The sequence below is a fragment of the Pseudomonas sp. S3(2024) genome, assembly GCF_036861315.1.
GTDB classification, from domain to species: domain Bacteria; phylum Pseudomonadota; class Gammaproteobacteria; order Pseudomonadales; family Pseudomonadaceae; genus Aquipseudomonas; species Aquipseudomonas putida_A.
The window spans coordinates 1-42,990 of record NZ_JAZAQQ010000019.1 but is presented as its reverse complement, the minus strand read 5'-3'; the positions used below and the strand labels follow the sequence as shown (position 1 = coordinate 42,990).

Here is a 42,990-nt window from a genome sequence, read left to right as displayed (position 1 = left end):
GCGCGCATTCTACAGCAGCCTCATTTGCTGTCAAGTGATTATTTTCAGAAGTTTTCGAAGATTTCTTCAACAACTTCAACCACTTGCGCTTCCGATCTCTCGTCAGCGGGAGGCGAATTCTACAGCGTTACACGCTGCTGTCAACACCTCTTTTTCTCCGCTTTCGACCGAGAAGATCGAACCGTCAAAAGAGCCAAACATCACTGCTCTTTCAACTCCTTCCAGGCTTCGATGAACTGAAGCAAGTCGCCGTCGAAAACCGCATAACTCGTTGAATCTCAAGGAGTTTTCCGTTTCGACTGCGCCGGAAGTGGGGCGAATTATAGACCTCCTGAATCTGCCGTCAACCGTTAATTTCAGGTTTCTATCAATGCACCGAAAAAGCCTGCTTATATATAGACGCACCGTCAACAGATGCGCAGCATACGGTCCATCGCCTAAAACAACGCCTTCGGATGATGCCTCACAATGACAGCCCAACTTCCTGGACCCCGGCCCTTGCCCGGCTCCCGAATACGCCCTACCCCAGCGCCTCTGCTCAATCCAGGCGAGACCGTGGTGCTGTTCGACGGCGTCTGCAAGCTATGCAACGGCTGGGCGCGTTTTCTGATTCGCCACGACAACAAACAGCGAGTGCGCCTGGCGGCAGTGCAATCGCCAGAAGGTCAGGCCTTGCTGGCATGGGCCGGTCTCCCGGTGGACGAATTCGACACTATGGCGGTGATCCGCGACCAGCATTACTGGGTGCGCTCCGATGCGTTCTTCGAAGTGATTGCACAACTGCCGGCTCGTTGGTCGCTGGTCAGGCTTCTGCGAGTTTTCCCACGAGCACTTAGAGATTGGGCCTACGACCGCGTCGCACTGAATCGTTATCGGATCTTCGGCAAGTACGACACCTGCCTGTTGCCCGACCCCGATCACGACCGTCGCTTCCTCTAGTCGCCAATGTGAATGCTCCGCTACAGCATCAACTGCAGCCATTGCCCCGGCGTCATCTTCGTCACCATCATCAAGACAATCACGAACATCCCGAGAAACCCGCAAACGCCCATCCAGAACCACTGCCGATAAACAGCCCGGTAATCAGCATCAACCCCTGCCCCACATTGCACCGCGTCCGCCGCCATCCCTTGCAAACGTTTCTGCAGCAACAGCACCGGCAGCCAGAGCGATCCCACTATCAAGAACAGGATCAGCGACATCAGCACCCAGTCCGTGGTCAAGGGCAACCCGGAAAGCCTTGTCAGCCAGTAACCCGTCGCGATCTGGATGAAGCCCGCCGGCGTGGTGATCCAGGCGTCATAGCGCACCACCATTTTCGCCACATGCGCGATCACTTGTGGATTGGCCGTACGGCTGGCGGCAATCAGGTACAGATAGGAACCCATGCCGAAGCCGAAGAGGAAAATCGCAGCGATGACATGCACGTACTTCACGCTCAGATAAAGCATGCTCACCAAGTCCCGTCAGAGAACATCACAGACAGGCCAAGATTCTGCGGATCGTTGATCGCTGCCATGTATTCGTCGACGCTGATTTCACCGACACAAGGACGGGCACCCGGTTCGGGCAGGTAACCTCGGGCGATCTTCGCGGCCAGAGCGACGGCAGCACAACTAGGGATCTCCGGCCCCTTGTCATTCAGCGCGGTCAGTTGCGCCGTCATCGACAACGGCAGGTCGTTCATTCCGACACCCCGCACATCTATATACATCGCACTTTTGCCATCACCGAAACGCTCAAACCATGTCCCCCAGCGATGCAACCTGGCGGCCCACACCCTGTGGTCACGCACCAGCCCTTTTCTCATCGCCAGTGCAAACAGATAATTGGCCACGCCGCCAAGCTTGAGGCCAGCGCCAGCCTTGAAACTCAACGTGTGCGCACCAAACCGGCTGGCAAAGATGTCCATGTCCGGTACATCAACATTGGCCAGCGCACGAGTGCCCAGGTTCTGCAGCTTGCGCAGGGTCAGGTCTTCCCAGCCCATCACCTCATGCACTTGACCATTGCGCAGTTGGCGGATCGGTTTGCCCGCATACGCCAGTACACCCTCGATCGTCGACAACCCCGGCATTTTCGCTGACGAGGAAATGCCGTGTTCGATCGAGTCGATGCGTTTGAAGTGATGGCGCTGCTCATCGATGATCGCCGACGACAGCGTCGGCACCGAACTGCAACCACTGAGGATGGCGACACCGGCCTCCCTCGCCCGTGCATCGAGTGTGCCGATGCCATTGACGAACGTCCGGCAGTCCGCCAGATCGCAATAATTGACGCCCGCCTCGATGCAGCTTTCGGCCACTGCATAGGATTGCCCCTGAAACGGGCCGCCCGTGTGAATCACCAGTTGAATATTCATTGCGCGCAGAGCAGCGGTGAAACCGGCGCCCATCGCATCACCACACCAGCTTTCGCAGCTCGCCCCCAACTCAGCGACCTTGCGCTCCAGCTTCTGCGGATCGCGCCCCGAGATCGCCAGTTCGATGCCCGGCATATCGATCAGATGCCGACAAACGATGCTGCCAAAGTTTCCATACCCGCCAACCACCAACACCCTGAGTGCCATCAACGCTTCCCTGAACAATTCAACAACTGCCCCGCAACCGGGCTCGGCGCAGCTTCCCTGATATCACCGGGCCAGGCAAGACAGCATCGGTAAGAGTTAGCGCCATGTCGGCCAGATCGATTCCAGTCACCGGCATGACATGCAGCGCTGGCGACTGCCACATCAACTTGTACGATGTCTTATCACAAGGTATTACTACGTCTCCTCAACAAAAATAAAACCACGGAGATCGCTACATGGACTCATTCCTGTCCGCCAAGCCTCAAAGCCTTGATCAAGCGCAAGGCAATACCCGCCGCAGTTTCCTGAAAAAGTCGCTCGCTGTTTCCGCCACGCTCGCCACTGTCGGCAGCGCCGCACTGCCCCGCTTCTCCGATGCCGCCGAACCCTTGAGTCAGCGCTACCCTGATCCACTGATTCATATCCTCGACGACAGTTTCCTGGAGCTACGCGTTTTCAACGCCAGTGTTGAAAAGCTCGCCACCGGCATGCGCTGGGCCGAAGGACCGGTGTGGGTCGGTGATGGCCGCTATCTGTTGGTCAGCGACATCCCCAATAATCGCATCATGCGCTGGGACGAAATCACCGACTCCTTCACGGTGTACCGCGAACACTCAAACTTCTCCAACGGCATGTGCCGGGATCGACAAGGGCGTCTGATCGTTTGCGAAGGCTCCACCACCACTAGCGAAGGGCGCCGCATCACGCGCACCGAACACAATGGCACGATCACCGTGCTGGCCGACAGTTTCGACGGCAAGCCCTTCAACTCGCCCAACGACATTGTCTGCAAAAGTGATGGCTCGATCTGGTTCACCGATCCGCCATTCCAGACCGGCAACAACTACGAAGGCCACAAAGTCACCCCGACCCAACCCCACGCCGTGTACCGCATCGACGGTGAGAGCCAAAAAGTCACTCGGGTAATCGACGACCTCAACGGCCCCAACGGCCTGTGCTTTTCTCCCGATGAAAAGACCCTGTATGTCGTCGAAGGTCGCGCCAAGCCCAATCGCTTGATCTGGGCGATTGCGGTGAAAGACGACGGCACCCTGGGTGAACGCCGCAAGCACATCGAAGGCTTGGACTATGCCGCGATTGACGGCATCAAGTGCGACGAAGCGGGCAACCTGTGGTGCGGCTGGGGCGGTAATGGTGATCCCAAGGCCGACCTGGAAAAACTCGACGGCGTGCGTGTTTTCAACTCGCAGGGCAAGGCCATCGGGCACATTTCGCTGCCAGAGCGCTGCCCGAACCTGTGCTTCGGCGGGCGCGAAGGCAATCGACTGTTCATGGCCAGTAGTCACTCGATCTACTCATTGTTTGTGAATACTCGCGGGACTACGTTTGCGTTGTAAAACCGACGTTGGTCTAGCGACAGCTCCGTGAGTAGCGAAACAAGATCCTGCCGCGCATCCGAGGCTGCGCGGTGACGATCCTTGTTGCTGAATTGTCGTTCGATAGAATGCCGCCCTGTATCGACGGCGGCGCCCAAGGGAGAAGTCAGAGTGCCTGGCCCTTGGCTATGCAATACGCGTTGACGAACGTTGCCGTGTGCTGCAAAGCCTGACGTATATCCGGTTTGGCGATTCCATGCCTGTTGGCAAACTGCTCGACCGCCGCGGTGTTGAAACGAGTGGTCTGGATAAAGTCCAAGGCTTCGGGTTTTGTATTCAAAAACCACGCGACCGGAGGAATACTCAGTAGCCACTTCAGCAGTCGGAGTGAAATGTGATGTTTGGGAGACTTCAAGCCCAAAGGTTTAGCCACCTGTGCCAGGAGTTCTCGCAAGTTTGGCGTTTGATCATCAAGCGCCAGCAGTTCCTCGCCCACCATGGCAGGATCAAAAGCACAAACAGCCACCAGTTCGACCAGATAATCCACGGTGACCAGTGGCAGCCAGTGCTCGGCGGTACCGGGCACTGCAGTCATCTTGCCCTGCACCAGGTTGCGTATCAGCGCCACCAGCGGCTGACCGCCAACGATATGCCCGGTGCGGCTGTGGCCACAGACCGTCGCAGGGTGGACAACGGTCATCTCACCACCCTTGGCGGACATGACCTGCTGGGTCGCAAAATGCGCCTCCAGCTTGCTTGCCTCGTATCCACCGACACGTCGGTAGACGGCGGGCCAGTTCGTCAACTCCGGCTGACGAGGATCAATGCCGATGCGTTGCAGATGTTCATGATTGTTCAGCATGTAGCCGCCGATCATCACTAAACGGCTTTTTTGCTCAGCCGCCAACAGCGCCACACGCTTTGCCCCCTCCACATTCACCGCACGAGACTGCTCCATCGAAAGCCCCCATGCGAAGTGAGCGCCCAGATGGAATATGACGCTGGCGCGCCTCAGCACCTCCTGATCAGCCAGGCTCAGCCCGAGATTGTCCTGTTCCAGATCGCCAGCCACGGCAAATACCCGTGCCGCGCACCCGCCTAAACTATCAACTTGCTCGCGCAACGCAGCCAACCGCTCCGGGCGACGCATCAATACCCGAAGGGTGTGACCTTTTGCACTCAGGTTCGCCAGCAAATGTTGACCGATGAAGCCGGTTCCCCCCGTGACAAAGCACTCCACGCTCATTTCCCTGCTCCTTGTTGAAGGTGAGAAATCAAGCGTAAAGTATCGACCCAACTCTACAGTCAAGCGGTGTTTTCATGAAAATCGGCGAACTCGAGGCTCGCAGCGGCGCCAGCCGTCATACGTTGCGTTACTACGAGCAGATCGGCCTGATCTCACCGCTGCGGCAAACCAACAATTATCGTGTCTATACCGAGCAAACCCTGCAGGATCTGGACTTTATCCAGCGCGCGCAAAGCATGGGATTTTCCTTGGGGGAAATAGGCGAGATTCTGGATGCGCAGCGCAACAAGCTGATCGACTGTGCTGACGGCGCGAAGCTGATTGAAAAGAAGATGGCCGAAATCAAACAGAAAATTGCCAACCTCCAAAGCATCCATCGGTATCTGGATGTAGAGCGTGCGACCCTCGAAGCGAGTGCTGCCAGGCAACTTGAGCTTCAACAGTTGAGCGACGCTGCCAATCATTGAGCCTAAGGCAAATGTCGTGGGGAGGCTCCTGCGCAAAGTGTGCTGTGCCTACAACATCCTGCGCCAAAATGGTGTGCCGCTGGGCAAGGCGGATTATGTGCAGCACATGTTTGCGTATCTAAGGAAGTAATTGCAGCGCGAGCTTCGGGTCAATCAGGATTGAGCCGAAGTTTTTGCAGAAGAAACGCCAGTGACTCCACCGCCCCGTGATAACTCCGCGTTGAACGCTGCGTATCCCATGACATGGCATCGTCCACACAGAAATCGCCAACGCATTCCATGCTCAGATCCTCATCGAGCAGTCCGAGCGGAATCCACACGTAAGGCGATTCGCGAAGCGGGTTGGGCACGGTCGAGCCGCATTGTGCGCAGAAGTCGTTTCTGTAGCCGGTGGATTTGATCCAACTGTTGATCGAGTCCTGCCCTGCGTCCCAACGAAAGTCCCGAGCGCTGACCAGAGTAGCGAGGTTGAACCCGACACCGGTTTGTTTGCGGCACAGTGAGCAGTGGCAGCGATAGAAAAAGCGCGGTTCCACTGTGAGGGAGAAGCGTACTGCAGCGCAAAGACACTGCCCTGTTATCACGGATATCTCCTTTGGACGAGCGCTTGCGCATCCATGCTGAAGTTTCAAAACCGCATTCTAGCGATCTGCGACCGTATGACCTTGGCCCGAAATAAGAAAACTGCGCCCACAGTTTGCCATCGGTTGACTTGGCGGGCTCTCGTCAGAACGTCCGCCAACGTCAAGATTGAAATGCCTTGCGACTCACGCCGAACGCTTTTCCACCCAGCGCCGATATTGCCGAGTGCGAAACGCCATGGCGATCTGCTGCAAAATCAGCGCGCGTAACGGTGACACCCCCGGATCAGGCTTTTTCGCCCGACTGAGTTTACCCAGCTGAAACTTCACCACCGCCATGTTCGCCAAGGCCGCAATGGCCTTGTTTTTCCAGGTGATCGGCGGCAATTGCGGGGCGTTGTCCTTGCCCTGCAGCCAGTCACGCGGCAGGTACGGATCGATGGCCAACGCGGTACCAATGCCGACCATGTCCACACCACTGTGCACGACGCTTTCGGCAACCGGACGACGGCGGATGCCGCCGGTGACCATCACTGGCATTTTGGCAACGGTCTGCAGGTCCCGGGCAAACTCGACGAAATAGGCCTCGCGAGCCAGAGTTCGACCATCGCGCGCCTCACCCTGCATGGCCGGGACTTCGTAGCTGCCGCCGGACAGTTCCACCAGATCCACGCCCAGATCGTTGAGCAACTCAACCACCTTTTTCGCGTCGTCAGCGGTGAATCCGCCGCGCTGGAAATCGGCGGAATTGAGTTTGACCGCTACGGCAAACTCTGCAGAAACCACCGCCCTGACTGCCTTGACGATCTCGACCAACAACCGCGCGCGGTTCTGCAAAGAGCCGCCCCACTCGTCCGTCCTTTGATTGGTCAGTGGCGAGAGAAACTGGCTCAACAGATAGCCGTGGGCGGCGTGGATTTCCACGCCGGTGAACCCCGCCTGTTCACCGAGGCGTGCGGTATTGGCAAAGCGCTGGATGACGTCCTCGATCACACTGGCGGTCATGGCGTGGGGCGTGGCGAAACGCTTGGACAGTTTGCCCAGCTCCAGCGGCACCGCTGACGGCGCCCAGGTTTTCTGCCCGAGGTTGGACTGCATCTGGCGCCCCGGATGATTGATCTGCAACCAGAACTGCGCACCGGCAGAACGGCCGATCCGCGCCCAGCGCTTGAACTTGTCGAGTTGCTGATCATCCTGCAGCACCACGCCGCCCGGCCCGGTCATGGCGCGGCCATCGACCATCACGTTGCCGGTGATAATCAGCCCGGCACCACCGTCGGCCCATGCCTGATACAGACGCATCAGTTCTGCAGAGGGAGCCTGGTCGGCGTCCGCCATGTTTTCTTCCATGGCGGCTTTGGCGATGCGGTTCTTGATGGTCAAACCGTTGGGTAAGGTCAGGGGGTCGAACACATTCATGGGGCAGTCCTCAACTGGAGATGAGGCCACCATAAGATTGAAGTCAACTTTAAGGTCAATGACTTTTTTCAAGGTCATTCAATGTTGATTTCGCTCGACCCTGGCAAGTGCGTCACTAGATCCGCGCCCAACAACCGCGCAGGTGTGTAGGCACCGCCGGGTGGTGTTGTCTGCAACAGATAGCCGACCACCGCCAACGCAGCGTCGATCGTCAGGCTGTAAACGTTCGCGGTGTGCACGCGGGCGACTTTGCTTTCACCGCGCGCATTGCGGGCCTCGCCCCACACATAGGTGCCTTGGTCAGCACGTTTTGCCTGATCCGGGCCGGTCACTGTCTTGCCGATGCGCGCCTTGAGCAGCCGCTGCACAAACGACAGTCCCAGCAACGGACGAATCCAGTTGGCGAGCCTGGCGCCGCGAATCATCCCCGCCGAACCCGGTATGAACACCTCGATATTGGCGATGCCGGTGGTGTGCCAGGCGGTGGACACATCGCCCCAGGGGATGGTCATCGCCAGCTTCTCCCCGGCACCGAAATCGATACGCCGTACCCGATAGGCCAGCGGCACGGAAACAATCTTGTCGTCACGTCGGACCTTGCCACCCTGCGCCAGGCCTTCGATTGATGTCTTGGCAGTGCCGGGTGAAAAGCTCGAACGTGAATCGAAGCCCAGCGCCAGATGCGTCGCATCCGGCAGCGCGTCTTTCAGGGCGGCGGCAACGCAGTCGGTCGGGACTACATCGAAGCCGACGCCGGGGCAAATGACTGACCCCGCTGCCCGCGCCCGCTCATTCAGGGACTGCGCATGTTCGAATACGGCAATCTCGCCAGTGATGTCCAGATAGTGTGCGCCGGCTCGCAGGCAAGCCTCGATCATCGGCGCGGCGGTCGCGGAAAACGGCCCCGCGCAATGCAGAATCAAACCGTGGCCCTTGATCTGCGCCAGCAACCGCGCAGGGTCGTCCAGACCGAACACCCGGGCTTCGAGACCCAGTTCCCGGGCCAACGCTTCGACCTTGTTGCGGCTACGTCCGGCCAACACCGGCCTGAGTCCACGCCTGACGGCATCGCGAGCGATCAGTTCGCCGGTATAGCCGTTGGCGCCATAAATCATCCATTTCATCGGTGTATCCGGTAGGTCTTGCTGACTCATGCGTGGCTCCTGAGTGGATTGATGACCGGCGTTATTGCCTTGCCCAATCAGCGTCAGACGCTAGCGTTAAAGTCAGGTTGAGGGTCAAGCAAAAGTCCGATGGCATCGACGCAAATTATTCGCAGCAGCGGGGTTGACCTTAAAGCGAGGTTTAAGGTGAGCATGCGCCGACCTGCTTGCTCGATGGAGCCCGGATGATGCTCAAGACCCTTGTTTCCTCTGCCCTGTTATTGATAGGTGGTGCTTTCATGACGTTTGCAAATGCTGAGTCGGCGGCTATCAAGGATCGCCAGATCCTGGTGATCATGACCAATCACGCCAGTTATCCCTCTCGAACCGATACCACCGGGTTGTGGCTGACCGAGCTGACCCACTTCACCGATGTGGTGGAAGCCGCCGGCTACACCACTGTGTTTGCCAGCCCCAAGGGTGGCGCGGTGCCTCTGGACGAACGCAGTCTGGGCTGGTTGTACATGGACAAGGCTGCGCGGGAGCACTTGCAGTCCCCTGCGTTCCGCGCGCGCCTGGCCAATACGCTGCCGATCGCCGAGGTCGATCCGTCCCGCTTCGGCGTCATCTACTTCACCGGGGGCCATGGCGTCATGTGGGACTTTCCCGACAACCCTGACCTGCGCCGTGTCGCCGAAACCATCTACAACCAGGGCGGCATCGTGTCGGCCGTGTGCCATGGCGTAGCGGGTCTGCTGGATCTGAAGGACAGCCAAGGCCAATTGATCATCAAGAACCGAAACATCACCGGTTTCTCTGACCGCGAAGAGCTGCTCTCGGGCATGAAAAATCAGGTGCCATTCTTTCTTGAGGACCGCTTGGTGAGCCAGGGCGCGCACTACCGCAAGGGCTGGCTGCCGTTCACTTCGTTTGCCATTACCGATGGAAGGCTGGTGACCGGCCAGAACCCTCAATCGCCCAAAGCCGTGGCTGAAGCCGTGATGGCGGTGCTCAACGCCGACGAACGAACGCGCTAAATCTTTTTGTAGTGCCTACCCACCGGAGAAAGTCCGATTGAAACTCGCAAGCGCCGTTTTAACAGGATTGCTGATCACCACTTTTGCCAACGCTGCGTTGGCGGAGACACCTGAAATGTCCGACCTGACCGAGACCACCACCATCGACATTGCCGGCCACCCGGTGCCCGTCGTCAAGGGTGGCCTCTATGACCGCTTTCGCTCCAATCCGCCGTTGTCGGTGATTGCCGCCGAAGTCCCGGGCGTTGATTTAAGCTGGTTCAAAGGACTGGAAAAGCACAAGGTCGACATTGGCTTCGAGTCCTATTCCCCAAACTTCTACTACCAGAACAGTCGTGTCACGGCGATCTATACCGCCGACCTCGACCGGCTCCGGGCGTTGATGCCGCCCGAAATACTGGCCACCGTGCAACCGCTGCAAGTCTGGCCAGGACGTGGCTTGATCGCATTCACTGCGTACACCTACGAGCATTGCGATAACGACGCCTATAACGAAGTTGCCGTGTCGATCATCACCAACAAACCCGGCAAAGCCAACCTGGGCCCGCTCACGTTGATTGGCCAGTCGATGTCAGAAGATTTCTGGGGTTATGTGCTCAAGTTGCCGGTCAATACCGAGCTGGCGCGGGTGCGCGGAGTCGTCGGTTACAACCTGCCGAAGTGGCTGACCGGCATTGATCGCAAAGAAAACGGGCAATCCGTGATCTATGAGATCAGTGACAGCCAGACCGGCAAACCGGACGTGTCCTTCACTGCGAAGAAGCTCGACAAACTGTCGCGCGATGAGGATATCGTCACCAGCAGCTTTACCAACCTCGATCACCAGGGCCAACTGGCCTATGGCTACGCGGTGTCGCGCCAACTCAGCCACGGTTCCAGCCGGGACGCGGATGCCGCCACGCTGACACTGGGCGATGGCAGCCTGTCGAACTACTTGCGCGACTTGAAGCTGGGGAAAATGCTCAAGTACGAATATGTCCCCGAGTTCCAGAGTGCGCTCTATGCGCCAAAACCGCTTGCCACGCTGGTTGGCAATCGCTGAAGGCTGTAACGCCCGTCAGACTCTGGATGCCTGACGGGCGTTTGCTTTTCTTGCCGCAGCTGCTGGCTGCTTGGCGGGCGCAGAAGCCACGCCTTCTTCGCACAGCCGTTGGATCAGCCTCTGCGCATTGTCCGCACACGCCATCCCCGCAGGTTTGCCCTCGATCCCCTTGATGACCAGCAGTAGTTGTTCCTTGTTCTGCGCCAGCCGTTGCTGCAGGACTTCGATTTCTTCGACCTTTTGCTTCAAGCCACTGAGCAACTGGTCATGCTGCCAGCCACTCGCGTTCATCGGCATCAACTGACGGATTTCCTCCAGGGAGAAACCTGCCGCCTGCGCGCCGGTGATGATATGCAACACCCACTGTGTGTCGGGGGCGTAATCGCGATAGCCATTGGCTTTGCGCGCGACCGAAGTGATCAACCCGCTCGCTTCGTAGAAGCGGATACGCGAAGGCGCCAGTCCGCTGATTTTTGCCAGTTCACCAATTCTCATGTCCAACTCCGCAGCACGTTAACCTTGAATCTGACTTTAAACCTGAAGGAGTGCAACAGCCAACACGGCAGATCACGCCAGCAACTCAGTCATCCACTGCACCTGCCGCATAACTTCTTCCAGCCTCTCCTCGGGCACAGCCTGGCGTGCCTGTTTGAAGCTGCTCAGGGTTTTCTGTTTCTGCCTTAACAAGCGCTGCCATTTGGCGATGAATGCCGGGCTGCGCGTCTGCATCAGCAACGGGCCGAAGTACAACTGTTCGGCGCTATAACTCAGTGGTGCGCCGCGCTCGGCGACGATGATTTCGTAGAAGAAACGGTTTTCCTGCAGCACTTCCTCATCAAGAATGCGGTAGCCGTTGTCCATCAGCCATTGGCGCAGGGGTTGCTCGCCGCCGTTGGGTTGCAGGATCAGCCGTTCGTGCCCGCGCAGGCGCGCCTTGCCGCTGTCGAGAATGTCGCGAATCGTCTCGCCGCCCATGCCGCAGAGGCTGATCGCGGTGATTCCTTCATCAGGCTCGATCGCCGCCAGACCACTGGCCAGACGCACGCTGATGTGCTGCTGCAGATCGTTGTCGCGCACCGTGCGCACCGCGGCATGGAACGGCGTCAGCGCCACCTCGCCGGCCACCGCCGATACGATGGCGCCACGGCGCATCAGGGCCACCGGCAGATAGCCGTGATCCGAGCCGATATCCGCCAAGCGCGCGCCGGCCGGTACATGCGCCGCCACCCGCTCCAGTCGCATGGACAATGTGTGTTCGTTCAACTGCCGCCCTCTTCCCCAGCCATCGCCGGCGCTGCTGGCCGGACAAGGGGCGCGACTCTAGCGGGCAATGATGGGTATTTCAAATCCGGGCAAGCGCCTTACTGCGTTGGTGTGACCAGTGGCTGCAGAGGCAAGGCTTCAACGGCTCAACCACCTAGCCACTGCGTCGATTCACGCTTACCATACCCACAACTCGTATTACCGCGGCTGCTGACAAACTGGCCAGGGCGCTCCAACTGGGCATGAACTATCCCATCCGCACCACCCGCCAATTGCTGGATCAAGTGTGACCAATCTCCTGTTCGTGTGCAGCCGCAACCAATGGCGCAGTCCGACGGCGGAGGCGATCTGGCGCCGTCGACCCGGTTTCGAAGCCCGCTCGGCAGGCACCAGCCCCAACGCACGCAAACCCATCGGCCCGGCGGATATCCGCTGGGCCGATGTCATCTTTGTCATGGAACGCAAGCACCTCAATCGCCTGCAAGCCGAATACACCCGATTACTTGAGCACAAGCCGATCCACACGCTGGATATTCCAGATGACTATCGCTTCATGGATCCCGAGCTGGTGGACATTCTTGAGGACGCCGTGAAGCCTTATCTCGAGCCTCGGGCTTAGTGCTCAGGCTGCCATCCTCATCACCGTACTTTCAAATTGAGTAGAAACATGAACCGCCAAAAGAAACTGCAGCAATTGTTCAAGGAAAAGGCCAAAAAGGCCAGCGCCAAACTGGCGCCGAAAAAGCCCAAGTACATCAGCAAGGCCGACCGCGCGAAACTGGCGGCCGAAGCGGCGGCCGAACCGGTTGAAACCCGTGAGAGCTGATTCGCTGCTTCAGGCGTCGATTAAACGTGCTTTACAGATACGCCTCGATGTTCGCGATCGCCCGATCGATGTAGAGCTCTTTCTCGCCAACGGGCGTCACATAATGAAACGCGTTGCGGGTGGCCTCCACACCGGCCAGACGGGCGATGAACCAGGCCGCCATATATTGTGAGGACAGGCAACCGCCAGCGGTGGCGACATTGCCCTTGGCCATGAACGGCTGATTGAGCACCGCCACACCTGCCTCCTCCACCCAGGGCTTGGTGATCAGATCGGTACAGGCTGGGACGTCATTGAGCAGGCCGAGCTTTGCCAGGATCAGCGTGCCCGAGCACTGGGCGCCCAAGAGCTGGCGCTGCGGATCGAGCCGTAGCCGCGCCATCAGCTCGGTATCCGCCACGATATCCCGGGTCAGACTTCCGCTGCCCACCAACACCGCGTCCGCGTCGCTCGCCTCCTCCAATGACACCTGAGCCTCGATTACCAGGCCATTCATCGAGCGCACTTTTTCCGTCGGGCTCGCGATCGACACGCGCCAATCGGGCTGTTTGACGCGGTTGAGAATGCTGAACGCGATAAGTGAATCCAGTTCGTTGAAGCCTTCAAAGGTCAGGATGGCGATGTGCATGGTGAGTCTCTAAATGGGCGATGACTCATCGTAAAATCTGCCGCTCATCACAATCAAAAAATTGTCATGAGTACATTGCAGGCGACATCGACGGGCATTTGATACACCGGCTACGCGCCACGGAAAGGACGGCTGAACAACCGCGTCGTCTCGCCCTATACCTTCTCAGACGACCACGCCTGCATGCCTGCCAGGAAAGATCGGGCTGTAGCTTTCAGCCAGTGGCTGTAGGAAAGTGGCGAACATCGAATGATGAAAAGGCCAACACCCCATGAAGCCGCTGGATCTGACGCGTTTCGACCTCAATCTTCTGGTGGTTCTTGAGGCGCTTTGGGCGCAAAGGCACGTCGGTCGTGCGGCGCAGCACCTGCATCTGTCGCAGTCGGCCACCAGCCATGCCCTGTCGCGTTTGCGCACGGCGTTTGATGATCAGTTGTTCATTCGCAACCCTCGCGGCATGGCACCGACGCCGCTGGCCATCGAGCTGATGCCCAGAGTGGCGGCGGTGCTCGAATCGGTGCGGCTGGTCGCCAGCCCACGGGGGCCGTTCGATCCAGCGCGTCTGCAGGCGACACTGCGGATAGCGGCCACCGATCACGCCGTGCTGACCGTCATCGCCCCGGCGCTGGCGGAAATTCAGGTTGCGGCGCCGGAGGTGGTGCTGAAACTCGGGCCGGTGGATGGCGAGTCGGCGATGCGCCAACTGGACGCCGGCGAGATCGACCTGGTGTTGGGTTCGGGTTCGTTTGCGCAAGTGCCGCAACGCTTTGATTGCCAGCTCGCGCACAAGGAGCGATTCGTCGGCATCGCCCGCAAAGGGCACCCGGCATTGGTCAAGCGCGGCAAACATTTGCATATGGAACTGGATGACTTCACGCGTCTGCCGCACGTTCTGATTTCGCCCCGGGGCGACGCGCGGGGCGCTGTCGATGACGCGCTGGAACAGCTCGGTCGCAGCCGCAAGGTCAGCGTCACCTGCCCGAGTTTTCTGGCGGTACCGTTTATGATCGGCGCATCGGAATCGATTGCCGTAGTCGCCGAACGTGTCGCCTTGCAGATGCAGGAAACCGCACAACTGAGCCTGTTCGAATTGCCCCTGACGCTGCCCACCTGGGAGGTCTTCGTCGTCCGCGCACGCGGGCGCGCCAACGAGCCGGCGGTTGAATGGATCACCAGAATGCTGATCGGCGACTGATGATCGACCTCGTGCATCGAGAGGCTGCACCAATGCCATTGGATCGCGCGCCTCGGTGCTCCTAGAGTGCGGACATCCGTTCAACATCCCTGGAATTCTCATGCAAATCGAGCCCACGCTGGTCATGGTCCCTTGCTTCGCCGGTGCGCCGTGGCAGCTCAACCAACTCAGCCACTTGCAGCACCGCGCCATGCGTACGTTGCGCTTACCGGACGACGTCGCTGATCTGGAAACGCTCGCCAACTTCATCGTTGATCAAGTGAAAGATCTCGAATGCTACGTGCTGGTGGGCGACTCCTACGGCGCGGTCGCCTCGATCGCGGTTGCAACGCGCCAGCCAAAAGGCCTCAAGGGCCTGGTGCTGTCCGGCGGTTTCGCCAAAAACCCGATCACCTCGCCCCTGCTGAAAACGCTGGCCGCGCTGGCGCCGTTCTTCTCCGGGCCGTTTTATCGACAGACCACCCTGCGCTTCCACGCCGCGCAACTGGCTTCGTCGTTCGACAAGGAAGGCGAAATCCCTTGGTCAACCGCCAACAGCCGCGCCTTCTTCATCAAGCAAACCCCACACAAGGCCTACGTCAGCCGCGTGCGCTCGATCGAGACCGTCGACTACACCGCCCTGCTGGCAAAGATCGACGTGCCGACGCTGATCCTCACGCCCGAGGAAGACAGGCTGATCGGCAGAGAGGCTGCGGGGATCCTGCTGAAAGGGATACAGGCAGCGCAGGAAGTCGTCATGCCGAGGACCGGGCATATGTTCAGGTTTTCCCATCCGGGGGCGTATTCGCTGGAGGTCAGGAAGTTTCTGCAGCGGGTGGCGCTTTGAGTGTATTTGGGCCAGTCAGATGCTGCGCGGCATATCGATCCGAATTGCCGTTTGTTGTTGCAGCCACTAGCCTCACCAGGTCAAAAGCACAAATCAGAGACCAGCATGACCGCACGCCCCGCCACCGATAGCGACCAGCCAGCCCTCTTCGACTTGCATCGAGCAGTCTTCCGCGAACACATCGAGAAAATATGGGGCTGGGATGAGAGTTGGCAACGCGCAAATTTCGCAACGGAATTCGCCTGCGCAGCCACTTCGGTTATTGAACAAGACGGCCGGATTGTTGGCTATGTGCAGATACTGGACAAAGAAGATCGAATCCATGTTCAGAACATCGCTATTTCGCCCGAGTACCAAGGCAAGGGCATTGGCTCGCGCATTCTGAAGAACCTTCAGCTGCAAGCCGCAGCCCGTCAAGTGCCGTTGCAATTGGGCGCTTTTCGCACGAACACTCTGGCGCAGAAGCTCTATGAGCGACTGGGTTTTCGCCAGACTGGCGCGACAGACACGCATATCGAAATGTCGTGGACAGGCCCTGACAGCCAGCAGACGTGATCCGAATCCAACCGCGTAACAGACCTTCCCCGATTCAACCTATCCGGGTTCGAGCACTCATACCTGCCTGACAACAACTTCATATCAGCCTGGCAACCGACCCTGTCGGCAATGCCCCGTCCTTCTCAAGCGCAGTCAGTTTCTCGACAATTCGGGCACGCTCGCTTTCTGATGTTTCGCGGTCAGTAATCGAGTAAGTCTGGCCATAGACCCATGCACGCAACTGCTCAAGCACGGAAGGTTCAGCAGGTGTGCGAGACAGCTGCTGCAACAGATATCCGGCCTGCGTCCATTTGGGCATCAGCTCAAGCAGTGCCTGACGTCGAGAGGCGGATAACGTTGGCCAGAGTGTTTCGAGCTGAGCGCTGAATGCTGACTCGATGACTTTCCATGGCTGCGGGCGCAGGCCGCGTACCCCGGCCTCGAACACCGGGCGTGACGGATCCGCGATCGCCACGATCAGTAAATCAGGCCTGCCCTCTCCTTCGAGGCTCAAGACCAGTGCCCGAACCTCGCCACTGTTTTGGCTGAGGGCTGCGTTCATCCACCCTTGCGGGATCGCCATGCCAAGCGACTGCGCCAACCCGAGTACGCCAAGCCAACGGGCTTTGGTAGCGGGAATCTCGCCTGCCAGTCGCGCTCGTAGTACCTGCAACGGGTCGACGCCATACTTTCTGGCGGCCCAGAGTGCAGTCGATCTTGCTGCAGACGATGGGTCGGTCAGAAAGTCTTCGATCAGTCGTGTGCGATCCGTTTGCAACTCAATGGCTTGCAGAAACGACAGGCGCCTGAGAATGCTGCTGTTGCTGGCGAGTCCATAGGCAATGGCCTTCTGCGCCGATGCCAGAGGCAGCGCCATTGCCCTGCCGAGCGCAGCCCGCCGCACACTGAAATCTGCATGATGAAGGCTCGCGACAAGAAACGCCTCCAGCTCATCTGCGCGCTTTGTCTGAGCGAGTACCCTGAAAAACAACCGCGTACAGGCGCCACGGCTGGTTTCGAAGGCAGCTGTGGTTTGCGCGAGGCATTCGGGTGTTGCCAGCAGCGCTTCAAGCTTTTGGATAGTAACGCCGTGGTCTTCGCGTCGACGCTGCTCAAGTGCAAGGATGGCGGGAGTCTTGGCGATCAGCCAAGGGCCATACTCGGGGGTCAGGTAGTCTGCGAAAGCGTCTCTGGCCGCCGCGCGTACCTGCGGCACCCAGTCGTTGAGCCGCACGATAATGGACGCCAGCCGCTCGGTCGATTGCGATGAGCGGATTTGCCGTAGACCGGCCTCCCGGTCGAATCCATCCCAGGACGTGACCAGCCACTTCCAGTCACGCACTGGCAATACTTCTGGTGGATCCACTGGATCTACTGGATCTACTGGATCTACTGGATCTACTGAGCGTTCGTTTTTTGCAGTGGTGGAAGTTTTTCCGGTGAGTCTTTGCAACAAAACTTTCCACATGGAGCTGACTATCCCTGACGTCCGAACATTGGCGTGAGCCATAGCATGCCTGTCACCGAGTTTTTTTGAAACGCATGCCCTGCTCCCCCCGAAATTTTCCGCCGCGCCCGGTTCGATCACCTAACCTCATAGCTTGTGTGATCAACGAGAACCGGCCCCTCTCATGCGCAACACATTGAAGTCATTGTTTTTTGTCGCGCTGCTCCTGCTCGCTCCGAGCGGTTCGGCGTCGTGGGCGGCGGATTTGCCGACGCCCTCGGCGACCGCTGCGGCGCCGCTGGTGGAGGTCTCGCAAAGTGATCTGCAAGCCCTGCAACTGCGCCTCGACGGGCTGAAGCAGCAGATTTCCGCCGCCAACAACTACAACCAGCTCGAAGGCCCGCAAGACCGGGTGCAGACGTTCATTCTGGATGTCGATCGGTTGTCGGCATCGTTGTTGCCGCAGCAGGCACAACTGGCGGTGCAACTGGGGGTGCTTGGCGCAGCACCGGATACGCAGATTGCCGCCGAACAGGCGGAAATCGCCGCACAACGGGCGCAGCTCAACGAGCAGAAAAACAAGGTCGATGCCACGCTCAAAAGCCTTGCCGCGCTCAAACAAAGCGCCGCCGAGTTGATCACGCAAATCGCCGGCATCCGCCGCACGCTGCTCGAAAGCGAACTGACGCTGCGCACCGACAGCATTCTGAGCCCGGACTTCTGGTCGCCGTTGGTGGTGCCGGAGCCGGATGATCGTCAGCGCCTGAAGTTTTTCATCGATCAGGTCAGCATCACCTGGGCCACAGTCTGGGCACCGGGGCAGCGCTTTTTCACCTGTGTGCTGGTGCTGCTGGCGCTGGCTTTCTGGACGGTCGGCCGCCGACTCGCCGAGCGCGGGCTGACCTGGTTGTGCATCCACCGCATGCCGGAGGGTCGCCTGCGCCGCAGCGCGCTGGCATTCGCCTCGGCGCTGGCGACCCTTGGCACCACGGCCATCGCCCTGCATCTGCTGTTCTACGCCTGCACCCGCCACGAACCACTGACGCCCATGCTGCAGACTTTTTCCGAGGAGTTCGAAAAAGCCGTTTACGCCTGCGTCCTGATCACCGCGCTGAGCCGCGCGCTGCTGTCGACTCAGCATCCTTCATGGCGGCTGCCGGCGATAGCCGACTCGGTGGCGCTGGCATTGCGGCCCTATCCAAGGATTCTCGCTGCCACTCTGCTGGTGCTGGTGACGCTGGTGCAGGTCAGTAACGCCACCGGCATGAGCAGCCAGATCGTGATCGCCCAGCGTGGGGTGATTGCCATCGTGGTGATCGTGATTCTGGTGCCGCTGCTGTTGCGCGTCGGCAAAGTGCGCAAAGCGTTGCTCACCGCCAATGAACCGGAGGCCGGCAGCACGTTTGCCGGGGCGATCTACAGCATCGCCACGGTGTGCATGTGCGTGTCGGCGCTGGCCTTGCTGACCGGCTACGTATCGCTGGCCCGCTTCGTCACCTATGAATTGGTCTGGGCCTATATCGTGTTGGCCGGGTTCTATCTGCTGGTTCAAGTGGTCAAGGACGCCTGCGAATACCTGTTCTCGCCGCGCTACTCGGCCGGCAAGACCATCAAGCAGACCCTGGGCATGGGCGACCGGCGGCTGGAGCAGATTTCGATTGTACTGTCCGGTGCCAGCCGTGCCGGGTTGCTGTTGCTGGCAGTGATTACTCTGTTCGTCGGTGGCATTGGCACCACGTTCGGGCAATTGACCACTAATGTCATGGGCATTCTTGGTGGCGCCGGGTTGCGCAAGCTGAACATAGTCCCGGCGCATCTGATCAATGCCGTGCTGGCGTTGCTGATCGGCATCTACCTGATCCGCGCCCTGCGCCGCTGGCTCGACAATGAATTCCTGCCCAAGACCGACATGGATCCGGGCATGTGCGCGTCGTTGAGCACGCTGTTTTCCAACATCGGTTATGCCACGGTCATCCTCCTGACGCTGTCGTCGCTGGGCGTGCGCTGGACCAATCTGGCATGGATCGTCAGTGCGTTGTCGGTGGGGATCGGTTTCGGCTTGCAGGAGATCGTCAAGAACTTCGTCTCCGGGCTGATCCTGCTCACCGAACGCCCGGTGAAGGTCGGCGACCTGATCAGCATCAGCGGCGTCGAGGGCGATATCCGCCGGATCAACGTGCGCGCCACGGAAATCCAGCTCAGCGACCGCTCCATCGTAATCGTGCCCAACTCGCAACTGATCTCGCAGAACCTGCGCAACGTCACCCTCGGCGGCAGCGCCCAGGGGGTGGCAAGCCTGGAGCTGATGTTCCCGCTGGACATCGACCCCGAACAGGTCAAGGAACTGCTGCTCAATACCTACCGCGAAAACGAAAACATCCTCGACAAACCGGCGTCGTACGTGCGCTTCAGCAAGCTGTCGCCGGATGGCATCACCTTGACGGTGACCGGCTACGTCGGCAGCCCACGGATTGTCGGCGGGACCAAGAGTGACCTGCTGTTCGAGATACTCAAGCGACTGGGGGATGCGGGGATTGCGCTGGCGAAACCCGCCGCCACGCCGTAGCAGACCACCCCCTGTGGAAGGTGACTTGCCAGCGACGGCGGTGGGTCAGTCTGAAGTGATGGCGGCTGACACGGCCCCATCGCTGGCAAGCCAGCTCCCACAGGGGTTTGCGNCCCCTGTGGAAGGTGACTTGCCAGCGACGGCGGTGGGTCAGTCTGAAGTGATGGCGGCTGACACGGCCCCATCGCTGGCAAGCCAGCTCCCACAGGGGTTTGCGGTTAACGCAAATGTGCCGGCTGGCCTAAAGCATTGTAGGAGTGAGCCTGCTCGCGATGGCGGTGGTTCAGTCACAGCGGGGGTGACTGACACGCCCCCTTCGCGAGCAGGCTCACTCCTACAGGGTTCTGCGGTGGGCGCGGAGTTGGCGACTGGCCGAGATCATTGTGGGAGCTGGCTTGCCAGCGATGGCGGTGTGTCAGTCAACGTGATGGTGGCGGGAAGAGGCTCATGCCGGCGCCCAGCGTCGATGCAGCCAGCGCGCGAACGCATCCAGCGTAAAGCCCAGCACACCGATCAGCAGCACCATCGCCATCAGTTCCGAATACGCCAGTCGATCACGCGTATCGAGGATGAAGTAGCCCAACCCGGCGCTGACGCCGAGCATCTCGCACGGCACCAGCACGATCCACAAAATGCCGATCGACAGCCGCACCCCGGTCAGCACATGGCCGAGCACGCCGGGCAGGATCACCTTGCGCAGGGTTTCCCAGCGGGTGGCGCTGAGGCTGCGGCTGAGTTGCAGCCAGCGCGGGTCGAGCTGGCGCACACCGGCCACGGTGTTGAGCAGGATCGGCCACACCGCAGCGAAGGTCAGCAGAAAGTAGATCGGCTGATCGCCAACGCCCATCAGCATCACCACTACCGGCATCCACGACAGCGGCGAAATCATCCGCAGAAACTGAAACGCCGGCGTGGTCGCTGCTTCCAGATGCCGGTAGCTGCCGATCATCAAGCCCAGTGGCACGCCGATCAGCAGCGCCAGCAGCAGACCGACCAGAATCCGCTTCAGGCTGACCAGCACATGCTCGTACAGCTCCGGGCGCAGCAGCAGTTCGCCGAGGCTCGCCAGGGTTGCCTCGGGTGAAAAGCGCAGCGCCAGGCTGTCGTTGCCGCCGAACACGTGTACGCCCAGCCACCACAGCAGCAACAGGCACAACAGCCCCGCCACACCCAACAAACCATGAACGATCGAAGAAGATCGCTGACGCATCAGAGGCTGAACTCCTCGCTGCGATCAAAGCTTTCCGGTAATCCGAATGCCTTCATCCCGCCGACTGTAGCAATGGCATTACGCACGAAGCGATCGTCTACCAGATCCCGGGCGGTTTGCTGCGGATCGAGGTTGGCAAGGAACCCCTTGTCGCCCTCGATCAGCGTGTCCTTCAGACGTTTGACCAGTTCTTCGGTGTAGCTGGGGAACGGGTACGGCTGAAAATCGATGCGCTGCTCGTCCCAATGGCTGTGCTGGATCGCGCCGCTGGCCAGATACTGCTCGCGGTCGCTGGTGGCCGGCGACAGCACCCGGTCGAGCACCGGTTGCGCGTGCGGCGTATAGCGATTGGCGCCGTCCTTGGACAGCAGCTTGGCGGCCTCGGCGCGGTTGTTGCGGGTCCAGACCTGCGCTTTTACGATGGCGTTGACCACTTTCTGCGACCACTCGGGACGGTTGTTCAGATCCTGTTCGTGCATGAACACCACGCAGCAAGCGTGATTGCGCCAGACGTCGCCGGTAAAGCGTTGCACGCGGCCAACCTTGAGTTCCTCGGCCAGCGCATTGAACGGCTCGGCGACGATGTAGCCGGCAATGCGTTTGCTCGCCAGGGCCGGCGGCATGTCCGACGGCGGCAGCACCAGCAGATTGACCTCGTTCGGCGCCAGCGCGGCGCTCGCCGATTTGCTCACCGGCACCAGACCGTGGTCGCGGAACAGCTGTTGCACCACCACGTTATGGATCGAATACCAGAACGGAATCGCCACTGATTGCCCACCGAGTTGTTTGACCTCGGTGATGCCCGGCGCCACGGTCAGGCCCGAGCCGCCGACGTGGTTCCACGCCACGACCTTGGCCGGCACCTTGCTGCCGTAACGCGGCCACACGGTCATTGGCGACAGCAGGTGAATCACGTTGACCTGCCCGGAAATGAACGCCTCGATCACCTGTGCCCAACTGCGCAGCAGCACCGGGCGCTCGGCCTGAATGCCTTCGGCCTCGAACAGGCCGTTGTTGTGCGCGACCAGCAACGGCGTGGCGTCGGTGATCGGCAGATAACCGATGCGCACCGGCGCGTTCGGCTCGGACGCGGCGCGGGCGTTGAGGCTGTTGAGCAGCGGCAACGCGCCGCCAGCGGTCAGCAGCGCGCTGAGTTTGAGGAAGTCACGACGTGTGTGAGTGAAGTCGTCCAGGCACATGGTCAATCTCCGACGTAGCGGGCACAGGTTGAGTGAGGGGGTTGCGGCTTGCCCGCCGAAGGGTTTTGAGGATGTCGATGCGCAGCGCGCCCAGTTCCTCGACCAGCTCGGCACGCGGCTGAGGCAGGTCGATGCGCCACTCGCCGAGGATGTGCGCCGGGCTGTTACCCAGTAGCAGAATCCGCTCGGAAAGCAGCAGGGCTTCGTCGATGTCGTGGGTGATCAACACGGCAGCGGTGTGGTGTTCGGCAATCAGTTGCAGGAGCAACTGCTGCATGTCGGCGCGGGTGATTTCATCCAGCGCGCCGAACGGTTCATCGAGCAACAGCACCTGCGGCTGACGGGCCAGACACCGCGCCAGCGCGGTGCGCTGGGCCATGCCGCCGGACAACTGCGCCGGGTGCTGCAACCGCGCGTGTTCGAGGCCGACCGCAGCGATGGCGTGGTCGATCCGCGCCTTGCGCTGCTCGGCCGTGAGGTGCGGCTGGCGAGCGAAATCGAGACCGAAGGCGACGTTCTTTTCCAAAGTCAGCCACGGCAACAGGCTCGGGTCCTGAAACGCCACCGCCACCCTTGGATGTGCGCCGGTCAGTGGCTCGCCAAGCAGGCTCACCCGACCCTGTTGCGGTGCCTGCAAACCCGCCAGCACTCGCAGCAGACTGGATTTGCCGACACCGCTGGGGCCGAGAATCGTCACCACTTCGCCGGGTTGCAATTGCAGGTCGAAGTGTTCCAGCACGGTGTGCCAGCCCTGCTCTCGCGGGTAGCCGAGGCTGATGCCCTGCGCCTCCAGCACCGGCGCCGTCATGCCGTCGCTTCCCGTTTCTGCCGCTGCAATTCGGCGCGCAATTGCACCAGGCTCGGAGTGACGATCGGCACGAACGCCGACTCACGCCAGCGCCGGGCGAAACCACTGCCGTGCTCGGTCAGATAAGCTTTGCCGCCGCTCGATTGCAGTTCCAGTTGCACGGCGTTGGCGGCGGATTCGGCCAGCGCGATGCGGATCTGGAACAAGGCGCCCGGCTGGGTCAGGAAACGTCCGTCGTGCAGACCCTGCTTGAGCGCATCGACGCTCTGCGCCAGTTGCTCGCGTTGTTCCTGCAACGGCTCCAGCAGAATCGAACGGCCGTCCTGCAAATGTCCTTCGACCTCGGCCAGCGCCCGTCGCGCCAGACCAATCGCCATGCCGCACTGCAAGCCAAGGAACGCCGGGCGCACCGCTGGCAGAAACTTGCGCGCATCTTCATGCAGCAGCCATTCGCGTCCGACCGCCACTTGCGCGAAATCGATTGCTGCGGTGTTGCTCGATTGCAGCCCCATCAGTTGCAGATCGGCGGAACGTTGTACGCCGGCAGCGTCATCGGCGATCGCCAGCACGAACGGCGAACCACCTTCCTCGTGCTCGATCGCCGCCGCCACCACGAAACCGCTTTGGCGCAGATTGGTCACCCAATGCAGGCGCCCGTTCAGGGTCCAGCCGTCTGCGGTGTGGGCGGCACGCACTTGCAGTGCCTCGATGCCCGACAGGTATTTCATCGCGTTGGACAAACCGGTAGCCCCGGCCAGCTCTCCGCGGAGCAACGCCGGCAGCAGTTTTTCCCTCAGCGCCGCGTTGGGGCTGTGCAACAGATATTCGATGAAGGCCCGCTGGCCCCAGAACACAAACGCCGCCGCCAATGAATGGCTGGCGACGGCAGCCAGGGTTTCCACGGCATCACTTACGTGACCACCGCTGCCGCCCAGCGCCGGGCTGATGCCGACCCGTAGCACGCCGGCCTGCGCCAGTTGCGTCAGCACCTGTTGTGGATCGCCGTCGCCCGCATCCAGGGCCTGGGCGTTGTGTTCCAGCCATTGCGTCAATGCCTGATTGAGCATGTCGTTTCTCTCCTTGTACGCAGCCGCATCAACCATAGACGATGCAGCCTGAAGCGCTGGCCGATTACGCGCGATACGGCGCCAGCTCGGGGTTGAGCGGCGTGTCGGCGAACACGTTGGCGAAGTTGCACAGGGTCGCCAGGCTGATGCCGAGGATCACTTCCAGCGCATTGCCTTCGGTGTAGCCGGCAGCCTTGAACTGGTTGAAGGTCTGGTCGCTGACCTTGCCCCGGGTGGCAATCACTTCGCGGGCAAACGCGGCCAGGGTTTCCAGTTTTTCCACGGGCACGGTGGCTTTCTCACGCAGCGCACTGACCACTTCCGGCGGCAGTTTGGCCTTATTCAGCGCCACGGCGGTATGACCTGCGACACAGAAATCGCAACCATGGTTGGTGGCCGCAATCAGTTGCACCACTTCGCGCTCGGCAAGGCTGAGTTCGGACTTGCCATTGAGCGCCGATACCGTAACGTAGGTTTCCAGCGCGGCCGGGGCATTGGCCAGCACGGCCAGCAGGTTCGGAATGAATCCGGAGTTCTTCTGAGCGTTTTCCAGAAACGGTCTGGCGGCTTCGGGAGCGCTTTGCACGGTGTGAAGAGTGACGCGCGACATGGAGTGGACTCCTGCTGTTGAGTGTCCGGCCAGTCTGTTGGTTATAAAAATTTCGATCCATATTCTAAAGTAGCGATTACTTGCTCCTGAGTGTTTCCATTAGATGATTTCGTCCAGCCCCCTGGTTGATTGGTTATTAGAAAGCCTCGAACTCGATGCTAGCCTGTTTCACGTCGGGCGCTATTGCGGTGGCTGGCATGCAAGTACGCACGGACTGGCGCGCGCCAGTTTTCACTTGATCGTGCAGGGCCGCTGCTGGCTGCACATTGACGGGCAGGAGCAGTCGTTAGTGTTGAACGCCGGAGATGCGGTATTTCTGCTGCGCGATCTGAACTACCGCCTCTCCAGCGCCGAAGAGCCGGCCCTCGCCCAAATGCTGCCGCGCAGGGCCATGACCGCGCTCGATAGTCAGGCACAGGATGGCGTCGGGCTGGTCTGCGGGTTCTTTCATTTCAAGTCCGGGCTGTCGTCGCTGATCATCGAAGGCCTGCCGGACTGGATCATCCTGCGCGCGGGCGATCCTTCTTCGAGCGCGGCGCGAGCCTTGTTCGAGTTGATCCTGCAAGAGTGCGAACGCTTGCCGGCGCCCTCCTCGGCGCTGCTCGAACGCTTGAGTCATCTGCTGTTTTTGTATGTGTTGCGCCAACAGATGGCCGACAACCAGAGCCTCGGCGGCCTCGTGGCTTTGGCGCGCAATCCGCAGTTCGCGCCGTTGCTGGACCAGTTGATCGAACAACCGCAATTGCCGTGGTCGCTGGAGAGCATGGCGGCAAGTATTGGCCTGTCGCGCTCGGCGTTTTTCAAACGCTTCAACGAACTGGCCGGGCAATCGCCGGGGCAGGTATTGCTGGCGTTGCGCATTCGGCATGCCCGCCAGTTGCTGCGGGCCAATCACACGGTGGAACAGGTGTGCGCGGCCGTGGGCTATCAGTCGATCGCCGCATTTACCCGGGCGTTTGCCAAGTCGGTGGGGGTGCAACCGGGGGCTTATCGCAAGCAACATGAGGGGCGCTGAGCGACGCGTTAGTACGCCGTCGCTGCTGGAAAGCACCGAGAACCTGTGGGAGCGGGCTTGCTCGCGAAGGCGGCGGTACATCCAACATCTTTATTGACTGAACCGGCGCTTTCGCGAGCAAGCCCGCTCCACCTGGGGAGATGTGTTGATTGCGGGATTTGTGCACGCCACCAAACCTGTGGGAGCTGGCCTGCCAGCGAGGGCGTTGGTAGATCCAACATCTTTATTGACTGAACCGGCGCTTTCACGAGCAAGACCACTCCCCCTGGGGAGATGTGTTGATTGCGGGATTTGTGCACGCCACCAAACCTGTGGGAGCTGGCCTGCCAGCGAGGGCGTTGGTAGATCCAACATCTTTATTGACTGAACCGGCGCTTTCGCGGGCAAGCCCGGCTCCCACAGGGGAGATGTGTGGATCACGGGATTTGTGCACGCCACGAGACCTGTGGGAGCCGGGCTTGCCCGCGAAGGCGGCGGTACATTTGGCATCCTGGCTTGGTTCGTTCCTTATTCCACTAATCAACCACAAAACCATTTTTTAATCTTTTATCGCTATTAACCTCGCCCTCTATAATTGCGCCCCTGTACTCAACTCATAAAAAGGGATGCTTCATGCAAAGACGCCTGTTACTGGCCGCACTGTTCGTCACTGTCGCCGGTTGTGCCAGCTCGCCGCCTGCCGCCGTTCACACCCATGACCCCACCAGTTCAACCCTGCAAGGCGACGCCACGCGTCCAGCGCAGGCGCAGTGGATCCGCACCGAGCTGTACTTCTCGGTGGGCACCGTGGATGGCAAGGAAGGCGCGGTCAGTCCGGCGCGCTGGCGCGAGTTTCTCGACAAGGAAGTGACGTCGCGGTTTCCCGACGGTTTCACCGTGTTCGATGCCTATGGGCAGTGGCGTGATCATGGGGCGAAGGAGCCAGAGCGGCTGAGCACCAAGGTGATCGTGATCCTGCACGAGAACAATCCGCAGAACGCCGGCAACATCGAGGCAATTCGACTGGCGTACAAACGCATTACCGGGGACTTGTCGGTACTGCGGCTGTCGCAACCTGCCGAAGTATCGTTCTAATCGCTGATCTGGCCGAGAGCTTGCCGAGGCGTCGACGCCAGGCGGCTCAATCCCGCCAGCAACAGCGCGCCGACCAGCAACACGCCAATCCCCAGAAATGCGCCCCACCCCACCACCGTCACGCTCGAATAGAGCATGTACAGGCACAACCCGAAAAACAGCAGCGGCAACAGCGGATACCACGGCACCCTCACCGGCCTCGGCACCTCAGGGAAACGCCGGCGCAGAATGATCAGCGCCAGGCTGCTGAAGCTCAGAAACAACCAGTACACCGGAGTCAGGTACTCGACCATGGTGTTGAAGCCGCTCTGGGTGAAACTGCCGAACAGCACCAGCAACAATGCCACCGCGCCCTCCGCCAGCAAGGCCTTGCGCGGGACGCCGTCGCGTTCGTGCCACTCGCCGAAGCGACGCAACTGCGGCACATCGCGGGCAGCGGCGTAGGTGGTGCGGGCGCCGACCAGCAAGGTCGAGTTGATGGTAGCGATGGCCGCGATGCCCACCATCAGCAGAATCAGCAGCACCCCCGGCGCGCCGAATGCACGGTTCAACAGTTCCACCGCCGGTGCATTGCTCGCCGCCAGTCCAGCGAATCCCAGGCCTCGCACAAACGCCCAGTTCAGCGCCAGATAAATCGCCATCAGCAGCGTCAGCGCACCGAGCATGGCGATGAAGATTCCGCGTCGTCCATCGCGCACTTCCGCCGACAAGGTCGCCGCATCGCTCCAGCCGCCGAACGCCAGAAACACGAAAATCATCGCCGTCGAAAACCCGGCCATACCGGTTTTTTCCGGCGCAACCGAAACGCTCGCTGGCGCTGCTTCAATCCCCTGCCACGCCAGCCACACCCCGGCGCTGGCGATGCTCAGAAAGCCCAGCGCCAACAAGCCAACCAACAAGGTCTGGGTGATGAAACCGATGTGCTTGCCGGTCAGATTGAGCAGAACCATCGCGGCGATCACCCCGCCAGCAAACAGCCCCAAGCCGTACCGACCGAGCGGCACCACGGCATTGACGTAGTCGGCAAACATGAACGCCGACAAGGCGATCCAGCCGGTGTGCATCACCGAAAAACGCGACCAGGCGAACAGGAAACCCATGCGCTCGCCATAGGCCGTGCGCAGAAAGTGATAGTCGCCGCCAGGATGTGGAAATGCCGTGGCCATTTCGGCAAAGCACAACGCCCCGGCCGTCGACGCCAGGCCGCCGAGCACCCAGACCCAGTAGAACCAGGCCGGCCCGACGTTCAACGCCACGGTCGGCGCGGTCTTGAGGATGTCGGTGGTGATCACCATGCCCAGCGTGATCAGCAACGCCTGCATTACCGGCAGGTGACGCTTGGGGCCGTTGGAGTGATTCATTGAGTGTCCCGCAGAAGATCCGCCATCCGTGGCGGATCGGCTCAGAAGCCGTAGGTGGCGCTGGCGTAGTAGTACGCGCCGTTGGTGCCGATCGGCGACAGCACGTCATACGGCAGGTTGCCGCCGTAATTGATCGCCGAGCCGGAGCGCTCCGGGTAGTTGTCGGTGAGGTTGTTACCGCCCAGGGCGACGCTGAATTTCGGGGTAAATTTGTAGGTCACCTCGGCGTCCAGTTGCCACACCGCGCCGTAGGTCTGCTCCGGTTGCGAGTCACCGAAATCGAATACGCGAGTGGTCTCGCCCTGACGGGTCAGACGCCCGAGCAGGCCCCAGTGTTCGCTGGCCCAGTTGGCGGAAAACACGAAACGATCCTTGGGCGCAGCGTCGGTCAGGGTGTTGGTTTCTTCAACGCCGACCAGTGCATCGTTGCCGATCCCCAACGCCGTCAGTTGCGAAGGCGTGCCTTTGGTGCTGGTGACTTTGGTGTGGTTGTAGGTGTACGCGGTGGTCAGGCCCAGTTGCCCTTCATACAGCGGCTGATGGTAGTTGAGCACCAGCTCGGCACCGTGGGTGCTGGTGTCGGCGGCGTTGGTGAAAAAGTTGACGTCATGCACCCCGGCCACGCCGAAGTTATCGTTGATGTATTGCTCCATGGCGTCGCTGCCGATGCGCTGCGACAGGGTGATGCGGTCCTTGACGTCGATGCGGAACACATCGAGCGAGGCATCGAAGCGCTCGTTGAGCTGGAAGGTCAGGCCGAGACTGAAGTTCTTCGAGGTCTCCGGATCGAGCTTCTCGGCTCCCAGCGCGCGGGCGATCGGATCGTTGACCGAAAGCACACGGATGTCGGTGAGCGTGCCGCCTTCGCCAAAGTTGCTGGTGGTGTTCTGGAACCCGCTCTGCGCCAGCGACGGCGCGCGGAAGTTGTTCGACACCGCACCGCGCAGCGCCCACTGCTCGGTCAGTTTGTAGCGACCGCTGAGCTTGCCGGTGAGTTTGCTGCCGGCATCGTCGTAATGTTCCCAGCGGGTGGCGGCGTCGACGAAGAAGCGCTCGGTGAGATCGCCCGACAATTCGGCGTAGGTCGCAAACACGTTGCGGTCCAGGTCCGACTCTTCGCTGGGGCGCAGGCCGTTGGCGCCATCAGCGCCGGAGCCAATGTAGGAGGCCTCGTCACCGGCGTAGGTCAGGTAGTTTTCGTAGCGATATTCGCCGCCCAGCGCCAGCACGAACGAGCGTCCGCCCAAGCGCAGCTCGCGACTGAAATCGAGGTTGGTGGTGGTCTGGCGCAGCTCGTAATCGCCGGTGTCGAATTTCGTCGGCGAGTCCTCGCCGAGGCTGACGTTAAGGGTGCGGCGGGTGGATCCGTCGAAGCGGTTACGGCCATGGGTGACGCTGCTGTCAAAATCCCAGTTTTCGCCGATCATGCCCTTGAAGCCGGCGGTGGCGGAAATGTCCTTGTTGTCGCCCAGCGACTGCGGCAGGTAGCCGTTGGGATAGAACTGCGGCTGCTCGTAGGGGTAGCGATAGAATTCGGCGCCGGTGGTGTGGCGCTGGTTGTAAGTGCCGAAGCTGTAGGCTTTGCCGCCGGCCAGCGGCAGCTCGCTGTTGAACCACAGGTTGACGTCGCGCGCCAGGCCGTCGCCCATCACGTAGTTGCGCTGGTCCGGGGTATCGGCAAAACCGTCGAAACCGGCGCGGTTGGTCGGGTTGCGATTTTTGTACTCGGTGCCGCCGCGAATGAACCCGCCCTCTTCTCCCAGGCGCGTGCCGATCTTCGCGGTGGTCACGCTGTTCTGGCCGTCGGTGGTGGTTCTGCCGATGGCGTCCTGATGGGTGTGAAACGCGCCGTAACTGGTGGACACTTCCCCGCCCTCGGGCGCGTCGTCGAGGATGATGTTGATCACCCCGGCAATCGCGTCGGAACCGTACTGCGCCCCGGCGCCGTCGCGCAGCACTTCGATGCGTTTGATCGCGCTGATGGGGATCGAGTTGAAGTCCACCGGCGCCGTACCGCGACCGATTTTCGACGAGTCGTTGACCACCGCTGAAGTGTGACGACGCTTGCCGTTGACCAGCACCAGCACCTGATCCGGGCTCATGCCGCGCAGCTGTGCGGCGCGCACGTGGTCGGCGCCACCGGAGTTGGACTGACGCGGCATGCTGAACGATGGCAGCAACGTTTGCAGCGCCTGGCCCAGTTCACCGTCGGCCGCGCCGGTGGACTTGAGATCGGCGGCGGTCAACACGTCCACCGGCACTGGAGAATCCAGAACCGTGCGAGCAGTGCCACGGGTGCCAGTGACCAGCACGGTACCCAGCCGTGTGTCATCGTCAACGCGGGTGGAAGTGTCTTCGGCTTGCGCCGGAACTTGCCAGATCGCACCGACCACCGCGATGGCCAGTAATGAACGGGAACGCTGATACATGTGACAGCTCCTTTATCGCAGCTAATACCCGGCCGTTGCCGACAATAAAGGGTCGGCAATCAATGCACGGCAATGTCTGCTGTAGTTTTAGAAATCAGGAAGGCGGTGAAGGCTTTTTAACGTGATGAGTGAGTGAAGCGCAGAATCCCCAAAGTTAGTTGTTTCCCCTTGAGCACCGATGCTAGACGGGTGGAGGCCCGCCGTAAAAGAACCAATAACACTTAGGTTAGATCGGGCGGATTATTTGTTTTTAGAGCAACACAAGTGTTGCTGGGCAAACACTTAAACCCTAACTAACACCCACTAACTCGAGATCAGACAAAGATCTTTTGTAGCAGTGAGCCTGCTCGCGATAGCGGTGTATCAGCCACTGAAGAAGTTGAATGTTCTACCCTCATCGCGAGCAGGCTCACTCCTACAGGTTGATCGGGGTGAACACATTGCCTTCATCCACCGCAGATCCAATGTGGGAGCGGGCTTGCTCGCGAAAGCTAGCGTTCAGTCACCAAAAATATCGACTGGGCTGGCCTCTTCGCGAGCAAGCTCGCTCCCACAGTTTTTATTGGAGCGAGCTGACTTTTTACTCCCGACTGAAATCCAGTGTGGGAGCGAGCCTGCTCGCGAAAGCGGTCGATCAGTCACCCGAGATGTTGACTGCAAACATGCGCAAACCTTTAGTCGAATTCCTTTTCCAGCCAGGCATCCGCGGCAATGTCCAGGGCCTGCGCACTGAAGCGTTGCTCCGCAAACGGATCGGCGTGCAGGTGAAAGCCGTTGCGTTCCCAGAAACCGGGTTGTTCTTCGTCGACAAACTCCAGGCCGCGCAGCCATTTGGCGCTTTTCCAGAAGTAGCGCCCGGCGACCACCAGCCGCAGCGGCCAGCCGTGCTGGGCGGTCAAGGGTTGGCCGGCGTAATGGGTGGCGAGCAGGCTGTCCGGGTGCAGCAGGTCGTCCAGCAACAGGTTGGTCTGGTAATCGTGATCGGCGTGGGCCATGACAAAACGTGAAGCGGGCTGGATATCGAGCTCGCTCAGCAAATCCTGCAGATGTACCCCGCTCCACTGCGTGTCGAACTTCGACCAGCGTGTCACGCAATGAATGTCACATTGCAACTCGCGCTGCGGCAACCTTTGCAGGTCGGCAAAACTCAACTCGACGCCACGCCCGACCTTGCCGAACAGGCGCAGTGACCAGGTTGCCAATTCATACTCCGGCACCGTGCCTTCGTGGAGAATCGGGAACCGCTCGGTCAACACCTGCCCCGGCGGCAAACGTTGACCGAACGCCGGGTCAGCCTTGGGTGCGCGGCTGTTGCGCAAGCGCATGGCTTTGTTGTGCATATTCACTCCCAAGCGCGTCAGGATGCCTGCCGCGCATACAGCGCATCACCCGGTGAGAACCGCTGCATTCAGTTCGCCACAGGAATCCACTCGGCCCGCGCCACGTTGGCGCTATCACCGAACGCCGGGAGTTTCTGCGCCAGGTCGCGGACGTTTTTCACGTCCAGATCGAGCAACTGTTGGCGTGTGATCAGGGTCGGTGGCACCAACACCTGATGCCCCGGATTTTCGCCGGCAATCAACATCGCCAGACTGCGCACGCTGATCGCCCCCGCCACTTGCGGATTGACCGCTGCGGTCGCCGCCCAGGCGCTGTCAGGTTCTTTCATGATCTGGATGTCGGCGGTGGAGATGTCGGCGCTGTAGATCTTCACCTTGCGCCCCAGACCGGCCTCATCGACGGCGATTTTCGCGCCTTTGGCGAACTCGTCGAACGGCGCGAAGATCACGCTGATATCCGGATTGGCGCGCAACACCGCGCTGGCCTGATCCGCCACCGAGTTGGCAATCGGCGGGTTGAGCGTGCCGAAACGCGCCTTCTCGATGATGCCCGGATTGGCCTGTTTCACCTGACTCCAGATCTCGTCGCGGCGCTCCATCGGGGTGAAGCCGCTGATGTACACGTAACCGGCATCGAACCGCGTGCCGTTGTCCTTCATCGCCTGATCCAGCGCCAGTCGCGCCAGTGCATGGTGATCCTGCTCGACCTGAGTCACTTGCGGGCTGTTCAGGTCAACGTCGAACGCCACCACCTTGATGCCTTTGGCGATCGCCCGGTCAATCGGTCCCTTGAGGGTTTCCGCCAGGCCCAGTTGCACGATGATCCCGTCGACCCCGAGGTCGATCGCCTGATCAATCATCTCGCCCTGACTCGCCGCCTGCTGCCGCGCATCGAACACCCGCAGATTGGCCCCCAGCGCCTCGGTCTGTTTCTCCACGCCGCGCAGATACGCCTCGGGAAAGTCCCCGGAAAACAGATAGCCGACCAGCGCGATCTGCACCTGACCTTTATCGAACGGCGCCGGAGCACCTGGCAATGCCTTGGCCTGAGCACTCAAAGCCAATGCCGAGAGCACCGCGCCGGCGAGGCAATGGCGTGCGAACTGCTTGATTGAACCGTGCATACATCTTCCTTGCAGCGACAAATGAACCGGCTCAGCGCGCCCGATGCGCGAGGCCGAAGGTGAACATCAGGGCCAGCACCAGCACCAGTCCCTTGACGAAATCCTGCGCGTAGTACGGCGCGTTGAGCATGGTCAGGCCATTGAGCAGCGACGCCACCAACAGTGCGCCGACCAACGTGCCGAACGCATTGGGCTTCTTCGCTCCGAGCACGGCAAAACCGATTAGCGCCGCGCCGAGGGCGTCGAGCACCAGACCGTTGCCGGAGCTGACATCACCCCGGCCCAGGCGCGCCGCCAACAGCAACCCGCCAAGTGAAGCGAGCAATGCCGACAACACGTAAGCGAGCAACTTCAAGCGCTGTACCGGCGCGCCTGCCAATCGCGCCGCCTGCTCGTTGCCGCCAATCGCATAAAACAACCGGCCGATGCGCGTACGCTCGAGAAACAGCCACACCGCCAGCGCCACCAGCGCAGTAATCAACACCGGCACCGGCACCACGTCCCACAAGCGTCCGCGGCCGAGGGCGAGAAACGCCGTACTGAACGTGCCTTCGGTTTCCACGCCACTGGGCAAGGTCATGCCCACCGCAATCGAGCGTCCGCCCGTGGGAATCAGTTGCACGCCGATCACCAGAAACATGCTGCCCAGCGTCGCGAGAATGTCCGGCACCCGCAGCTTGACGATCAGCCAGCCATTGAGCAGCCCGACCAGTGCGCCACCGGCCAGACTGATCAGCACCGCCGGCACCGCGCCCCAACCGAGCACCACCATCACGTAACTGGCGATCATCAGGCTCATCGCCGCCACCGCCCCAATCGACAGATCAAGTCCGCCGACGGCCATGGTCAGCGTCACGCCAAGGGCCAGCAGCGCGACGATCGACACCGACTGCAAGATGCTGAACAGATTGCCGACGCGCAAAAACGCCGGCTCCGCGACACTGAAAAACACCACGATCAGCGCCAGCAGCCACAACAGGCCGTAGCGGATCAGCGCTTGCAGCAGGCGCTCGGCGGGTGCCGTAGCGGACGACAACAGTGAACTCGAATCAGGCACTCGCTCTGCTCCTTGGCGTGGCGTGAAAGGGATTTTCGCTAGCGTCGCTGCCGGCCAGCGCGGCGACCAGGGTCGCGCGTTCAAGGCTGGCGCGCGGGTATTCGGCGACCACCGCGTGATCGCGCACCAACAGAATGCGGTCGGCGATTTCCAGGGCTTCGTCGACATCGGCGCAAATCACCAGGGTCGCGCGGCCGCCGGCACTGTCGCGCAGCAGTTGGCCGATCTCGCGGCGGGCGCGCACGTCGACCCCCTGAAACGGCTCGTCGAGGATCAACACCCGCCCTTCTCCGAGCAGCCAGCGGCCAAGCACGACCTTCTGTTGATTGCCGCCGGACAGCGCACTCATCGGCACCTCGATGCCGGCGGTCTTGATCCCCAGCGCCGCGACTTGCGCCTCGACCGCTGCGGCTTCGGCGCGGTTGCGAATGAAACCGGCACGGGTGAAGCGCTCCAGAAACGGCAAGGTCAGTGTGCGGCGCAGGGAAAAGTCGGGCACCAGCGACTGACTGGCGCGATCCTCCGCCGCGAGAAACACACCGCTGCGAATCGCCGCCCTTGGCGAACCCGGCAGCCAGTCCATGCCGTCCAGTTGCAGGCTGCCAGCCACGGCTTTGCGCAAGCCGAACAGCACTTCGGCGATCTCGCTTTTGCCAGCGCCGAGCAGCCCGGTCAGTACCACCACTTCGCCTTGGTGCAGGTCGAAATCGAAACGCCTGGAGCGCGGCAAAATCTGCAAACCTCGCGCACCCAATACTTTTTGCCCCACGCTGCCGGGCGTGTAGACATGCCCGTCCAGCGCCTGCCCGAGCATGGCGTGCACCGCCTCGGGCAACTGCCGCGCACTGAACTCTCCGGCCAGTCGCCCGTCGCGCAGGACAATGGCGCGGTCCGCCACCCGTTGCAGATCGGACAAGCGATGAGAGATGTACAGAATCGCCACACCCCGGCTGCGCAGGGTGTCGATCAGACCGAACAGCCGTTGCGCCTCGGCATCCGACAAGGCTGCGGTCGGCTCATCGAGAATCAGCAGGCGCGGCTGCAAGGCAAAGGCCCGGGCCAGCACCACCAATTGCCGTTCGGCCTGACCCAGGTGTTCAATCGGCTGCTCCAGCGGCAGCACCAGTCCCAGCCCGGCGGCGATATTGGCGGCGCGCTCCAGCAGGCGTTGGCGATTGAGCCAGAAGTCTGCGTCGGGCTTGCACAACTCATCGAGCAGCAGATTTTCCGCCACGCTCAAACCGGGCGCGATGCCCTCGTTGATCTGCTGATGCACCGCGACAATCCCGACCCGACGGGCCGACAGCGGCGAGCTGAATTGCCGGGGCTGACCGTCGATGTAAATCTCGCCGTCATCGGCGCGCTGGCTGCCGGCGAGAATTTTCACCAGCGTCGATTTGCCGGCACCGTTGGCACCGAGCAACGCCACCACTTCGGCGGGATGAATCTGCAGGCTGACGCGATCCAGTGCGCGGTTCGAGCCGAAGCTCTTGCTCAGTTCACGCACCTGTATCAGCGGCGCGCGGGCCACGACGACACTCATAAGATTCCTTAACGCCGATGGGCCAGCGAACGCACCAGCCGGTCGCCCAGGCTCTGCACGCCCTGCACCAGAATGACCAGCACCACCACGGTGGCGACCATCACTTCATTGTTGAAACGCTGATAGCCGTAACGGATCGCCAGATCGCCAAGGCCGCCACCGCCAATCACCCCGGCCATGGATGAAAAACCGATCAGCATCACCAGCGTCAGAGTGATCCCCGCCAGCAACGCGGGCAGCGCTTCGGGCAGCAGCACTTTGAAAATCACATGACGGATATCGCCGCCCATGGCGAGGATCGCTTCGATGCGGCCCTTGTCGACTTCATCCAGCGCGTTCTCGACGATTCGCGCAAAAAACGGAAACGCGCCAATGGTGATCGGCACTACCGCAGCGGTGCTGCCCAGCGTCGTACCAACCAGCAGACGGGTCAGCGGAATCAGCGCAATCAACATCACCACAAACGGCAGCGAACGCCCCAGATTGACCAGCGAACCCAGCGCGGCATTGAGCCGTGGCAGCGGCCACAGTCCGTCGCGGCGACTGACAAACAGCAACACCCCGAGCGGCAAACCGATCAGCAGCGTGAACAACCCGGCAAGCAAGACCATGTACAGGGTTTCGCCGGTGGCGTTGAACAGCAGTTGCAGGATTTCATTCCAGTTGATCGTGCGGTTCATGACTGAACCGCCCGCACGCCGTATTGCTTGAGGAAGCTGAGCCCGGGGATGTCGTGGCCCAGGGGCAGGCCGCAGGTCGGACGCAACGAAGTGCCGAGACTCGATTGCGCATCGGCGAGCAATCGCGGCACCGGGCCGGCCTCGACCAGGCGCCCGTCCGCCATCAACGCCGCGTGATCGCAGATCGACTTGACCACCTCCAGCTCATGGGTGATCAGCACTATGGTCACGCCCAGTTGCCGATTGATGTCGCGCAGCAGCTCAAGAATCGACGCCGTGGTTTGCGGATCCAGCGCACTGGTGGCTTCGTCCGACAGCAGATACGCAGGCTCGGCAGCCAGCGCGCGGGCGATCCCCACCCGTTGTTTTTGCCCACCGGACAACTGCGAGGGAAAGGCTTGCGCCTTGTCCGTCAAACCGACCAGTTCCAGCAGTTCGCGCACCCGCACATGGCGCCACGGTTTGCCGACGTTGGCGATTTCCAGCGGCACGGCGATGTTGTCGAAGACGGTACGCGAGTGCAGCAGATTGAAGCCCTGGAAAATCATGCCGATGCGCTGCCGCTGGCGGCGCAGGTCGCTGGCAGACAGCGTCAGCAGGTCCACGCCGTCGATGAGAATTTGCCCGCTGTCCGGGCGTTCGAGCAGATTGAGACAACGCAACAGGGTCGACTTGCCTGCGCCGCTGCGCCCGAGAATGCCGTAGATCGCGCCGTCGGGAATACTCAGCGACACCTGATCCAGTGCTGGTGCCGGCGCCGACGGGTAGGTCTTGCTCAACTGCTCGACGACGATCATGGCTTGCCATCCTCCACCGGAATCACCGACCCCTTGAAGTTATCGGTGATGTATTTCGCCACTTGCGGCGAGGTCAGGTCTTTGGCCAGTTGCGCAATGCGCGGATCGTTCTGCAGTGTCGGCGTGGTCACCAGAATGTTGGCGTACGGATTGTGCTCGGCCTTCTCCAGCCCCAGCGCATCCTGGGCCGGCACCAGTCCGGCTTCCAGCGCGTAGTTGCCGTTGATCACCGCAAGGTCGACGTCGTCCAGCGCCCGAGGAATTTGCGGCGATTCGATCTCAAGGATCTTCAGCTGTTTCGGGTTCTCGGCGATGTCCTTGGGTGTGGCCTGATCGGCTGCCGGATCCTTGAAGCCGGGCTTGAGTTTGATCAGGCCGTTGTCCTGCAACAGGTACAGCGCACGGCTCAGGTTGGTGACGTTGTTGGGCACGGCGACGGTGCCTTTTTCCGGCACCTCGGCGAAGCTTTTGTGCCGGCGCGAATAGATGCCCAGCGGCTCGATATGCACCGTGGCGGCCACCGCGAGTTTCTGCCCCAGCGCTTGTTCCTGGGATTTCAGGTACGGCAGATGCTGGAAGTAATTGGCATCGACATCGCCATGCACCAACAGCTCGTTGGAGTTCACGCCGTTGGGAATCTCGATGACCTTGAGCTTGAGTTGCGGATCGATTGTCTGGATGTACGCGAGAATCTGCGCGTGGGGCACCGGGTCGGCCGCCACCCGCAACGGCTCCAGTGCCTGCGCGCCGAACGAAGTCACCAGCGCGCTGAGCACGGCCAGGGTCAAACCTGCTTTCTTCAACATGTGCGGAGTCCTTGAGCGAGTGATGAATCAGGCGTTGGCGGTTTTACGAGCCGGTGCGGCGGGCATCAGCGCGTCGGCATAGAAGCGCCGGGCGACGTCGGGGTGCGAACGCAACCGACCCTTGAGGTAGTTCCAGCCGACATCGCGAAACAACGGATTGAGCGGATCACTCGCCGGGCCACGCGCTTCGCGCAGCAGCGTGGTGGGCAACGGATACAGCGGCACCACGGCATCGAGTTGCGCGCCGAGGAAGAAGGCGATGGACAAGCGTTCGCTGCCTGCGGGCGGCGACACCACCCGATGCACCGTGGCGCGCAGATAGCCGTTGGTGGCCAGCTCCAGCAGTTCGCCGATGTTCACCACCAGCGTGTTGTCGCGGGGCAGCGCATCGATCCAGCGCCCCTCCTCGACCTCCACTTGCAACCCGGCCTGCTGGTCTTGCAGGAGAAAGCTGAGGAACCCGGAATCCTTGTGCGCGCCGACGCCCTGCTGGCTCGCGCTGGCGGCCTGGCCTGGATAGCGCATCAACTTGATGTGTTCGTTGGGCTTGTCGCCGTACAACTGATCGAACGCGTCCGCCCGCAGCGACAGCGCCTGGGCAAAGGCACGCAGCAGACGCAACGCCATGCGCGTCATCGCCTGTTGCCATTCGAGCAGCAGCGGTTTTAGTTCTGGCAGCGCCGCCGGCCATTGGTTGGGCCCCTGCAACCGAGCCCACAACGGACTGTCCGCGTCCAGCGGCAACGCTTCGCGCTCGGCGCCGAGATCGAACTGTTCACGCCAGTCGGGTTGACCACGGGTGATCTCGGAAGCGGCACGGTTGTACCCGCGAAAATGCGGCGAATTGATCATGCCGACGGCGTTTTTTTCGTGCTCGGACAAGGCGAAGAACTGCCGGGCGTGATCCTGCACCTGCTTGAGCAGGTGGCTGTCGATGCCATGGCCGGTGAGATAGAAAAAGCCGACGTCACGCGCGGCGTGACGCAGGTTTTCAAGAAATTCATAACGCTGTTGCGCGGTGCCTTCGAACAACGAAAGGTCCAGCGTCGGCAGCGTAGTGATATCGAGGGTATGCGGCATGATTCACTCCCGTGTGAACCAAACCTGAAGAGCCTTTGATCGATTCAGCGTGTGCCGTCATGGCAATCGGGGGTCTATCGGTTTGATGCGTTTGATTCGTGGTGAGACAAAACTAAACGATCTTAAAAACCACGAACAAATACCCTTTTTGCATTAGCTTAGGCCTGACGCTCAAGTTCGCTGTCATCACGCGACAGCTCTCCCGCTTCAACTGATCAACGTGCCGGGTCATAAAACGGTTCGACTGCCACCCGGCTGCCGACAAAGAAACTGTCAGCCACCAGCCGCAGTGGCTGCAGATCGACGTCGCTGGCCCGATCGCCAATCAGTTGCCGGAAGTGTCGATACACCGCGGTGTACTCGCCCTCTTCCGACACCACTTGGCGCACGCCGTCGATGCTCAGCAGCGCCCCGCCGTTGTCCAGGCGCAGCACCCCTTCGGCGCAGCGAATCTCGATGCTCCAGAGTTCGTCGTGACCGTGGTCGAAATCGAACTCGGCCTGCACGTCGAGACTGTGCGCATCGGACATCTTGATCGACGCGGCAATCGGCGACTGGCAGTTGTCCGGTACGCGCAGTTCGGCGGATTCGACAAACAGTGGCTGCGCCAACAAATGGGTGACAATCGACAAGGCATTGATGCCCGGATCGAAAACGCCCAGACCACCGGGTTGCCAGATCCACGTCTGCCCGGGATGCCACTTGCGCACGTCTTCTTTCCAGTCGATCTGCACGCTTTGCAACGTGCGGCTGGCGAGCCAGTCGCGGGCGGCTTCGATACCGGGGGCGTAGCGCGAATGCCAGGCGAACAACGCACTGACACCCTGTTGCTGCGCTTGACTGACCAAGGCCAGCGCCTCGCCCAGCGTGGCGCACGGCGGTTTTTCCACCAACACATGTTTGCCGGCGGCCAGCGCCTGCTGCACCAGGGCGAACCGACCTTGCGGCGGCGTACAAAACGCAATCGCATCCACCTCGGGGCCGTTTTCCAGCAACTCGCTCAACGAGTGAAAGTTCTCCACCCCGGCACAGGGTTTACCTTGCGTGGCGACCGCCACCAGACGAAATCCGGGATTGGCGTTGATCGCCGGCACATGTTGATCCTGGGCAATCTTGCCGTAGCCCACCAGACCGAGACGGATCGGTTGCATCAGTGACTCCTGTTTTTGTCTTGTTGTCGTCAGCGAGTGCGCAGATTAGCCGTAAACGTCTGGGAATACCCAGCTGAGTCTGATCAAAAAACTGTAGAGGCCAGCGCTCACTTCACCGCGCCGGGTAATAACGCTGATGCAGCGGCGCAAACAAAGAAAGCCTGCTTTTCAGGGCAGGCTTTCACGTTCACAACGCTGCAATCACTTCTGCTGCGCGGTCAACGCCGAGTAACTGTTCATCAGGTTCCGGTAGTTCGGAATCCGCTGCGACAGTAGATTGCCCAGTCCTTCGATGTCGTTGCGCCAGTCGCGGTGCAGCTCACAGGCGACCGAGAACCAGTTCATCATTTGTGCGCCGGCCTGGGTCATGCGGCTCCAGGCGGCTTGCTGGACGGTGGTGTTGAAGGTGCCGGAGGCGTCGGTGACGACGAAGACGTCGAAGCCTTCGGCCAGTGCCGACAGGGTCGGGAACGCGACGCAGACGTCGGTAACGACACCGGCGATGATGATCTGTTTGCGGCCGGTGGCCTTGATCGCCTTGACGAAGTCTTCGTTGTCCCAGGCGTTGATCTGGCCTGGGCGGGCGATGTACGGCGCGTCCGGGAACATTTCCTTCAGTTCCGGGACCAGCGGGCCGTTGGGGCCTTGTTCGAAACTGGTGGTGAGAATGGTCGGCAGGTTGAAGAATTTTGCCAGGTCGGCCAAGGCCAGGACGTTGTTCTTGAACTCGTTCGGCGAGAAGTCCTGAACCAGAGAAATCAGACCGGTCTGGTGGTCGACCAGCAGGACTACGGCGTCGTCTTTGTTCAGGCGGTTGTAGGTTGCAGTGCTCATGTTTGAATCCCTTTTCTTGGTTGAGGTAGTGGGCGTTGCGTTGAACATGGGCACAGATTACGGATACCGCCTGAACGGATAAATCGGTTGAAAAGCGTTTCACTGTCAACTCATAACGGACAATCCTGGCGACACAACACAGGCTTGCCAGCCTCCAACTCAATCCGCCTCGGGAATTGGTTTGGCGATCATCAAACTGTACGGTGCCCGGTTCAGGACCCTCTCCACCGTTGCGCCAATCAAGTTGAGGCCTTGCGGGTAGGCGGTGCCCCATAACCCTGTGGGAGCGGGCTTGCCCGCGAAGGGTTCATTCCAGGCAACATCTCAAATGGCTGACACACCGCTTTCGCGGGCAAGCCCGCTCCCACAGGGTTATGGGGCGCACCCAGGAATGACGGCCTGTCGAGATCCAGTGGGGGAGCGGGCTTGCCCACGAGGGGTCCGTTCCAGACAAAGTCCCAACTGTCTGACCCACCTCTTTCGCGGGCACCCCCGCTCCCACACTGGATCTCGACCGGCCGTCATTCCTGAGTGCACCGCATAACCCTGTGGGAGCGGGCTTGCTCGCGAAGGGGTCATTCCGGGCAACATCTCAAATGACTGACGCAACGCTTTCGCGAGCAAGCCCGCTCCCACAATGATCTCGACAGGCCGCCATTCCTGGGTTCACCTCACAATCCTGTGGATGAAGTTATGAGCTAATAACACCTTCATTAAACCGTCTTTCAAACGTTGTACTAGGATAGGATCCACATCCTGACATTTGCGCCGACCAGGGAACATGCTCGACGCAGGTCAGGAATGGGACTGTTTCACCTGCAACTCATGGATGATGTTTATGAATTCACACCTGTTTCCCCACATCGGTAAAGTCATTGCGAGCACCGGCAGCCGGCATTTTCCGCGGATGCTGCATGACCTGATCCAGACACAACTGGCGGTGGACGCCACACACATTCGCCAGATGCGCGTCGAGCCGGTGGGCCGCCCCGCCCATCGCCACCCGCCGGAAACCGGCAAAGACTCGGCCCAGCAGGCTGAAACGGTATTCTGCGAACAGATTGCCGCACGCTCGAGCGAGCCGATGGACACGCCAGACGCGGCCAGCGCCGATGCCTCGCAGCTGCACCTGACCCGGCGCAAGGACGGCTACCGCTACGTGATTTCGGTGTATCGCAACGACCAGTCGCGGCGCTTCTCGGCTCAGGAGCAGAGTTTGTTGCAGGACATATCTCCGGTGCTGTTGCCGATGCTGGAAAAACACATTCACGCCCTGCAACCCCAGCAGGCCAACACCGAAGACCCGTCGCCCGGCGCGGACGGCGCGCAACAGGGCCTGGAAAACCTGCGGCTACGCTTCAACGAGCGTTTGCAGCAACTGGGCCTGAGCCTGTCCAATCGCGAAACCGAAGTGTGCATCGGCCTGCTCGCCGGGCGTACCGCACCGGAGCTGGCCGAACAGTTGCAGTTGAAGGTCAACACGGTGGAAAGCTACCTCAAGCGCGCCGCGATCAAGCTGGGGATCAGCGGCCGGCATTCGTTGATGCGCTGGATGTATTCGCCTGAACATACCGCCACCCTGCCCGGTTCACCCCACGCCGCTTGATGGTGCCCGATCTACAGGAACTGCCGCTGCGAGCAAGCCCGCTCCCACATCGAAATGCGCTGAGCCGATGGTTACAGCAACACCCGGCTAAAACTGTGGGAGCGGGCTTG

At 60.7% G+C, this 42,990-nt stretch carries 43 protein-coding genes; 16 read left to right on the top strand and 27 right to left on the bottom strand.

Annotated elements, in window-relative coordinates:
• On the top strand, nucleotides 1-235 hold a 235-nt coding region (locus VLA07_RS26845), incomplete at its 5' end, for a hypothetical protein (protein ID WP_333992611.1).
• Nucleotides 236-498: 263 nt separating this feature from the next.
• Nucleotides 499-939 (top strand): thiol-disulfide oxidoreductase DCC family protein, encoded by a 441-nt coding sequence (locus VLA07_RS26840; RefSeq protein WP_333992609.1) that lies wholly within the window; start codon nucleotides 499-501, stop codon nucleotides 937-939.
• 20 nt (nucleotides 940-959) lie between these two features.
• On the opposite strand, the gene VLA07_RS26835 is transcribed toward VLA07_RS26840, so the two are convergent.
• Together VLA07_RS26835 and VLA07_RS26830 are read right to left on the bottom strand one after the other, a co-directional pair.
• Nucleotides 960-1,451 carry a DUF2269 family protein gene (locus VLA07_RS26835; RefSeq protein ID WP_096797702.1) on the bottom strand — a complete coding sequence of 164 codons (492 nt, stop codon included), beginning with the start codon at nucleotides 1,449-1,451 and terminating at the stop codon, nucleotides 960-962.
• A gap of 2 nt (nucleotides 1,452-1,453) precedes the next feature.
• A complete protein-coding gene (locus tag VLA07_RS26830) occupies nucleotides 1,454-2,569 on the bottom strand; it encodes a saccharopine dehydrogenase family protein (RefSeq protein ID WP_333992607.1) in 1,116 nt (371 codons plus the stop codon).
• A gap of 236 nt (nucleotides 2,570-2,805) precedes the next feature.
• Between VLA07_RS26830 and VLA07_RS26825 the strand changes: the two genes are divergently transcribed.
• Nucleotides 2,806-3,927, top strand: a complete 1,122-nt coding sequence (locus tag VLA07_RS26825) for an SMP-30/gluconolactonase/LRE family protein (RefSeq protein ID WP_333992605.1) — start codon at nucleotides 2,806-2,808, stop codon at nucleotides 3,925-3,927.
• A gap of 145 nt (nucleotides 3,928-4,072) precedes the next feature.
• On the opposite strand, the gene VLA07_RS26820 is transcribed toward VLA07_RS26825, so the two are convergent.
• A complete protein-coding gene (locus VLA07_RS26820) occupies nucleotides 4,073-5,152 on the bottom strand; it encodes an SDR family oxidoreductase (RefSeq protein WP_333992603.1) in 1,080 nt (359 codons plus the stop codon).
• 74 nt (nucleotides 5,153-5,226) lie between these two features.
• On the opposite strand from VLA07_RS26820, the gene VLA07_RS26815 reads away from it, so the two are divergent.
• Nucleotides 5,227-5,619, top strand: coding sequence for a MerR family transcriptional regulator (locus tag VLA07_RS26815; protein ID WP_041074696.1), 393 nt, complete (start codon nucleotides 5,227-5,229; stop codon nucleotides 5,617-5,619).
• Nucleotides 5,612-5,749: a DUF1993 family protein gene (locus VLA07_RS27305; protein ID WP_442969560.1), complete on the top strand. Its 138-nt coding sequence runs from the start codon at nucleotides 5,612-5,614 to the stop codon at nucleotides 5,747-5,749. Before VLA07_RS26815 ends, VLA07_RS27305 begins: the two co-directional genes overlap by 8 nt.
• A gap of 19 nt (nucleotides 5,750-5,768) precedes the next feature.
• Here VLA07_RS27305 and VLA07_RS26805 read toward each other — a convergent pair whose 3' ends face one another.
• The 3 genes from VLA07_RS26805 to VLA07_RS26795 all read right to left on the bottom strand — a co-directional run bounded on the left by VLA07_RS26805 (nucleotide 5,769) and on the right by VLA07_RS26795 (nucleotide 8,773).
• On the bottom strand, nucleotides 5,769-6,203 hold the full coding sequence (locus VLA07_RS26805) for a GFA family protein (RefSeq protein ID WP_333992601.1): 435 nt from the start codon (nucleotides 6,201-6,203) through the stop codon (nucleotides 5,769-5,771).
• Between the two features lie 183 nt (nucleotides 6,204-6,386).
• On the bottom strand, nucleotides 6,387-7,619 hold the full coding sequence (locus VLA07_RS26800) for an NADH:flavin oxidoreductase/NADH oxidase family protein (protein WP_333992599.1): 1,233 nt from the start codon (nucleotides 7,617-7,619) through the stop codon (nucleotides 6,387-6,389).
• A gap of 74 nt (nucleotides 7,620-7,693) precedes the next feature.
• Nucleotides 7,694-8,773 (bottom strand): saccharopine dehydrogenase family protein, encoded by a 1,080-nt coding sequence (locus VLA07_RS26795; RefSeq protein WP_333992597.1) that lies wholly within the window; start codon nucleotides 8,771-8,773, stop codon nucleotides 7,694-7,696.
• 194 nt (nucleotides 8,774-8,967) lie between these two features.
• Here VLA07_RS26795 and VLA07_RS26790 point away from each other — a divergent pair, with 194 nt between their 5' ends.
• Nucleotides 8,968-9,759, top strand: a complete 792-nt coding sequence (locus VLA07_RS26790; RefSeq protein ID WP_097087841.1) for a type 1 glutamine amidotransferase domain-containing protein — start codon at nucleotides 8,968-8,970, stop codon at nucleotides 9,757-9,759.
• Nucleotides 9,760-9,796: 37 nt separating this feature from the next.
• Nucleotides 9,797-10,801 carry an acetoacetate decarboxylase (ADC) gene (locus VLA07_RS26785; RefSeq protein ID WP_431061417.1) on the top strand — a complete coding sequence of 335 codons (1,005 nt, stop codon included), beginning with the start codon at nucleotides 9,797-9,799 and terminating at the stop codon, nucleotides 10,799-10,801.
• Between the two features lie 15 nt (nucleotides 10,802-10,816).
• Here VLA07_RS26785 and VLA07_RS26780 read toward each other — a convergent pair whose 3' ends face one another.
• Complete coding sequence (locus VLA07_RS26780) at nucleotides 10,817-11,296, bottom strand: MerR family transcriptional regulator (protein ID WP_333992595.1); 480 nt, start codon at nucleotides 11,294-11,296, stop codon at nucleotides 10,817-10,819.
• 72 nt (nucleotides 11,297-11,368) lie between these two features.
• On the bottom strand, nucleotides 11,369-12,064 hold the full coding sequence (locus VLA07_RS26775) for a tRNA (adenine(22)-N(1))-methyltransferase (protein ID WP_333992593.1): 696 nt from the start codon (nucleotides 12,062-12,064) through the stop codon (nucleotides 11,369-11,371).
• A gap of 286 nt (nucleotides 12,065-12,350) precedes the next feature.
• Here VLA07_RS26775 and VLA07_RS26770 point away from each other — a divergent pair, with 286 nt between their 5' ends.
• Nucleotides 12,351-12,683, top strand: coding sequence for a low molecular weight protein tyrosine phosphatase family protein (locus tag VLA07_RS26770; protein ID WP_247268667.1), 333 nt, complete (start codon nucleotides 12,351-12,353; stop codon nucleotides 12,681-12,683).
• Between the two features lie 48 nt (nucleotides 12,684-12,731).
• A complete protein-coding gene (locus VLA07_RS26765; RefSeq protein WP_081730283.1) occupies nucleotides 12,732-12,890 on the top strand; it encodes a DUF2986 domain-containing protein in 159 nt (52 codons plus the stop codon).
• Nucleotides 12,891-12,921: 31 nt separating this feature from the next.
• Here the strand turns inward: VLA07_RS26765 and VLA07_RS26760 are convergent, their stop codons facing one another.
• Nucleotides 12,922-13,518 carry a DJ-1/PfpI family protein gene (locus VLA07_RS26760; protein WP_096797689.1) on the bottom strand — a complete coding sequence of 199 codons (597 nt, stop codon included), beginning with the start codon at nucleotides 13,516-13,518 and terminating at the stop codon, nucleotides 12,922-12,924.
• Between the two features lie 271 nt (nucleotides 13,519-13,789).
• Between VLA07_RS26760 and VLA07_RS26755 the strand changes: the two genes are divergently transcribed.
• The 3 genes from VLA07_RS26755 (at nucleotide 13,790) to VLA07_RS26745 (ending at nucleotide 16,094) form a co-directional block, all read left to right on the top strand.
• Nucleotides 13,790-14,713, top strand: coding sequence for a LysR family transcriptional regulator (locus tag VLA07_RS26755; RefSeq protein ID WP_330206828.1), 924 nt, complete (start codon nucleotides 13,790-13,792; stop codon nucleotides 14,711-14,713).
• A gap of 100 nt (nucleotides 14,714-14,813) precedes the next feature.
• Entirely contained in the window at nucleotides 14,814-15,539 is a 726-nt protein-coding gene (locus VLA07_RS26750; RefSeq protein WP_333992588.1) for an alpha/beta fold hydrolase, read from the top strand.
• Between the two features lie 105 nt (nucleotides 15,540-15,644).
• Nucleotides 15,645-16,094: a GNAT family N-acetyltransferase gene (locus VLA07_RS26745; RefSeq protein ID WP_333992586.1), complete on the top strand. Its 450-nt coding sequence runs from the start codon at nucleotides 15,645-15,647 to the stop codon at nucleotides 16,092-16,094.
• Between the two features lie 79 nt (nucleotides 16,095-16,173).
• Here VLA07_RS26745 and VLA07_RS26740 read toward each other — a convergent pair whose 3' ends face one another.
• Nucleotides 16,174-17,544: a hypothetical protein gene (locus tag VLA07_RS26740; protein WP_333992585.1), complete on the bottom strand. Its 1,371-nt coding sequence runs from the start codon at nucleotides 17,542-17,544 to the stop codon at nucleotides 16,174-16,176.
• 163 nt (nucleotides 17,545-17,707) lie between these two features.
• Between VLA07_RS26740 and VLA07_RS26735 the strand changes: the two genes are divergently transcribed.
• The gene (locus tag VLA07_RS26735; RefSeq protein WP_333992583.1) at nucleotides 17,708-20,089 is read left to right on the top strand and encodes a DUF3772 domain-containing protein; all 2,382 of its coding nucleotides are present in this window, start codon (nucleotides 17,708-17,710) and stop codon (nucleotides 20,087-20,089) included.
• Between the two features lie 445 nt (nucleotides 20,090-20,534).
• Here the strand turns inward: VLA07_RS26735 and VLA07_RS26730 are convergent, their stop codons facing one another.
• The 5 genes from VLA07_RS26730 to VLA07_RS26710 all read right to left on the bottom strand — a co-directional run bounded on the left by VLA07_RS26730 (nucleotide 20,535) and on the right by VLA07_RS26710 (nucleotide 24,983).
• A complete protein-coding gene (locus VLA07_RS26730; RefSeq protein ID WP_333992581.1) occupies nucleotides 20,535-21,299 on the bottom strand; it encodes an ABC transporter permease in 765 nt (254 codons plus the stop codon).
• Nucleotides 21,299-22,498 carry an ABC transporter substrate-binding protein gene (locus VLA07_RS26725; RefSeq protein WP_333992579.1) on the bottom strand — a complete coding sequence of 400 codons (1,200 nt, stop codon included), beginning with the start codon at nucleotides 22,496-22,498 and terminating at the stop codon, nucleotides 21,299-21,301. Before VLA07_RS26725 ends, VLA07_RS26730 begins: the two co-directional genes overlap by 1 nt.
• Complete coding sequence (locus VLA07_RS26720; protein ID WP_333992577.1) at nucleotides 22,464-23,306, bottom strand: ABC transporter ATP-binding protein; 843 nt, start codon at nucleotides 23,304-23,306, stop codon at nucleotides 22,464-22,466. The genes VLA07_RS26725 and VLA07_RS26720 overlap by 35 nt, the downstream gene beginning before the upstream one ends.
• Nucleotides 23,303-24,373, bottom strand: coding sequence for an acyl-CoA dehydrogenase family protein (locus VLA07_RS26715; RefSeq protein WP_285374033.1), 1,071 nt, complete (start codon nucleotides 24,371-24,373; stop codon nucleotides 23,303-23,305). Before VLA07_RS26715 ends, VLA07_RS26720 begins: the two co-directional genes overlap by 4 nt.
• 64 nt (nucleotides 24,374-24,437) lie before the next feature.
• Nucleotides 24,438-24,983: a carboxymuconolactone decarboxylase family protein gene (locus VLA07_RS26710; protein WP_047599763.1), complete on the bottom strand. Its 546-nt coding sequence runs from the start codon at nucleotides 24,981-24,983 to the stop codon at nucleotides 24,438-24,440.
• A gap of 103 nt (nucleotides 24,984-25,086) precedes the next feature.
• On the opposite strand from VLA07_RS26710, the gene VLA07_RS26705 reads away from it, so the two are divergent.
• Both VLA07_RS26705 and VLA07_RS26700 read left to right on the top strand, forming a co-directional pair.
• Nucleotides 25,087-25,998 (top strand): AraC family transcriptional regulator, encoded by a 912-nt coding sequence (locus VLA07_RS26705; protein ID WP_333992572.1) that lies wholly within the window; start codon nucleotides 25,087-25,089, stop codon nucleotides 25,996-25,998.
• A 612-nt stretch (nucleotides 25,999-26,610) separates the two neighbouring features.
• A complete protein-coding gene (locus VLA07_RS26700; RefSeq protein WP_333992570.1) occupies nucleotides 26,611-27,072 on the top strand; it encodes a DUF3574 domain-containing protein in 462 nt (153 codons plus the stop codon).
• Here VLA07_RS26700 and VLA07_RS26695 read toward each other — a convergent pair.
• The 12 genes from VLA07_RS26695 to ycaC form a co-directional block, all read right to left on the bottom strand.
• Complete coding sequence (locus VLA07_RS26695; protein WP_333992569.1) at nucleotides 27,069-28,433, bottom strand: APC family permease; 1,365 nt, start codon at nucleotides 28,431-28,433, stop codon at nucleotides 27,069-27,071. The two genes, VLA07_RS26700 and VLA07_RS26695, sit on opposite strands and share 4 nt — an antisense overlap.
• A gap of 41 nt (nucleotides 28,434-28,474) precedes the next feature.
• On the bottom strand, nucleotides 28,475-30,862 hold the full coding sequence (locus VLA07_RS26690) for a TonB-dependent receptor plug domain-containing protein (protein ID WP_333992568.1): 2,388 nt from the start codon (nucleotides 30,860-30,862) through the stop codon (nucleotides 28,475-28,477).
• A 674-nt stretch (nucleotides 30,863-31,536) separates the two neighbouring features.
• Nucleotides 31,537-32,202, bottom strand: a complete 666-nt coding sequence (locus tag VLA07_RS26685) for a sulfite oxidase-like oxidoreductase (protein WP_333992567.1) — start codon at nucleotides 32,200-32,202, stop codon at nucleotides 31,537-31,539.
• A 68-nt stretch (nucleotides 32,203-32,270) separates the two neighbouring features.
• On the bottom strand, nucleotides 32,271-33,326 hold the full coding sequence (locus VLA07_RS26680; RefSeq protein ID WP_333992565.1) for a substrate-binding domain-containing protein: 1,056 nt from the start codon (nucleotides 33,324-33,326) through the stop codon (nucleotides 32,271-32,273).
• 31 nt (nucleotides 33,327-33,357) lie between these two features.
• Nucleotides 33,358-34,383 (bottom strand): ABC transporter permease, encoded by a 1,026-nt coding sequence (locus VLA07_RS26675; RefSeq protein ID WP_330206842.1) that lies wholly within the window; start codon nucleotides 34,381-34,383, stop codon nucleotides 33,358-33,360.
• On the bottom strand, nucleotides 34,376-35,926 hold the full coding sequence (locus tag VLA07_RS26670) for a sugar ABC transporter ATP-binding protein (RefSeq protein ID WP_333992563.1): 1,551 nt from the start codon (nucleotides 35,924-35,926) through the stop codon (nucleotides 34,376-34,378). The genes VLA07_RS26675 and VLA07_RS26670 overlap by 8 nt, the downstream gene beginning before the upstream one ends.
• Nucleotides 35,927-35,934: 8 nt before the next feature.
• Nucleotides 35,935-36,606, bottom strand: a complete 672-nt coding sequence (locus VLA07_RS26665) for a methionine ABC transporter permease (protein WP_442969559.1) — start codon at nucleotides 36,604-36,606, stop codon at nucleotides 35,935-35,937.
• Nucleotides 36,603-37,403 (bottom strand): methionine ABC transporter ATP-binding protein, encoded by an 801-nt coding sequence (locus tag VLA07_RS26660; RefSeq protein ID WP_333992561.1) that lies wholly within the window; start codon nucleotides 37,401-37,403, stop codon nucleotides 36,603-36,605. The genes VLA07_RS26665 and VLA07_RS26660 overlap by 4 nt, the downstream gene beginning before the upstream one ends.
• Entirely contained in the window at nucleotides 37,400-38,209 is an 810-nt protein-coding gene (locus VLA07_RS26655; protein ID WP_333992559.1) for a MetQ/NlpA family ABC transporter substrate-binding protein, read from the bottom strand. The genes VLA07_RS26660 and VLA07_RS26655 overlap by 4 nt, the downstream gene beginning before the upstream one ends.
• 27 nt (nucleotides 38,210-38,236) lie before the next feature.
• Nucleotides 38,237-39,289: an isopenicillin N synthase family dioxygenase gene (locus VLA07_RS26650; RefSeq protein ID WP_333992557.1), complete on the bottom strand. Its 1,053-nt coding sequence runs from the start codon at nucleotides 39,287-39,289 to the stop codon at nucleotides 38,237-38,239.
• Nucleotides 39,290-39,504: 215 nt separating this feature from the next.
• On the bottom strand, nucleotides 39,505-40,440 hold the full coding sequence (locus VLA07_RS26645; RefSeq protein WP_333992555.1) for a Gfo/Idh/MocA family protein: 936 nt from the start codon (nucleotides 40,438-40,440) through the stop codon (nucleotides 39,505-39,507).
• A gap of 201 nt (nucleotides 40,441-40,641) precedes the next feature.
• Entirely contained in the window at nucleotides 40,642-41,274 is a 633-nt protein-coding gene (gene ycaC / locus VLA07_RS26640; RefSeq protein ID WP_007966399.1) for an isochorismate family cysteine hydrolase YcaC, read from the bottom strand.
• 838 nt (nucleotides 41,275-42,112) lie between these two features.
• Between ycaC and VLA07_RS26635 the strand changes: the two genes are divergently transcribed.
• Complete coding sequence (locus VLA07_RS26635; protein WP_333992552.1) at nucleotides 42,113-42,880, top strand: helix-turn-helix transcriptional regulator; 768 nt, start codon at nucleotides 42,113-42,115, stop codon at nucleotides 42,878-42,880.
• The last annotated feature ends 110 nt before the right edge of the window (nucleotides 42,881-42,990 follow it).

Bases quoted from the DNA above. Each gene is read 5' to 3' on its own strand.
- VLA07_RS26835 (WP_096797702.1), bottom strand. From the start codon at position 1,451: ATGCTTTATCTGAGCGTGAAGTACGTGCATGTCATCGCTGCGATTTTC.
- VLA07_RS26830 (WP_333992607.1), bottom strand. From the start codon at position 2,569: ATGGCACTCAGGGTGTTGGTGGTTGGCGGGTATGGAAACTTTGGCAGC.
- VLA07_RS26825 (WP_333992605.1), top strand. From the start codon at position 2,806: ATGGACTCATTCCTGTCCGCCAAGCCTCAAAGCCTTGATCAAGCGCAA.
- VLA07_RS26820 (WP_333992603.1), bottom strand. From the start codon at position 5,152: ATGAGCGTGGAGTGCTTTGTCACGGGGGGAACCGGCTTCATCGGTCAA.
- VLA07_RS26815 (WP_041074696.1), top strand. From the start codon at position 5,227: ATGAAAATCGGCGAACTCGAGGCTCGCAGCGGCGCCAGCCGTCATACG.
- VLA07_RS26800 (WP_333992599.1), bottom strand. From the start codon at position 7,619: ATGAATGTGTTCGACCCCCTGACCTTACCCAACGGTTTGACCATCAAG.
- VLA07_RS26795 (WP_333992597.1), bottom strand. From the start codon at position 8,773: ATGAGTCAGCAAGACCTACCGGATACACCGATGAAATGGATGATTTAT.
- VLA07_RS26790 (WP_097087841.1), top strand. From the start codon at position 8,968: ATGATGCTCAAGACCCTTGTTTCCTCTGCCCTGTTATTGATAGGTGGT.
- VLA07_RS26780 (WP_333992595.1), bottom strand. From the start codon at position 11,296: ATGAGAATTGGTGAACTGGCAAAAATCAGCGGACTGGCGCCTTCGCGT.
- VLA07_RS26765 (WP_081730283.1), top strand. From the start codon at position 12,732: ATGAACCGCCAAAAGAAACTGCAGCAATTGTTCAAGGAAAAGGCCAAA.
- VLA07_RS26760 (WP_096797689.1), bottom strand. From the start codon at position 13,518: ATGCACATCGCCATCCTGACCTTTGAAGGCTTCAACGAACTGGATTCA.
- VLA07_RS26755 (WP_330206828.1), top strand. From the start codon at position 13,790: ATGAAGCCGCTGGATCTGACGCGTTTCGACCTCAATCTTCTGGTGGTT.
- VLA07_RS26750 (WP_333992588.1), top strand. From the start codon at position 14,814: ATGCAAATCGAGCCCACGCTGGTCATGGTCCCTTGCTTCGCCGGTGCG.
- VLA07_RS26745 (WP_333992586.1), top strand. From the start codon at position 15,645: ATGACCGCACGCCCCGCCACCGATAGCGACCAGCCAGCCCTCTTCGAC.
- VLA07_RS26740 (WP_333992585.1), bottom strand. From the start codon at position 17,544: ATGTGGAAAGTTTTGTTGCAAAGACTCACCGGAAAAACTTCCACCACT.
- VLA07_RS26735 (WP_333992583.1), top strand. From the start codon at position 17,708: ATGCGCAACACATTGAAGTCATTGTTTTTTGTCGCGCTGCTCCTGCTC.
- VLA07_RS26730 (WP_333992581.1), bottom strand. From the start codon at position 21,299: ATGCGTCAGCGATCTTCTTCGATCGTTCATGGTTTGTTGGGTGTGGCG.
- VLA07_RS26725 (WP_333992579.1), bottom strand. From the start codon at position 22,498: ATGTGCCTGGACGACTTCACTCACACACGTCGTGACTTCCTCAAACTC.
- VLA07_RS26720 (WP_333992577.1), bottom strand. From the start codon at position 23,306: ATGACGGCGCCGGTGCTGGAGGCGCAGGGCATCAGCCTCGGCTACCCG.
- VLA07_RS26715 (WP_285374033.1), bottom strand. From the start codon at position 24,373: ATGCTCAATCAGGCATTGACGCAATGGCTGGAACACAACGCCCAGGCC.
- VLA07_RS26710 (WP_047599763.1), bottom strand. From the start codon at position 24,983: ATGTCGCGCGTCACTCTTCACACCGTGCAAAGCGCTCCCGAAGCCGCC.
- VLA07_RS26705 (WP_333992572.1), top strand. From the start codon at position 25,087: ATGATTTCGTCCAGCCCCCTGGTTGATTGGTTATTAGAAAGCCTCGAA.
- VLA07_RS26700 (WP_333992570.1), top strand. From the start codon at position 26,611: ATGCAAAGACGCCTGTTACTGGCCGCACTGTTCGTCACTGTCGCCGGT.
- VLA07_RS26695 (WP_333992569.1), bottom strand. From the start codon at position 28,433: ATGAATCACTCCAACGGCCCCAAGCGTCACCTGCCGGTAATGCAGGCG.
- VLA07_RS26690 (WP_333992568.1), bottom strand. From the start codon at position 30,862: ATGTATCAGCGTTCCCGTTCATTACTGGCCATCGCGGTGGTCGGTGCG.
- VLA07_RS26685 (WP_333992567.1), bottom strand. From the start codon at position 32,202: ATGCACAACAAAGCCATGCGCTTGCGCAACAGCCGCGCACCCAAGGCT.
- VLA07_RS26680 (WP_333992565.1), bottom strand. From the start codon at position 33,326: ATGCACGGTTCAATCAAGCAGTTCGCACGCCATTGCCTCGCCGGCGCG.
- VLA07_RS26670 (WP_333992563.1), bottom strand. From the start codon at position 35,926: ATGAGTGTCGTCGTGGCCCGCGCGCCGCTGATACAGGTGCGTGAACTG.
- VLA07_RS26665 (WP_442969559.1), bottom strand. From the start codon at position 36,606: ATGAACCGCACGATCAACTGGAATGAAATCCTGCAACTGCTGTTCAAC.
- VLA07_RS26660 (WP_333992561.1), bottom strand. From the start codon at position 37,403: ATGATCGTCGTCGAGCAGTTGAGCAAGACCTACCCGTCGGCGCCGGCA.
- VLA07_RS26655 (WP_333992559.1), bottom strand. From the start codon at position 38,209: ATGTTGAAGAAAGCAGGTTTGACCCTGGCCGTGCTCAGCGCGCTGGTG.
- VLA07_RS26650 (WP_333992557.1), bottom strand. From the start codon at position 39,289: ATGCCGCATACCCTCGATATCACTACGCTGCCGACGCTGGACCTTTCG.
- VLA07_RS26645 (WP_333992555.1), bottom strand. From the start codon at position 40,440: ATGCAACCGATCCGTCTCGGTCTGGTGGGCTACGGCAAGATTGCCCAG.
- ycaC (WP_007966399.1), bottom strand. From the start codon at position 41,274: ATGAGCACTGCAACCTACAACCGCCTGAACAAAGACGACGCCGTAGTC.
- VLA07_RS26635 (WP_333992552.1), top strand. From the start codon at position 42,113: ATGAATTCACACCTGTTTCCCCACATCGGTAAAGTCATTGCGAGCACC.